Annotated in this window: 50 protein-coding genes and 4 tRNA genes (1 of these 54 running past the window's edge); 28 read left to right on the forward strand and 26 right to left on the reverse strand. The window is 73.1% G+C overall.

What is annotated here, in order from left to right; all coding sequences use genetic code 11:
• Nucleotides 1-175: 175 nt before the first annotated feature.
• The 3 genes from ACZ3IJ_RS00710 to ACZ3IJ_RS00720 form a co-directional block, all read right to left on the reverse strand.
• Nucleotides 176-1873 (reverse strand): S8 family peptidase, encoded by a 1698-nt coding sequence (locus tag ACZ3IJ_RS00710; protein WP_467466244.1) that lies wholly within the window; start codon nt 1871-1873, stop codon nt 176-178.
• Between the two features lie 664 nt (nt 1874-2537).
• Nucleotides 2538-3128 carry an SMI1/KNR4 family protein gene (locus ACZ3IJ_RS00715; RefSeq protein WP_467465454.1) on the reverse strand — a complete coding sequence of 197 codons (591 nt, stop codon included), beginning with the start codon at nt 3126-3128 and terminating at the stop codon, nt 2538-2540.
• A 197-nt stretch (nt 3129-3325) separates the two neighbouring features.
• The gene (locus tag ACZ3IJ_RS00720) at nt 3326-4192 is read right to left on the reverse strand and encodes a GNAT family N-acetyltransferase (RefSeq protein WP_467465455.1); all 867 of its coding nucleotides are present in this window, start codon (nt 4190-4192) and stop codon (nt 3326-3328) included.
• A gap of 240 nt (nt 4193-4432) precedes the next feature.
• On the opposite strand from ACZ3IJ_RS00720, the gene ACZ3IJ_RS00725 reads away from it, so the two are divergent.
• On the forward strand, nt 4433-5494 hold the full coding sequence (locus ACZ3IJ_RS00725) for a winged helix DNA-binding domain-containing protein (protein WP_467465456.1): 1062 nt from the start codon (nt 4433-4435) through the stop codon (nt 5492-5494).
• 14 nt (nt 5495-5508) lie between these two features.
• Here ACZ3IJ_RS00725 and ACZ3IJ_RS00730 read toward each other — a convergent pair whose 3' ends face one another.
• The 4 genes from ACZ3IJ_RS00730 to ACZ3IJ_RS00745 form a co-directional block, all read right to left on the reverse strand.
• Nucleotides 5509-6435, reverse strand: coding sequence for a hypothetical protein (locus tag ACZ3IJ_RS00730; RefSeq protein WP_467465457.1), 927 nt, complete (start codon nt 6433-6435; stop codon nt 5509-5511).
• The gene (locus ACZ3IJ_RS00735) at nt 6432-7439 is read right to left on the reverse strand and encodes an SPFH domain-containing protein (protein ID WP_383220247.1); all 1008 of its coding nucleotides are present in this window, start codon (nt 7437-7439) and stop codon (nt 6432-6434) included. The genes ACZ3IJ_RS00730 and ACZ3IJ_RS00735 overlap by 4 nt, the downstream gene beginning before the upstream one ends.
• A gap of 344 nt (nt 7440-7783) precedes the next feature.
• The gene (locus ACZ3IJ_RS00740) at nt 7784-8809 is read right to left on the reverse strand and encodes a DMT family transporter (protein WP_467465458.1); all 1026 of its coding nucleotides are present in this window, start codon (nt 8807-8809) and stop codon (nt 7784-7786) included.
• Nucleotides 8806-9822 (reverse strand): phosphatase PAP2 family protein, encoded by a 1017-nt coding sequence (locus ACZ3IJ_RS00745; RefSeq protein ID WP_467465459.1) that lies wholly within the window; start codon nt 9820-9822, stop codon nt 8806-8808. Before ACZ3IJ_RS00745 ends, ACZ3IJ_RS00740 begins: the two co-directional genes overlap by 4 nt.
• Nucleotides 9823-9969: 147 nt before the next feature.
• Here ACZ3IJ_RS00745 and ACZ3IJ_RS00750 point away from each other — a divergent pair, with 147 nt between their 5' ends.
• The 3 genes from ACZ3IJ_RS00750 to ACZ3IJ_RS00760 all read left to right on the forward strand — a co-directional run bounded on the left by ACZ3IJ_RS00750 (nt 9970) and on the right by ACZ3IJ_RS00760 (nt 12363).
• Nucleotides 9970-10587, forward strand: coding sequence for a TetR/AcrR family transcriptional regulator (locus ACZ3IJ_RS00750; RefSeq protein ID WP_467465460.1), 618 nt, complete (start codon nt 9970-9972; stop codon nt 10585-10587).
• 29 nt (nt 10588-10616) lie between these two features.
• Nucleotides 10617-10991 carry a DUF488 domain-containing protein gene (locus tag ACZ3IJ_RS00755; RefSeq protein WP_467465461.1) on the forward strand — a complete coding sequence of 125 codons (375 nt, stop codon included), beginning with the start codon at nt 10617-10619 and terminating at the stop codon, nt 10989-10991.
• Between the two features lie 121 nt (nt 10992-11112).
• Entirely contained in the window at nt 11113-12363 is a 1251-nt protein-coding gene (locus ACZ3IJ_RS00760; RefSeq protein WP_467465462.1) for a cytochrome P450, read from the forward strand.
• A gap of 19 nt (nt 12364-12382) precedes the next feature.
• Here the strand turns inward: ACZ3IJ_RS00760 and ACZ3IJ_RS00765 are convergent, their stop codons facing one another.
• Nucleotides 12383-12844, reverse strand: a complete 462-nt coding sequence (locus ACZ3IJ_RS00765; protein WP_467466245.1) for a DUF309 domain-containing protein — start codon at nt 12842-12844, stop codon at nt 12383-12385.
• A gap of 148 nt (nt 12845-12992) precedes the next feature.
• On the opposite strand from ACZ3IJ_RS00765, the gene ACZ3IJ_RS00770 reads away from it, so the two are divergent.
• A tRNA-Pro gene (locus ACZ3IJ_RS00770) sits at nt 12993-13066 on the forward strand.
• 119 nt (nt 13067-13185) lie between these two features.
• On the opposite strand, the gene ACZ3IJ_RS00775 is transcribed toward ACZ3IJ_RS00770, so the two are convergent.
• Nucleotides 13186-14142, reverse strand: a complete 957-nt coding sequence (locus ACZ3IJ_RS00775; protein WP_467465463.1) for a glycoside hydrolase family 16 protein — start codon at nt 14140-14142, stop codon at nt 13186-13188.
• 350 nt (nt 14143-14492) lie between these two features.
• Between ACZ3IJ_RS00775 and ACZ3IJ_RS00780 the strand changes: the two genes are divergently transcribed.
• From ACZ3IJ_RS00780 to ACZ3IJ_RS00810, 7 genes are all read left to right on the forward strand, one after another.
• Nucleotides 14493-14729, forward strand: coding sequence for a hypothetical protein (locus tag ACZ3IJ_RS00780; RefSeq protein ID WP_467465464.1), 237 nt, complete (start codon nt 14493-14495; stop codon nt 14727-14729).
• A 226-nt stretch (nt 14730-14955) separates the two neighbouring features.
• On the forward strand, nt 14956-17043 hold the full coding sequence (locus ACZ3IJ_RS00785; protein WP_467466246.1) for a bifunctional polysaccharide deacetylase/glycosyltransferase family 2 protein: 2088 nt from the start codon (nt 14956-14958) through the stop codon (nt 17041-17043).
• Nucleotides 17044-17045: 2 nt separating this feature from the next.
• The gene (locus tag ACZ3IJ_RS00790) at nt 17046-18311 is read left to right on the forward strand and encodes an acyltransferase family protein (protein ID WP_467465465.1); all 1266 of its coding nucleotides are present in this window, start codon (nt 17046-17048) and stop codon (nt 18309-18311) included.
• 39 nt (nt 18312-18350) lie between these two features.
• Nucleotides 18351-19268 carry a LysR family transcriptional regulator gene (locus ACZ3IJ_RS00795; RefSeq protein WP_467465466.1) on the forward strand — a complete coding sequence of 306 codons (918 nt, stop codon included), beginning with the start codon at nt 18351-18353 and terminating at the stop codon, nt 19266-19268.
• Between the two features lie 187 nt (nt 19269-19455).
• Complete coding sequence (locus tag ACZ3IJ_RS00800) at nt 19456-20109, forward strand: hemerythrin domain-containing protein (RefSeq protein ID WP_467465467.1); 654 nt, start codon at nt 19456-19458, stop codon at nt 20107-20109.
• A gap of 78 nt (nt 20110-20187) precedes the next feature.
• On the forward strand, nt 20188-21126 hold the full coding sequence (locus ACZ3IJ_RS00805) for an NAD-dependent epimerase/dehydratase family protein (RefSeq protein WP_467465468.1): 939 nt from the start codon (nt 20188-20190) through the stop codon (nt 21124-21126).
• Nucleotides 21127-21188: 62 nt separating this feature from the next.
• A complete protein-coding gene (locus ACZ3IJ_RS00810; protein WP_467465469.1) occupies nt 21189-21653 on the forward strand; it encodes a MarR family transcriptional regulator in 465 nt (154 codons plus the stop codon).
• Here ACZ3IJ_RS00810 and ACZ3IJ_RS00815 read toward each other — a convergent pair whose 3' ends face one another.
• The 7 genes from ACZ3IJ_RS00815 to ACZ3IJ_RS00845 form a co-directional block, all read right to left on the reverse strand.
• Nucleotides 21654-22097, reverse strand: coding sequence for a hypothetical protein (locus tag ACZ3IJ_RS00815; RefSeq protein ID WP_467465470.1), 444 nt, complete (start codon nt 22095-22097; stop codon nt 21654-21656).
• 39 nt (nt 22098-22136) lie between these two features.
• Nucleotides 22137-23456, reverse strand: coding sequence for a mannosyltransferase family protein (locus tag ACZ3IJ_RS00820; protein ID WP_467465471.1), 1320 nt, complete (start codon nt 23454-23456; stop codon nt 22137-22139).
• 175 nt (nt 23457-23631) lie between these two features.
• Entirely contained in the window at nt 23632-24042 is a 411-nt protein-coding gene (locus ACZ3IJ_RS00825) for a hypothetical protein (RefSeq protein ID WP_467465473.1), read from the reverse strand.
• The gene (locus ACZ3IJ_RS00830; RefSeq protein ID WP_467465474.1) at nt 24035-24532 is read right to left on the reverse strand and encodes a SigE family RNA polymerase sigma factor; all 498 of its coding nucleotides are present in this window, start codon (nt 24530-24532) and stop codon (nt 24035-24037) included. Before ACZ3IJ_RS00830 ends, ACZ3IJ_RS00825 begins: the two co-directional genes overlap by 8 nt.
• 359 nt (nt 24533-24891) lie before the next feature.
• Nucleotides 24892-25611, reverse strand: coding sequence for a YoaK family protein (locus ACZ3IJ_RS00835; RefSeq protein WP_467465475.1), 720 nt, complete (start codon nt 25609-25611; stop codon nt 24892-24894).
• 179 nt (nt 25612-25790) lie between these two features.
• Nucleotides 25791-26273 (reverse strand): DedA family protein, encoded by a 483-nt coding sequence (locus ACZ3IJ_RS00840; RefSeq protein WP_467465476.1) that lies wholly within the window; start codon nt 26271-26273, stop codon nt 25791-25793.
• Nucleotides 26274-26491: 218 nt separating this feature from the next.
• Nucleotides 26492-27022, reverse strand: coding sequence for a GNAT family N-acetyltransferase (locus tag ACZ3IJ_RS00845; protein WP_467465478.1), 531 nt, complete (start codon nt 27020-27022; stop codon nt 26492-26494).
• A gap of 151 nt (nt 27023-27173) precedes the next feature.
• On the opposite strand from ACZ3IJ_RS00845, the gene ACZ3IJ_RS00850 reads away from it, so the two are divergent.
• Nucleotides 27174-28994 (forward strand): ABC transporter ATP-binding protein, encoded by a 1821-nt coding sequence (locus ACZ3IJ_RS00850; RefSeq protein WP_467465479.1) that lies wholly within the window; start codon nt 27174-27176, stop codon nt 28992-28994.
• Nucleotides 28995-29100: 106 nt separating this feature from the next.
• Complete coding sequence (locus ACZ3IJ_RS00855; RefSeq protein ID WP_467465481.1) at nt 29101-29943, forward strand: hypothetical protein; 843 nt, start codon at nt 29101-29103, stop codon at nt 29941-29943.
• A gap of 88 nt (nt 29944-30031) precedes the next feature.
• Here ACZ3IJ_RS00855 and ACZ3IJ_RS00860 read toward each other — a convergent pair.
• Nucleotides 30032-30107, reverse strand: a tRNA-Trp gene (locus tag ACZ3IJ_RS00860).
• Between the two features lie 103 nt (nt 30108-30210).
• Here ACZ3IJ_RS00860 and ACZ3IJ_RS00865 point away from each other — a divergent pair.
• The 4 genes from ACZ3IJ_RS00865 (at nt 30211) to ACZ3IJ_RS00880 (ending at nt 37430) form a co-directional block, all read left to right on the forward strand.
• Nucleotides 30211-31617 (forward strand): vWA domain-containing protein, encoded by a 1407-nt coding sequence (locus ACZ3IJ_RS00865; RefSeq protein ID WP_467465482.1) that lies wholly within the window; start codon nt 30211-30213, stop codon nt 31615-31617.
• A complete protein-coding gene (locus ACZ3IJ_RS00870; RefSeq protein ID WP_467465483.1) occupies nt 31614-33455 on the forward strand; it encodes an AAA family ATPase in 1842 nt (613 codons plus the stop codon). The genes ACZ3IJ_RS00865 and ACZ3IJ_RS00870 overlap by 4 nt, the downstream gene beginning before the upstream one ends.
• Before the next feature lie 286 nt (nt 33456-33741).
• Entirely contained in the window at nt 33742-34602 is an 861-nt protein-coding gene (gene bdeA / locus ACZ3IJ_RS00875) for a bis(hydroxyethyl) terephthalate hydrolase (protein WP_391796603.1), read from the forward strand.
• 185 nt (nt 34603-34787) lie between these two features.
• Complete coding sequence (locus ACZ3IJ_RS00880) at nt 34788-37430, forward strand: helix-turn-helix transcriptional regulator (protein ID WP_467465484.1); 2643 nt, start codon at nt 34788-34790, stop codon at nt 37428-37430.
• Nucleotides 37431-37462: 32 nt separating this feature from the next.
• Here the strand turns inward: ACZ3IJ_RS00880 and ACZ3IJ_RS00885 are convergent, their stop codons facing one another.
• The 4 genes from ACZ3IJ_RS00885 to ACZ3IJ_RS00900 form a co-directional block, all read right to left on the reverse strand.
• Nucleotides 37463-38728, reverse strand: coding sequence for a leucine-rich repeat domain-containing protein (locus ACZ3IJ_RS00885; RefSeq protein WP_467465485.1), 1266 nt, complete (start codon nt 38726-38728; stop codon nt 37463-37465).
• The gene (locus tag ACZ3IJ_RS00890) at nt 38725-40074 is read right to left on the reverse strand and encodes an SDR family NAD(P)-dependent oxidoreductase (protein WP_467465486.1); all 1350 of its coding nucleotides are present in this window, start codon (nt 40072-40074) and stop codon (nt 38725-38727) included. Before ACZ3IJ_RS00890 ends, ACZ3IJ_RS00885 begins: the two co-directional genes overlap by 4 nt.
• Nucleotides 40075-40105: 31 nt before the next feature.
• Nucleotides 40106-40178: transfer RNA gene (locus ACZ3IJ_RS00895), tRNA-Gly, on the reverse strand.
• Nucleotides 40179-40185: 7 nt separating this feature from the next.
• Nucleotides 40186-40258, reverse strand: a tRNA-Glu gene (locus ACZ3IJ_RS00900).
• 98 nt (nt 40259-40356) lie between these two features.
• On the opposite strand from ACZ3IJ_RS00900, the gene ACZ3IJ_RS00905 reads away from it, so the two are divergent.
• Nucleotides 40357-40929, forward strand: a complete 573-nt coding sequence (locus tag ACZ3IJ_RS00905; protein ID WP_467465487.1) for an antibiotic biosynthesis monooxygenase — start codon at nt 40357-40359, stop codon at nt 40927-40929.
• A 19-nt stretch (nt 40930-40948) separates the two neighbouring features.
• Here the strand turns inward: ACZ3IJ_RS00905 and ACZ3IJ_RS00910 are convergent, their stop codons facing one another.
• Complete coding sequence (locus tag ACZ3IJ_RS00910) at nt 40949-41878, reverse strand: ketopantoate reductase family protein (protein WP_467465488.1); 930 nt, start codon at nt 41876-41878, stop codon at nt 40949-40951.
• Between the two features lie 271 nt (nt 41879-42149).
• Between ACZ3IJ_RS00910 and ACZ3IJ_RS00915 the strand changes: the two genes are divergently transcribed.
• From ACZ3IJ_RS00915 to ACZ3IJ_RS00930, 4 genes are all read left to right on the forward strand, one after another.
• Entirely contained in the window at nt 42150-43571 is a 1422-nt protein-coding gene (locus ACZ3IJ_RS00915) for an ROK family protein (protein WP_467465489.1), read from the forward strand.
• Between the two features lie 76 nt (nt 43572-43647).
• Nucleotides 43648-45126 (forward strand): ABC transporter permease, encoded by a 1479-nt coding sequence (locus ACZ3IJ_RS00920; protein WP_467465490.1) that lies wholly within the window; start codon nt 43648-43650, stop codon nt 45124-45126.
• Nucleotides 45127-45168: 42 nt separating this feature from the next.
• Nucleotides 45169-45867 carry an ABC transporter ATP-binding protein gene (locus ACZ3IJ_RS00925; RefSeq protein ID WP_467465491.1) on the forward strand — a complete coding sequence of 233 codons (699 nt, stop codon included), beginning with the start codon at nt 45169-45171 and terminating at the stop codon, nt 45865-45867.
• A 286-nt stretch (nt 45868-46153) separates the two neighbouring features.
• A complete protein-coding gene (locus tag ACZ3IJ_RS00930; RefSeq protein WP_467465492.1) occupies nt 46154-46876 on the forward strand; it encodes a CDP-alcohol phosphatidyltransferase family protein in 723 nt (240 codons plus the stop codon).
• Here ACZ3IJ_RS00930 and ACZ3IJ_RS00935 read toward each other — a convergent pair.
• Nucleotides 46857-47369, reverse strand: coding sequence for an FAD synthase family protein (locus ACZ3IJ_RS00935; RefSeq protein WP_467465493.1), 513 nt, complete (start codon nt 47367-47369; stop codon nt 46857-46859). The genes ACZ3IJ_RS00930 and ACZ3IJ_RS00935 overlap by 20 nt on opposite strands.
• Before the next feature lie 196 nt (nt 47370-47565).
• Between ACZ3IJ_RS00935 and ACZ3IJ_RS00940 the strand changes: the two genes are divergently transcribed.
• From ACZ3IJ_RS00940 to ACZ3IJ_RS00950, 3 genes are read left to right on the forward strand one after another with little or no spacing between them, the layout of a single operon-like run.
• The gene (locus ACZ3IJ_RS00940; protein ID WP_467466247.1) at nt 47566-48771 is read left to right on the forward strand and encodes a glycosyltransferase family 4 protein; all 1206 of its coding nucleotides are present in this window, start codon (nt 47566-47568) and stop codon (nt 48769-48771) included.
• On the forward strand, nt 48768-50510 hold the full coding sequence (locus ACZ3IJ_RS00945; protein ID WP_467465494.1) for a polysaccharide biosynthesis tyrosine autokinase: 1743 nt from the start codon (nt 48768-48770) through the stop codon (nt 50508-50510). The genes ACZ3IJ_RS00940 and ACZ3IJ_RS00945 overlap by 4 nt, the downstream gene beginning before the upstream one ends.
• On the forward strand, nt 50507-51748 hold the full coding sequence (locus ACZ3IJ_RS00950; protein WP_467465495.1) for an MATE family efflux transporter: 1242 nt from the start codon (nt 50507-50509) through the stop codon (nt 51746-51748). The genes ACZ3IJ_RS00945 and ACZ3IJ_RS00950 overlap by 4 nt, the downstream gene beginning before the upstream one ends.
• Here the strand turns inward: ACZ3IJ_RS00950 and ACZ3IJ_RS00955 are convergent.
• Nucleotides 51721-53226 (reverse strand): hypothetical protein, encoded by a 1506-nt coding sequence (locus ACZ3IJ_RS00955; RefSeq protein WP_467465496.1) that lies wholly within the window; start codon nt 53224-53226, stop codon nt 51721-51723. The two genes, ACZ3IJ_RS00950 and ACZ3IJ_RS00955, sit on opposite strands and share 28 nt — an antisense overlap.
• Before the next feature lie 159 nt (nt 53227-53385).
• On the opposite strand from ACZ3IJ_RS00955, the gene ACZ3IJ_RS00960 reads away from it, so the two are divergent.
• Both ACZ3IJ_RS00960 and ACZ3IJ_RS00965 read left to right on the forward strand, forming a co-directional pair.
• Nucleotides 53386-53922 carry a WcaF family extracellular polysaccharide biosynthesis acetyltransferase gene (locus ACZ3IJ_RS00960; protein ID WP_391796588.1) on the forward strand — a complete coding sequence of 179 codons (537 nt, stop codon included), beginning with the start codon at nt 53386-53388 and terminating at the stop codon, nt 53920-53922.
• Nucleotides 53919-55049, forward strand: a complete 1131-nt coding sequence (locus tag ACZ3IJ_RS00965; RefSeq protein WP_467465497.1) for a glycosyltransferase — start codon at nt 53919-53921, stop codon at nt 55047-55049. The genes ACZ3IJ_RS00960 and ACZ3IJ_RS00965 overlap by 4 nt, the downstream gene beginning before the upstream one ends.
• A 68-nt stretch (nt 55050-55117) precedes the next feature.
• On the opposite strand, the gene ACZ3IJ_RS00970 is transcribed toward ACZ3IJ_RS00965, so the two are convergent.
• Nucleotides 55118-55807 (reverse strand): hypothetical protein, encoded by a 690-nt coding sequence (locus ACZ3IJ_RS00970; RefSeq protein ID WP_467465498.1) that lies wholly within the window; start codon nt 55805-55807, stop codon nt 55118-55120.
• Nucleotides 55808-55883: 76 nt separating this feature from the next.
• Nucleotides 55884-56022, reverse strand: partial view of a LamG-like jellyroll fold domain-containing protein gene (locus ACZ3IJ_RS00975; RefSeq protein WP_467465499.1) — the 3' end only. It continues 2585 nt past the right edge of the window; the window shows 139 of its 2724 coding nt (coding positions 2586-2724); the start codon falls outside the window, past its right edge — the gene reads right to left on this strand; its stop codon occupies nt 55884-55886.

A 56022-nucleotide genomic window follows, 5' to 3' on the forward strand; every position in this document is an offset into this window, starting at 1 on the left:
GCCCGTGAGCCCCGTGGGGCAGAAGAATACGGAGCGTACCGGCGCCGTCCAGGCCTGTTGTCCGGCATACGGACACTCGATGTCGGTCACCACGCCAGGACGCGCCCGTGGTGTAGACCACGAGCGCGCCGCTGACCAGCAATTATGCTGTTGTGGGGGGTGGTTCAGGTGGGGCTCAGAAGGTGAGGTTCCACGAGTCGATGTAGCCGGTGTCACCCGAGGCCACATCGCGGACCTGCAGCTTCCAGGCGCCGTTGGCGACCTCGCTCGACGCGTCCACCGTGTAGGTGGTCACGACGTTGTCGGCGCTGTCCGAGCCGGAGGAGGCCTTCAGGTTGCGCACCGTGCCGTCGGGGGCGATCAGGTCGATGACCAGGTCCCCGCGCCAGGTGTGCTTGATGTCCACGCCGACCTTGAGGGCGGCGGGGGCGTTGCCGGTGCGGCCGGTGACGGAGATGGTGGACGACACGGTGGTGTTGTCGGAGATCGTCACGTCGGTCGCGTTCGTGAAGACGGTGCCGGTGGGCGGCGTCGTCGTGGTGACCGCGTCCACGGTCTTCGCGGCGTCGGCGATACCGGTGCCGCAGCCGCCGGTGCAGGTGCCGGGCAGCGGGCGGGCGTTGGCCTTGATCGCGGACTCGATCTCGGCCGGGGTGAGGCCGGTCTTCGCCGACTTCAGCAGCGCGGCGAGGCCGGCGATGTGCGGCGCGGCCATCGAGGTGCCCTGGTAGGGCTGGTAGTTCTCCGCCGACTGGGTGGTCGTGCCCGAGTTCAGCGTGGAGTAGATGCCGTTCTGCGGCGTGGTGATCGTGCCCGGCGTGTCGGTCGCGCGGCGGGTCTCGCCGCCCGGCGCGGCCACGTCCACGATGGTGCCGTAGTTCGAGTAGAACGAACGGTTGCCCTCGCGGCTGGTGGAGGCCACGTTGATGACGTTGGCGCAGTTCGCCGGGGTGAAACCGGACGCGTTGGCGTTGCTGTTGCCCGCGGCGACGACGACGGTGGTGCCGCGCGAGACGGCGCCGTTGATCGCGTTCTGGTAGACGCTCGGGCAGGTGGAACTGGCGCCGCCCAGGCTCAGGTTGATGACCTTGGCCGGGGTCGCGTTGGCCGCGACGCCCGGCACGGAGCCGCCGGACGCCCAGGTGATGGCGTCGGCGATGTCGGCGGAGGAGCCGCCGCACTTGCCGAGCACGCGCACGGGCTGGATCTTCGCGTTGTACGCGATGCCCGCGATGCCCTTGGTGTTGTTGGTGACCGCACCGATGGTGCCCGCCACGTGGGTGCCGTGCCAGGAGGAGTTGGAGGCCTTGGAACCGAGGCCGCACTCGTTGTCGGTGGCGTTCCAGTCGCCCTCGTCCTTGGCGTTCGCGTCACGGCCGTTGCCGTCGCGGGCGTCCGCGGAGTCGGAGATGAAGTCGTAGCCGGAGACGACGTTGGTGGCGAGGTCCGTGTGGGTCGCGTAACCGGTGTCGATGACGGCGACGGTGACGCCGGAGCCGGTGGTCTTGTCCCAGGCGGTCGGGACGTTCATGCCGCCGGTGGCCTCGAAGAGGTCCCACTGCTTCGCGTAGTCGGTGTCGTTCGGAGCGACCGCCATCGCGTACGCGCGGATGTCGGGCTCGACCGAGGCGACCTGCGGGTCGGCGCGGAAGGCGTCCATGACCTCGGCGACGTCCTGCTTGGAGGCGCTGCCGCCCAGGTCGACCAGCGCGGCACCGCCGGCCAGGCGGCGCTCGAAGGCGAGGCTCTCGCCGGTCGCGGCGCCCTTGGCGGCCGCGTCGCTCTTCGCGGCGGCGTTGGAGCCGGCCTCGGCGGTCTTGGACTTGTAGGTGACGATGACCTTCTCGACAGGTGCGCTGGGCAGCGCGGTCATCGCCTGCGCGGCCGGAGCCGGCTTCGGCGTGGCAGCGGCCGGGGCGGCGGCGAACGCCCCGGAGGTGGTGGCTGCGGCGCCGATGATCGCGGCGCTCGCGACCACGACGGATATGACTCTCCGCCTGGAACTGTTCAAGGTGTTCCCTTTCAAGCACGACGTAGGTGCGGAGCAGTGGCGGCGGCGCGGGAGCCACGGGGCGATGTGGGGTCGCGGTCCGTCGTTCCCTGGGCTTGGGGGGCCCGTGCGCCGCCACCGGCGACGCGACGGCCCGGGTCAAGGCCGTCACCGGCGGACACTACCCACCGCTCCCCATGAACCTGACAGGCGGGGCGGGGGATGGGATCTACCGGTGCGGCAGACAGTAGGGAACGGCGAGATGAACCCGATACGGGGAAAACCCTTGTCGGCCCCCGAGGGGGGTGGGGGAGGGTGTGCAGGGCACGCGCGGGTTGACGCGTGGTGAGCGCGGTCAGGCGACTTCAGGCCGGGATTGCCGCCAGATAAAGCGGACATGACGGGCCATTTCGGTACGGGGAAGGGGCTCCGTGAGCCAGACCGCGGAATTCCGCCTGCCGCTTGCCCGACATCGGATCCGCCGCGGAGCGCGCCCGCTTCGACGACCCAGCCCGGAGCCCGGGCGGCCGTCCCCGGAAGGCGTTGCCTAGGCGTCCGCGAACCAGGGGCGGCCCTGGGCCCAGTGGGTCACCCAGCCCGTGAAGCCGGGCGTGCCGGGCATCAGGGCGTCGGGCGACCGGGAACCGAAGGGCATCGCGCCCTCGCCGGCGATCTGCCAGACGTGCCCGCGCTCCGGGCCGGTGACGATCAAGTGCCAGTACATGCCGCAGCCGTCGGTGCCCAGTAGCAGTGAGCCGTGGTCGAACACGGGGGCCGTCCGGGCCTCGAACTCCTCCACGGACAGCGCTTCCTCGTCGTCCTCCGCCTCCCACAGCCATGCCTCCGTGAGCGGAAAGGGCTTGGCCGGCAGGCGTTCAGGGCGATCCGAGCCCCAGTCCGCGGGCATCTGCCCGAGGGGAAGCAGGCCGTAGTAGGGCGGCCCGGCGCGCAGTCCGTCGCAGATCTCCGCCACGAACGTGCGATACGGCTCCGGGAGCGTGATGCCGTGCTCCGCCTCGAAGGACCGCACCGCCTCCCAGCCCGCCGGCGCGGCCGCCTCGGGACGGGACGCGACTGTTTCGCGGAGGACGGCCAGCTCGGCCGGATCGCATGTTTCCGTGTTCATGGCGGCCATCATGCAAGATCCGAAGGAGACGCCTAGGGCGTGTTGCGAAAGTAGCGCCGTCCGCCCGAAGGGCGGGCCCCGCGGCGTCTGGTGCGTGCGATCGCAAGGCGGAGGGTCGTCCTCGTACCGGGTGTACTCGGACGATCCCGACAACGCAGCGAGCGTGCGTGCCAGGCGTCGCGGGGCAGGCGGGACTTTCGCAACACGCCCTAGCCCAGTTCGAGCGTCGTCACTCCGAAGACCTTCTCGCGAGCCACCGGCCGGACCTCGCCCGTGTACATCCGGGCCGTCTCGAAGGTGGGCTCCAGCCCGCGCTCCAGGGCGAGCGCGGCCGCGGCGGGGTTGGCCTCGGGCATGTCGACGGCGATACGCGGCGAACCGAAGGTCCGCGCCTCGGCGGCCAGCGCGTCCAGGAGCGCGGCGGCGTCGGCCGGCGTGTCCGCGAAGAGCGGGCCGATGCGGGCCTCGTCCTCGGCCGGCCGCACCACGCCGTACCCCGTGAGGCGCCCGTCGACGACCCGTGCCAGGGCCCGATGGCCCGGGGTGGCCAGCCACGACGTGAGGAAGCGCGGCCGGTCGGCGTGGTGGCAGGTGCTGTCGTACGCGGAGAGGGCGGCCGGGTCGACCCGAGCCGCGGGGACCACGTCCGGCGCGGGGAAGCCGGCGGAGCCGACCTCCCCGACGTACCGGGCGCTGCGGTACGCGAGGGTGAACCCGGAACGCCGGTAGTTGTCCTGCTGGTCCGGCACCCCGTCGAGGCCGACCGTCCGCCCGCCCGCGTGCGCGAGCCCGGCGCGCCAGGTCGCGAGGCCGTGCCCCCGGCCGCGCAGGTCGGGGCGGACGAGGTAGAAGCCCAGGAAGGCGTACCGGTCGCTGTAGTTGACGACCGAGACGGCGGAGACGGGCTCACCGTCGACCCGGCCCAGGAAGAACCCCTCCGGGTCCTGGGCGAAGAACGCCGGGGCGTCGGAGAGCCCCGGGTTCCACCCCTCCGCCGCCGCCCAGTCGCGCACGAGCGCCCAGTCCTGGAGCGTGGCCGGGGTGACGTGGAGCGTACCGGGGGTGCGGGAGGCCATGGGCGTTCCTTGCGGGGGCGAAGGGGGCGAAGCCGTCCGATCCTAGCGATCAGGCCGGCCCCGGCCGACGCGCGCCGATGCTTTCGAGACACGGAGCCGCGCGCACAGTTCAGGACACGAACTGACCGCTGCTGCTGCGAGTGTGGTGCCCGGAGCCGCCACCCACGGACCACCCCGGACCCTCCCGTGAAGGCGGGCCGGACAGCCCGCCCCCTCCCCGCCCCCGAACCTGAGAGCACCATGACCGTCCTCGACACCCGCGCCCTCAACCGCGCCACCCTCGCTCGCCAGTACCTGCTGGAGCGGGCGGACGCCCCCGTACGGGACGCCGTGGCGCACCTGTGCGGCATGCAGGCGCAGGAACCGCAGGAGCCCTTCACCGGCCTGTGGTCCCGGCTGCGCGCCTTCACGCCGCGGCACCTGGACGACGCGCTGACGGGCCGCCTGGTCGTGCGCACCCACCTGATGCGCCGCACCGTCCACCTGGTCACCGCCGACGACGCGCTCGCCTGGCGGGCCCGCCACGACACCATGCTGCGCCAGCGCGTGCTGGCCACCTACCGGCGCGAACTCGCGGGCATCGACGTGGACGAGGTGGCCGCCGCCGGCCGAGCCGTCATGGCCGACGGCGAGCCCCGCACCATGGCGGAACTCGTCCGTGCGGTCGAGGACCGCTGGCCCACGCCTCCGCGCCGCGCCCTGGGGGAGCTGCTCGTCGCCTCCCTCATCCCGATGGTCCAGCTCCCGCCCCGCGGCCTGTGGCGCACCAAGGGCGGTGTCCGGAACCTTCCCCTGGCCACCTGGATCGGGCGCGACGTCGAACCGCTCTCCGACGACGGGACCGACCCGACCGGACAGGCGCTGGTACGGCGGTACCTCGCCGCCTACGGTCCCGCCGCCGGCGCCGACCTCCGCGCCTGGAGCGGCCTCGCCGGACTGCCCGCCGCCGTCAGGGCGGTCCGCGAGGAACTCGTCTCCTACCGCGACGAACGCGGCCGGGAGCTCCTCGACCTGCCCGGCGCACCCCGACCGGACCCGGACACCCCGGCACCGGTGCGCTTCCTCCCGGCCTTCGACAACGCGATCCTCGGCTACGCCGACCGCGGCCGGATCATCGACGACGCCCACCTCGGCCTCTCCGTCGCCGGCCATCGCGCGGTCCTCGTCGACGGCCGCGTCGCGGCCACCTGGACGGTCCACGACGCCAAGGTCGCCGTCACCCCGCTCCGAACGCTCACCCCCTCGGAGCGCGAATCGGTCCACACGGAGGCCGAAGCCCTCACCACCTTCCTGACCACCTGACCCTTGACCGGTCCTCAGCCCACCAGCCGCAGCGCCGTGGCCGCTACGCCCACGCGGACCGTCTGCCCCCAGGTCAGGTCCAGCGCGTCCGACTCCATGCCGTCTCCGAAGGCGACCAGGCGGTCCGACTCCACCGTGAGGTGGAGGGCGTTCCCGGCGTTCAGCACGCCCTCCACCCGTGTGGTGCCCGTCGTCGGGGACGGCCAGGCCTCGCGGACGAACCAGGCGAGGCTGCGGGCCGTCGGAGCGGGGAGCGCCAGGGGGCTGGAGCGTTCGAGCCAGAGGGAGCGGAGCCAGCCCGTCGCACCCGTGCCCGTGCCGACCAGGACGCCCGAGGAGGCCTGCGGCTCGGGTGCGGAGCCCGCCGAACCCTGCCTGTCCGTACCGCCGTCGACCGCGAGGGTGTAGCGCGCCGTCTGGTGGCTCGGCGGGCCGAGGTAGATCTCGTTCAGGGCGAGGAGCCGCTGCGCGTCGTCCGTCACCGCCTCCGCCATCGTGAGCTCGTCCACCCCCGTGCGCTCCGCCGAGGCGACGGCCGAGCGCAGCAGGGCGCCCGCGTCCGCCGCGCGGTGGCGGACGAGCACGCCTGGGTTCCGCCCCGGGTCGGTGTCGATGCCGACGACCGGCTGACCGTCCAGGTACTTGGCCGCGTTGGCCACCAGGCCGTCCTGCCCGACCACCACGACCACGTCCTCGGGGCCGAACAGGAACCGGTCCAGGTCCGCCCGCTCCACCGTCGCCTGCCGCCACGACAGCGGCACCGCCGCCGCGACCTCCGCCAGCTCCCGCCGGGTGCGCTCGTGCCGCCGCCGTACGTCCTCGATGCTCCGGCCGCGGCTCGACAGGAAGAACTCCGCCTGTCCGTGCGTACCGTGGCGCGCGAGCAGCCCCTCGTACTCCGTGACGCGGTGCACGAGCACCGCCCGCGGTGCCAGGCTCACGACGACGACCCGCCGCCGCCCAGCCTGCCGAGCAGCGCCGTCAGGACGTCGGGGGAGACCGTCACGCTCTCGATCCGCGGCAGGTTCTCCGCCGCCCTGGTCGCCGCCAGTGCGTGGAGCGTCCCGGCGTCGACCTCCCCGTGCACCCGAAGCCACGCCGCCTGCGCGGCCGCCCGTGCCTCGCCGACCTCCCGCGCCGCCTCCGCCTCGGCGCGCGCGAGCCGGACCTTCCGTACCGCCTCGGCCTCCGCCCGTACGGAGTCGGCGGCGGCGCTCTCCTCGGCCTCGCGGCGGGCGTTGGTGCCGCGCTGGTCGACGAGCCGCTCCTCCTGCCGGGCCAGCTCGATCTTGCTGGCGAGCTCGTTCTCGGCGATGGTCCGCTCGCGCTCGACCGCCACGGCCCGACGCTCGTACGTCGCCCGGTCCGCCTCCTGCTGGATCTGCTCGCGGGCCGGGGTGCGCAGCGCCCGCTCCACCTCAGGCTCCGGACGGATCGCCACCACCCGTACCGCCACCACCTCGATGCCGGTGGCCGGCAGGCGCGGCTCGGCCGCGAGCCCGTCGGCGATCCGGTCGCGTACCGCCGCCACGCCGTCGACCAGCGCCGCCGCCAGCGGTGTGCGTGCCAGGACGTCGAGGGCGTGCTGCTGGGCCGTCTCGGTCAGCAGCGTGGCGATCTGCTCCAGCGGGGCACCGCGCCACGCGCCGGTGTCCGGGTCGATGGAGAAGTCGAGCCGGGTGGCGGCTGCCTCCGGTTCGCCGATCCGGTACGTGACCGTGGACTGCACGCTCACGTCCTGGAAGTCGGCGGTCCGCGCGTGGAACGCCATCGCCAGCTCCCGGTCGTTCACCGGCACTTCGGAGAGCGCGGCGGACAGGGAGCGGTACCAGAAGCTCAGGCCCGTCCCGTCGTGGACGAGGCGTCCGCGCCGGTGGTGGCGGATGTGCGCCGTGGGCGCGGACCGCAGATGGCGCCAGCCGGCGCGGCGGGTGATGTCGGCCATGGGAACTCCCCCTTGTCGTCATGTTGACGATAGAGGGGGGCGCTGATTTTCGTCAAGATGACGAAAGCGGAGGGTCCGGTGGGGCCGTGTCGTGCGGACGCACCGAGACGCCGTACGCCGACTGCGTGGCTGTGACCGGCGTCCCCCGCGGGCAGGAGCCCCTCGCGCAGGTAGTGCTCCACGGTGGCCGCCGACACGCCCCCGCGGTCGCTCAACCCGGAGAGGCGCACCAGCGGTTCACCTTTCCCGTCGGCTCGACGCGCGGGCCGGGAAGTGCTGCCCCGGCCGCCGGGGTCGGTGCGGCTGGCCAAGGGGCGCGGCGGACCGGAGCGGAGCGACCGCGCTCAGCCGGCCATGGCTGCCGGTGCGGTCGCCGACGGGCTTGTCGCCTCGTCGGCGCGGGGGGAGGGGAGCGGCTGTCCGGAGGCGACGACCGGAGACGGACGGGGCGCGTTCGAGGCGTTCGAGGCTACGGGCAGGGCTCCCGCCCCGGTCGTCAGGAGGACGACCCCGCGCGCCGCCACCGCCGAGGCGGCTGCCGCGACCAGCCAGCCCCACACGCCCGCGCGGAACGTCTCGCCGAGCAGCGCCACGCCGATGACCGCGGCGGCGGCCGGGTTGGAGAGGTTCACGACGGCCAGCGGCGCGGCGAGGCCGCCCCGGTAGGCGGTCTGCGACAGCAGCAGCCCGCCCACGGCGAAGGCCGAGATCAGGACGGCGATCAGCGCCGTCTGCCACCAGGCCGTCGGTCCGCCCGGCAACTCGCGCGCGAGCGCGGCCGTCAGTGTCTGCGTCAGCGCGGAGCCCACACCGGAGGCGATGCCCGAGGCCGTGGCGTGCCCCAGGCCCCGCCCCCGCCCGTTCCTCCGGCCGTGACCCGTCCCCCGGCCCCGACCCGGCCGACGCCGTCCGCCCGAGGCGAGGGCGGCGATGAGGAGCGCCGTCACCGCCGCGACGACGAGGGCCTCCCGCAGGCTGAGCGCGTCGCCCGGGGTCGCCGGTCCGGTGACCGCGATCAGGCCGACGAGCCCGGCCAGCGTCCACAGCGCGCCGCGCCATTCCGCCCGGGTCACGCGCCGCCGCGCGTAGTGCGCCCCGAGGGGCAGGGCCGCCACCAGCGTCAGCGCACCGAGCGGCTGGACGAGCGTCAGCGGGCCGTAGTGCAGCGCGGCCACGTGGGCGAGCGCGCCCGCGGCGTTGAGGCCGACCGACGACCACCACTGGCCGCGGGCGAGCAGCGCGCGGAGCGCGCCGCGTCCGCCGTCGGAGGCCGAGGCGAGCCGGGACTGGGCGACGGCGGCCAGCGCGTAGCCGGCCGTCGACACCAGGGACAGGAGGACGGCGAGCAGCGTGCCCTGGAGGCCGTTCATCGCGGGACCTCCGCCGTGCGGGGTGCCGGTCCGGGAAGGACGCCCCCACGGACGCCGAGCCCGGAGCCGGCGAGACCGGCAGCGACGAAACCGGCAGCCTCGCGACCGGCGGTGTCAGGACCAGAAGTGGCGGGTCCCGTACTGGCGGGTCCCGAAGTGGTGAGGCCCGAAGTACCCGGTTCCGGCGCGGCGCGATCGGATGGGCCCGGGGTTCGTACGACCGCGAGCGCGACACCGAGCAGGGCCGCCGCCACGAGCGCGTCGAACCAGTAGTGATTGGCCGTGCCGACGATCACCAGCAGGGTCAGCGCCGGATGGAGCAGCCACAGCCACCGCCAGCGCGTACGGGTCGCGGCGATCAGACCGATCGCGACCATCAGGGCCCAGCCGAAGTGGAGCGAGGGCATCGCGGCGAACTGGTTCGCCATCGAGTCCGTGGCCGGGGTCGCGCCGTACACCGACGGTCCGTAGATCCGGGCGGTGTCGACGAGACCGGTCGTGTCGAGCATCCGGGGCGGGGCGAGCGGCATCAGGAGGTGCAGTGCGAGCGCGGCGGCGGTGAGGAGCGCGAGGACGCGCCGGGACCGGAGGTAGTGGTCCGGCCGGCGCCAGTAGAGCCAGGCGAGGAAGGCGATCGTGGCCGGGAAGTGCACGGCCGCGTAGTAGGTGTTGGCGGCCCGGACGAGCGTTTCGCCGTGCATCAGGAGGGCCTGGACCGACCCTTCGACGGGCAGATGGACGGCGCGCTCCGCGTCCCAGATGCGGTCGGCGTTGTGGAAGGCCCGCAGTTCGTGGCCGTTCGCGAAGAGCCGGCCGACCTTGTAGACGAGGAACAGCGCGGAGACGAGCAGCAGCTCACGCCCGAGGGCCGGCCTGCGGATGCGCCGCCCGTCCGGCGTGCGCCGCGTGCGTTGCGCGCGTGGTGCGCCGGGCGGGCTCGGGGCGCTCGACGGGTCCGGGGTAGCGGTCGGCCCCGGTCCGGTGGGACGTGTCCCGCGTATCCCGGCAGCCATGCCGCGGCCCCTTTTTTCCATCAAATCGCCAGCAAACGGAGGAAGCCTAGATCCGAATTCATCGAGACGCAAGCGTCTCGATACGTTTGCGTCTCGATTGTGCACCCCCTACTCTCTTATGTGCAGAGAGCTGTCCGGGAGGAAGCCATGTCCACGCAGGCCGCGACCGAAGCCGCCCGCCGCAGCAAGATCACCCCCGAGCGGGAGACCGAGCTGTACGAGGCCGTGCTCTGCCTGCTCCGCGAAGGCGGATACGACGCGGTGACCATGGAGGGCGTCGCGGCCCGCACCAGGTGCGGCAAGGCGACGCTCTACCGGCAGTGGGGGACCAAGCCGAAGCTCGTCACGGCCGCCCTGTCCAAGCAGCGCTGCGTGTTCTTCGCCGGAATCGACACCGGTTCGCTGGCGGGCGACCTCCGCGAGGCCGCCCGCCTCGCCTCGACCCGCCGCGACCACGACGCCGAGCTGATGGAGGCCGTCAGCCAGGCGTACGTCCAGTACCCCGATCTGCGCGAGGCGCTCCGCGAGACCGTCATCAGCCCCGAGATCGCCGCGCTCGACGAGATCCTCCGGCGGGCCGCGGAGCGCGGCGAGATCGACCCGGACAATCCGGCGGTCGGCTTCGTCGCCCCCTGCTTCCTCGGCATGCTCCGCATCGAGCGGCTCTTCGAGGAGCGGTTCGCCGACGCGTCGACCATGCGCGCCTTCGTCGACTCCGTCCTCCTCCCTGCCCTGATGCCCGCCGCGGGGCGCGCCGAGGTGTGACCGACCGTCCCCTCCGGCACCCTGGACCCATGGATTCCGCCACCCCCGACGTCCGCGTCCGACGGATCTACGAAGCGCCCTCGCCCGACGACGGCGTACGGGTCCTGGTCGACCGCCTCTGGCCGCGCGGCCTCGCCAAGACCGACGCCCGGATCGACGAGTGGCCCAAGGCGCTCACCCCCTCCACCGAACTGCGCCGCTGGTACCACGGTTCGGAGGGCTCGTACGAGGAGTTCTGCCGGCGGTACGAGGACGAGCTCGCCGAACCCGAGGCCGCCGAGGCGCTCGACCGGCTGCGCACCCTCGCCGCCCAGGGGCCCGTCACCCTGCTCACCGCCGCCAAGGACCCCTCCGTCAGCCACACCTCGGTACTCGAACGCGCACTGGCCGACTCGGCGGCATAGCCAGGGACACACCGCTCCGGTCACCATGGCGTGACAGCACCTTCCGCACCCTGTGCATCCTCTGCACACCCGCACGAGCACCCTGCCCGAGTTCCGCACCTTCCCGTTCCGGAGGCGCCGCGTGGACCCGACGACATCCGCACAGCATGAGCTGCTCGACGCGCTGCAGCGCGACCCCTACCCCCTCTACGCACGTGCGCGACAGACCGACGGTCTGACCTTCGTCCCCGAGCTCGACGCCTGGCTGGTCGCCCGGGACGCCGACGTCCGCGAAGTGCTGCTGCGGGCCGACGACTTCTCCTCGGCCCAGTCCCTGCGGCCCGACGTCCTGCCCGCGCCCGCCGTCCTCGGTGTCCTCGCCCGCGGCTTCGGGAAGCGGCCCACCGTCGTCTCCACGGACGGCGCGCCGCACCGCCGCCACCGGGCCCCGATCAACCGCGGCCTCTCCGCCGCGCGCGTCGCGGCGCTCACGCCGTACGCCGCCGAGGTCGCCACGCGCCTCGTCGACGGCTTCGCCGCGGACGGCCGCACCGAGATCATGTCCTCGTACGCCCGCGAGCTGCCCGGCGCCGTCATCGGCCGGCTCATCGGATTCGACCCCGAGGACATGCCCGCCGCGGTGCACGGAGGACACCGCGCCGAGCAACTTCTCTTCCGGCCGATGCCCGAGGACGAACAGCTGGCCGCCGCCGAGGACGTCGTCGCGCTCCAGCACCTCCTGGACCGCTACGCCCGCGACCGGCGCGCCCGGCCGCGCGACGACCTCTGCTCCGTGATGGTCGCCGCCCTGGCCCCCGACACCGGACTCGGGCCCGGCACCCGTGAACTCACCGACGACCAGCGGAACGAACTCGTCTCCAACCTGCAGAACCTCCTCATCGCCGGCCACCTGACCACGACCGCGCTGATCGGCACCGCTCTGTTCCACCTGCTGTCCCACCGCGACCAGTGGGAGCTGCTCTGCGCCCGTCCCGAGCTCATACCCGGGGCGGTGGAGGAAGCGGCACGCTTCGACACCGCCGTCCAGGGATTCCGCCGTACGACCACCCGTCCGGTCGTGCTCTCCGGCACCGAACTGCCCGCAGGGGCCACCGTCTTCGTCGCGTACGGCTCCGCCAACCGCGACCAGGCGCGCCACGAGGACGCCGACACCTTCGACATCACCCGGCCCGCGCACCCCACCCGCCATGTCAGCTTCGGCCACGGCGCCCACGGCTGCCCCGGCTCCCAGCTCGCGCGCACCCAACTCCGGCTCACTCTGGAGCTGTTCACCCGCCGCTTCCCCGGGCTGCGGCTCGCGAAGGACCAGCGGGTCGTGATGCGGCCGACCATGATCCACCGCTCGCCCCTGGAGCTCCCGGTCACCTGGTGAGACCCGCCGAGGCGCCGCGTCACTCCCCGAGCAGACGCGGCGCTTCCGCGGCGGCGTCCGTCACCTCACCCGCGCGGTCGGCGAGCGCACGGGCCCACCGTACGAGTCCGCCGACGTCGATCCCGTACGGATCGGGCTGCCCGTCGATCCGCCCGGCGCCGCGCAGCAACAGCCGTGCCCCGCCCGCCGCGTTGCCCCGTGCCGCGTGCGTCAGCCCCACCGCCAGCTGGGCGAGCCCCTGCCAGAGATCCCGCTCGCCGGCGGGGCCGCTCTTCCAGGCGTCCTCGAAGACCTCGTGCGCGTGGAACGGCATCCCCGCGTCGAGGAGCCGCTGCGCCTCGCGCACCGACGCCTCCGGGGTCCGCACGACGCCCTCGGGCTGCCGGGGCACCCCCTCGGTCCCGTACGGCAGCGGTCGCCCCAGCCCGTCCCGGGGCCGCCCACTGCGCGCCCGCCCCTCCGGGTCCCGGTCCCTCGGCATCCTGTCCACGCTCCCATTCTCCCCCGAGCCCGCCCCGCCTGGGCGGATGCCACCCGCGACCCGGCCGGGGGTGCGCCCCGGCGCCGCACGGAGTGGGGTAATGTTCTCTTGCACGCCGCCGCCGGGGACGAACCGGGGGCACGGGCATCGGGACGTGGCGCAGCTTGGTAGCGCACTTGACTGGGGGTCAAGGGGTCGCAGGTTCAAATCCTGTCGTCCCGACTCGAAAGAGTCGCAGTTCAAGGGGCCGTTTCAGATCACTCTGAAACGGCCCCTTGATCATTTTCGGCAAACCTCCCGGAACCGGCGCACCGGACCGGCCGGAGCGCTCGGTGGCGGGGTCAGGGCTTCGGGACGGTGTTGACGTAGCCGGTGCCGGTGCTGTGGAAGCCGGCCACCGTCTTCTGAACGTCCGCAGCGGAGACGGCCTCGTCGGCCTTGTGGTAGACCCAGTCGACCTTCATGTCCCACACACGTGGGCCACCGGTGAAGGGGAGGTCGATGAGCCAGTTGCTGAAGTGGATGTCCATCTGCTCGCGCGGGACGTACTTCCCGGAGCTGGTGAAGAGCTTCTTGCCGTCCAGGGAGTAGGTGACCTTTCCGTCCATGGCGGTGATGATCATGGTGTGCCAGCCCTCGAGGCGCCGCTCGAGGGTGTTGTGGACCCGGTCCGGCGGGTCGGCCCTGTACCAGCTGACGTTGTCGAGCTGCGGCCCCACCGAACCCCAGCCGCCGTTCGGCAGGTACTCGAAGTCGAGTTCGCTGTAGTTCTCCGAGGAGTCCGCGGGGGAGATCGGGAAGAAGGTCTGGACGACATGGTCGCCGTCGCGCCCGCTGGTGGGCTTGTCGCTGAGGTGGACCCGGGCGGCGTAGGTTCCCGTGAAGAAGTTCCCGCTCGTGGTCTGCACCTCGGCCTGCGTGGTGCCCTTCGCGGTGCCGTCGGTGGAGGAGCGCAGCCGTAGGACCTTGCCCCCCTCGGCCGTCGGGTCGGCGGGGAAGGCGGCGCCGTCGGCGCTCCAGGTGTCCTTGATCCCCGGGCCGCCCCCGCCGGTACGGATCTCCCAGCCGTGCGCGGCGAGGGAAGGGTCGTCGGCGCCGGTGTAGTTGAAGTCGTCGAACAGGGTTCCCGGCGGCCCGGTGGGCGTCGGCGAGGCGTCCCGCGCGGGCCCGGCGGCGTCGGCGCCCCCGCCCCCGTCGGTGGCGGGGGCGGCCGAACACGCGGCGAGTACGCACAGGAGGGCGGGCAGCGTGAGCGCGGTCCACGCTCGGCGACGAGGGGTGCTGCGGGGCTGGCTCACACAGGCTCCTTGGGGCGTAGTGGCGGTGACTGGACACGCCCACTGCATGCGGATCGATCGCTGATCGCGTGAATCGAGCGGTCATCCTAGCGAAGGATTCAAGCCATTCCGTCTTGTGTCCGCGACTCGGCCATCCAAGGGTCGGGAGGCGTCCGTTGACATACCGATCCGGTCACGACGTCCGATCGGAGCGGATCAAATACGCACATCGCGCACCAATTGATTCAGGTCATGCGCTACCGTCCGCTCTACGCTTCAGCGGTCTTCACACCCTGCACAAAAAGGCCACATCAATGCGCCAAGTCGCCACACCCTTCGGGCGCGGTTCGGTCCACTCGGTACTGCCCGGCGTGGCCGAATCACGTCAGGAGGAGCCTGCTCCGGCACCGGTGTTCGTCGACCAGTCGGGTCTGCGCAGCCGTCTGCTGCGGCGCTTCGGCTGGCCGGTCTCCGTGGTCGGCGCGATCCTCGCGGCCGCCATGGGCAGCAGCCTCATCGGCGTCCAGTCGGCCGCCCCGGCGATGGACATACCGCCGAAGCCCTCCTATGCGCCGACCAGGGGGCCCTTGTCGCCCTCCTGGCCCTGAGCGGGACGGGCGCAGTCCGCGACACCCCGCCCGAACTGTTCGGCTTCACGCCGAACATCGCGACATTCCATGGCATACCGGGACCATCGTGCCGCCCGCAGCAACGCCGGCGGGCCGGGCCGAGCGTGCCTGATCGTCCGTACCACCATCTCCAGGAGCGCCTTTGTCCCGCCATCAGCGTCGTCGGCAGTCCCTGCTGAGGCCACGCCGACTGGCCGCGCCGCCACTGCGCTTCTTCATGCCGCTGTCCCTGCTGGCCTGCCTGCTCGCGCTCCTCGTCCTCCGCGGCCTCGCCACCAACGAGGCGTTCCACGACACCCGGATCGCGACCTCGGTCGACAAGACGACCGTGCCGGAGAACCTGCTCAAGGGCGGCCCGGTCATCGACGCGCGCGGCGCCAGGAACGAGCGCCCCGTGAGCTATCGGATCCCCGACCACACCGTGGTCCTGAGCTTCGACGACGGCCCCTCACCGGAGTGGACCCCGAAGATCCTGGACGTGCTCGCGGCCCACGACATCCGCGCGGACTTCTTCGTGACCGGCGCGATGACCACGCGCCACCCGGAGCTGATCCGGCAGATCGTCGCGGGCGGCCACGAGATCGGCGTGCACAGCTTCACCCACCCCGATCTCGTCTACCAGTCCGAAGCCCGGATCAGCTGGGAGCTGGCGCAGACACAGCTGGCGCTGGCCGGCGTCGCGGGCGTCCACAGCGCGCTGTTCCGTCCGCCGTACTCCTCCGACGCCTCGGCGCTCGACAACTGGAACTACCCGGTGATCAAGCACGTGGGTTCCCACGGCTACCTCACCGCGTTCATCGACCGCGACACCCATGACTGGAAGCGTCCCGGCGTCGACGCGATCGTCGAGGCGGCGATGCCGCGCAAGCCCGGCGCGGGCGAGCTGATCCTGCTGCACGACGCGGGTGGCGACCGTTCCGAGACCCTTGCCGCGCTCGAGCAGATCATCGTGAAGCTGAAGGGCGAGGGGTACCGCTTCGCCACCGTCTCCGAGGCGCTCGGCGCCACCGACGCCACCGTGCCGGTGCACGGCTACCAGCTGTGGGCGGGCAGGTGTTTCATCTGGGCCACCCAGGCCGCCGTGCTCACCCTGCCGGTGCTGGTCGCCCTGCTGGCCGTCGTCGGCTTCCTCAACTTCGGACGGTTCGCGCTGATGCTCGTCCTCGCACCGCTCCACGCCCGGCGCTCCCGGCGGCGGGACGCGTGGGGACCGCCCGTCACCGAGCCGGTCACCGTCCTCGTCCCGGCCTACAACGAGCGCGAGTGCATCGCGAACACCCTGAACTCCCTCGCCGCCAGCGACTATCCGATCGAGGTGATCGTCATCGACGACGGCTCGACGGACGGCACCGCGGACATCGTCGAGGAGATGCGTCTGCCGTTCGTCCGGCTGATCCGCAAGCCCAACGGCGGCAAGTCCAGCGCGCTCAACGCCGGCATCGCGGCCGCGTCGCACGACATCATCGTGATGATGGACGGCGACACCGTCTTCGAGCCGTCCACCGTGCGCGAGCTGGTCCAGCCGTTCGGCGACCGGGGGATCGGCGCCGTCGCGGGCAACGCCAAGGTCGGCAACCGCGACAGCCTGATCGGCGCCTGGCAGCACATCGAGTACGTCCTCGGCCACAACCTGGACCGCCGGATGTACGACATGCTCAACGTCATCCCGACCATCCCCGGCGCGGTCGGCGCCTTCCGCAAGGAGGCCCTGCGGCGGGTCGGCGGGATGAGCGACGACACCCTCGCCGAGGACACCGACATCACCATGGCGGTGCTCTGCGACGGCTGGCGGATCGTCTACGCCGAGCGCGCCCGCGCCTGGACCGAGGCCCCCGCCAGCCTCCAGCAGCTCTGGTCCCAGCGGTATCGCTGGAGCTACGGCAGCATGCAGGCGATGTGGAAGCACCGCCGCGCCGTGACCTCCCGCGGTCCGGCCGGACGCTTCGGCCGGCTCGGGCTGCCGCTCGTCGTGATGTTCGGCGTGGTCGCCCCGCTGCTCGCACCGCTGGTGGACCTGTTCCTGCTGTACGGCGTGCTGTTCGCGGACGCTCCGATCACCCTCGCCAGCTGGGGCGGCTTCATCCTGCTCCAGGCCGTGCTGTCCTGGTACGCCTTCCGGCTCGACGGCGAGAAGCCCCTCCATCTGATCAGCCTGCCGATCCAGCAACTGGTCTACCGGCAGCTCATGTACATCGTCCTGTTGCAGTCCACGATCACGGCGCTGACCGGTGGCCGGCTGCGCTGGCAGAAGCTCCGGCGCACCGGCGAGGTCGCCGCACCGGTGGAGGCCTGACCATGACCGCATCCTTCGAGTTCGGGGGAGCCCAGGAGACCCTCCGGCTGAGGATCCCCGCCGCTCTGCGGCAGGAGTTCCCGCCTGAGCCGGGGCCGGAGCCGTCGACACCGGCCCCGCGCAAGAGTGGCCGAGACCGCTATCTCGACCTGCTGCGCGCGCTGGCGCTGATCCGTGTGGTGATCTACCACAACTTCGGCTGGTTCTGGCTGCCCGTCGTCTTCCCGTCGATGGGCGTGATGTTCGCGCTGGCCGGGTCGCTGATGGCTCGTTCCCTCAGCCGCCCCGCCGTGGGAGTCATCCGGGGACGTCTGCGCCGGCTGCTGCCGCCGATGTGGCTGTTCGGCGCGGTCGTCCTCACCCTCGAGATCATCGACGGCTGGGGGCCCGACGCCGAGGGGCATCCCGACTGGTGGTGGGGCAAGCTGCTGTTCTGGCTCGTGCCGGTGAGCACTCCGCCGTACGCCGAATCGCTGAACGGTTTCGACCATCTCGTGGGGCAGGGCTGGGCGGTGCAGGTCGTCGTCCCGCTCTGGTACCTCCGCGCGTATCTCTGGTACGTCCTGCTCTCCCCGTTGATGCTGTGGGCGCTGCGGCGGATGCCGGTGGTGACGCTGTCCGTGCCGCTCGCGGTGACGATCGTGCTGAACACGTTCTTCATCGACCAGGAGTTCCTCTACGGCCGGGTCTGGGAGAACCTCAGCGACTTCGCCATGTTCGGCTCCTGCTGGATCCTCGGCATGGCTCACCAGGAGGGCCTGCTCAAGAAACTCCCGCAGTACGTCGTGCCGTCCGTCGCGCCGCTGATCATGGTGGCCGGCTGGTGGTACCTGCAGACCAGGCCGGTCGATCCGACCGTGCCCACCGACATCGAGAGCTGGCCGATCGCCCAGGCACTGTGGTCCTTCGGCTTCGTCGCGATACTTCTCCACGTCAGCCCCTCCTGGGAACAGTGGCCCCGACCGCTGGAGCGCTGGAACGGCCTGATCAGCCTGCTCAACGCACGCGCGGTCAGCGTCTACCTCTGGCACCAGGTCGCGTTGGTGGCCGCGATCCCGCTGATCGACCCCCTCTGGTCCGTCGGCTTCTTCTACGAGCACTTCCAGTGGCTGCTGATGAGCCAGTGGTTCCCGCTGCTGGTGGCGATCCCCCTGACCGGACTGCTGGTGCTGACCTTCGGCTGGGTCGAGGACGTGGCGGCGAAGCGCTCTCCGCGGCTCTTCCCGTACCCGCGCCGGGTGCGGGGCAGGCGCCGGGCCGGCGCCTGACGGCGGGCTGCGACCGCCCGCGGCCCCTCTATCGTTCTCGTGGAACGGTGGGGACCGAACGGGGGCGTGATGGAGCTGCGGGACATCGAGATATTTCTGGTCCTCGCCGAGGAGCTGCACTTCGGCCGGACCGCCGAGCGGCTCCTGGTCTCCCAGGCGCGGGTGAGCCAGGCCATCAGGAAACAGGAGCGACGCATCGGCGCCGCGCTCTTCGAGCGCACCAGCCGCACCGTGCGGCTGACCGACGTCGGCCGTCAGCTCCGCGACGACCTGCAGCCGGTCTACGCGGGCCTCCACGAGTCCCTGGAACGGGCCCGGCTGGCCGCCCGCGGCGTCACCGGCAGACTTCGCGTCGGCATGCTGCCGTTCAACGTCGTCGACTTCCATCCCTACTGGAAGACGTTCCGCTCGCGGTACCCGCAGTGGGAGCTGGAGGTCTGTCAGGAGGCGTACGTGGATCTGTTCGGGCGGCTCCGCGAAGGCGAGATGGACGTGCTCGTCACCTGGCTGCCCGTGGAGGAGCCGGACCTCACCGTCGGTCCGGTCCTGTGCACGGACCCCCGCGTCCTCGCCGTGTCCGCCGACCACGAGCTCGCGCGGCGGACGACGGTGCGCCTGGAGGTGTTCGCCGACTTCCAGCACGCCGTCGCCCCCGACATGCCGGACTACTGGGAGGACGGCTATCTGCCGTTCTGCACGTCCGAGGGCCGGCCGATCGAGCGCGGGCGGCCCGTGACCAACGCGGAGGAGCTGATCAACCGGGTCGGGATGGGCGAGATAGTCCACGGCTTTCCCAGCCATGTCACCCGCCACTGGGGCATGCCGAACATCCGGTGGATACCCGTCACGGACATGGCGTCCCTGTCCTACGCCCTGGTCTGGCGGACCGAGGCGGAGAACGAGCCGATCGGCGCTCTCGCCGCCGTCGTCCGAGAACTCGGTGTGACGAGGTTCTGACGCGCCGCCGCGTCCGGCCGTCGAGCACGCAGGCGCCCTTCCGAGCCGCTCCCGGGCCGATCGATAACCATCGGGTTATCGATCGGCGGACGAACCGCGCGTTGATCCGAACCCGGCTCCGACGGGAGGCTTGAGGCGCCAGGGCGGGCCGCTCGTCGAGGTCACCGGAACCGGGAGTCGGACAGACGTGAGAGACAGGTTCGACATGACCGTGACGTTCGCGATGCACGACGCGCTGCGAAGGGAGTTGTACTCCCTCGCCGGTGCCGCCGCCCGCGCCGATCGCGATCCGCGGACCGTCCTGCGCACCGTGGGCTGGAAGCTGTTCCGGAGGGCCCTGCACGCCCACCACGCCGCCGAGGACGACGCGCTGTGGCCCGCCCTGCGCCAGGCTCTGCACGGCCGCCCCCTCGCCCTGGCGCGGCTTGAGGTGATCGAGGCCGAACACGCCGTGCTGGCGCGTCTGATCGAGGCGATCGACGAGGCGTCGGCCGGTCCCGACGCCCGTCCGGACCTGATCGGTGAGCTCACCGGCTCGCTTGTCACCGGTCTGCGCGGACATCTCCGCCATGAGGAGCAGGCCGTCTTCCCGCTCGTCCAGGCCATTCTGAGCGAGCAGCAGTGGGAGCACTTCGGGCGCGTCCACGCCCGGCGGATCGGGGCCGACGCGGCGCGGATCCTGCCGTGGCTCCTCGACGGCGCCGCCGAGGGGACCGTGACCGCCGTCCTGGCGCAGCTCCTGCCCGAGTCCGCGCACCGCACCTACGCGGACCGATGGCAGCCCGCCTACGCGGCGCTCGACCGCTGGGGTACCGACACGGCTCCCACCGGCGCACCCTGAGCGCGCCCTGTCGGTCGAAACGCCTCACCACATCATCGTTCGAGACGAGACGTCGCGTGTCGAGAGAGAGGGAACGCCATGAAGGTTCTGCTCACCGGTGCCACCGGCTACATCGGCTCCGCCGTGACCGACCACCTCACCGCTGCCGGCCACCAGGTCGTCGCGCTCACGCGTGGCGCCGGGCCGCGGCCCGGCCGGGCCTGGCACGCGCAGGTGGTCGGCGACACCGCGGACCCCGCCTCGCTGGCCGGCGCGGTGACCCCCGACATCGACGGAGTGATCCACCTCGCTCCCCCGAGCGGTGACGAGGACGTCGACACCGCCGTCGTCGAGGCGCTCGCCGCTCCGCTCCGCGGTACCGGCCGCCCCTTCGTCTACACCAGCGGTGTCTGGGTTCTCGGCGCCACCGGCGACGCCCGGGAAGTCCCCGAGGACACTCCGGTCGACCCGATCGGCATCGTCGGTCACCGCCACCGGATCGAGCGGCGCGTCCTGGCCGAGGCCTTCGACGGCGTGCGCGCGGCCGTCGTCCGGCCCGGCATCGTGTACGGCCGCGGCGGCGGCATCCCCGCCATCCTGGTGGACCGGGCCCGAGGGCAGGGCGTGCCCGAGTACTACGGCGACGAGGGCGTGCGCTGGCCGACCGTCCACGTGGACGACCTGGCCGAGCTGTTCGTGGCCGTCGTCGAGCGGGCCGGGGCCGGCACCCTCTGGCACGGCGTCGGCGAGCCGGCCGTCCCGGTCCGTGACCTCGCCCGGGCCGCCGGCCGCGCGGCAGGAGTGCTGGCCGCCCCGCACGTGGTGCCGGTGGAACAGGCCGCCGAGGTCTTCGGCCCGCGCTTCGCGGAAGCGCTCGCCCTCGACCAGAGCGTGAGCGGCTCCGCCGCCCGTACCGGACTCGGCTGGCGGCCGGAACGCCCCGGCGCGGTGGCCGAGCTGGAGTCGGGCTCCTACCGGCCGGTCGAGGTGTCAGGCGCCCCCGGCGCCACCGGGCAGGCCGCCCCCGTGGCCGACTGACGAACCGTACGGCCCACGGATGCGAGCGGTACGGACCCGAAGCGACAGAAAGTGGACGCCCCATGACGAACCAGCAGATGACCGATGCGGACCTCGCCGGACAGCCCGCCGCCTACTGGACCGGCGTCGCCTACGACGCGCTGATCGCGTTCACCCGGGCCCGCCAGCGCGAGAAGGGCTACACCCAGCCGCAGTTCTGGCTGCTGCGCAACCTGTCGGCGAACGACATCTCGCCCGACGGGGCGGGCATGACGCTGCCCGAACTGCGCCAGGCCATGAGCCGGTACATCCGGTCCGAGGACGACCTGTCGGCTGAGTCGGCGGTCCTCGTCGAGCGCGGCTGGCTGCGGTGGGACGACGAGGAGCGGCTGTGGCTCACCGACGAGGGTGAACGGGCCCGGACCGACCTGGCACGCAACGCCCCCGCCATCCGCGCCGCGCTCCACGAGGGCGTCGACGACGCGGACTACGTGACCACGGTGAAGGTCCTCCAGCGGTTGATCCGCAACGCGGGCGGAACGTGGTGACTACTCCTCGGCGGGGGTGGACTCCTGCGGGGCCCGGCGAAGCGCGCTGAGCGCGAAGGCGGACCAGGCGGCCGCGGCGACGAGTGCGATCGCGGCCATCCCGGCGAGAACGGGAGCCTCCGGGCGCCAGCCGAGGGTGAGTCGGGTGCCCAGGTAGATGAGGCCGGCCGCGATTCGGCCGGGGGCGTGGACCGGGACCTTAGCGGCGGCGGCGCGCAGGACCGTCGCCACCGCGAGGCCCACGGCGCCCCAGGCGGCCAGGTACGCCGTGAGGTCGCCGGGAGCCGCGGCCGGAAGGCCGTACCTCTCGGGTCCGATGCGGAACAACGACGTCACCCAGCCCAGCGCCAGCGCGCCGGCGGTGATGCCGACCACCCACAGCGCGTGGCGCCGGAACGGGCCGGGGCGCACGGTCTCGTCGTCGTTGTCGTAGAAGTCGATCACGTTCCCCAGGACGCGATCGGGTGGTCGGGGGTTGCTCGGTCAGCCCGCCCAGCGTCCTGTCAGATACGTGAGCGCGAACACCGTCGACAGGGGGGCGGCCAGGCAGTAGTACGCGGTCCTGAAGCGCGGGGAACGCAGGGTCCAGGCGGCGAGCGTGACCCACAGCGGCCACCAGAGGAGGGTCGCCCGGGGGATGGACGTGTACCAGTACGACGTGCCGAGGGCCCAGAGGCTGAGGGCGACGTACAGGGCCTCGGGCCAGCGGCGCCGTCGGATCAGCAGGGCCGCCAGGGCCAGGCCGACGAGCATCGCGAGGAGTTCCGCCTGGAACATGATGGCGTAGCCGGTGGTCTGTACGTGGTCGAACGCGGACTCCCACGTCGTGCCCCACGCATCCCAGGGCGCGTGGAACCGGCGGTACCAGCCGCGCTCCTGGGCGTGCTGCCAGGCCATCCAGTCGCCGGTGCGGGCGTGCAGGTACCAGGCGTAGAGGACGGCGGGCAGGGCCGGCAGCGCGAGCCAGGGCAGTCGTCCCCAGTCGGCGCGGGTCCGGACGGTCAGGACGAAGTGCAGCGCGAGCGCGGCGGCGAGGAAGAGACCGCTGACGCGTACGGTCGTGGCCAGGGCGGCCAGCGTCGCGGCGAGCGGCCACGCACGGCGCTGGGCGGCGAGCCACGCCGGAAGGGCGAGGGCGAGGAAGAGCGACTCGCTGTAGCCGGCGGCGAGGAAGACCGCGCACGGCGAGAGCAGCAGGAGCTGGACCGTCCGCCGGCCCGCCCGGGCGTCCGGCAGATACAGCCGCGCGATCCGCGCGAGCGCCAGGACGGCGACACCTCCGGCGACGAACGAGATGAGCAGCCCCGCCGCGGACCAGTGCGGGACGACGGCGTGGACCGCCCGCAGGGCGAGCGGGAAGCCGGGGAAGAACGCCTCACGGTTGTCCCAGTCGGCGTTCCACGGGCCGTCGCCCGCCGGGAAGTAGCCGTCGCGCGCCACGTTCAGGAAGTGGCCCCAGTCCCACCGTTCGAAGGAGGCGAGGGCGGGACCCGGGTCGCGGCCGCCGGCGTCGGCGGGAAAGAGCCACCGGGCGCAGTACGCGGTCGTCCAGACGGCGGCGCGGGTCAGCAGGTAGAGCCAGAGGACGTCCCGGTCCGCCGCGCTGAGCCGCAGGCGGCCGGTGCGCCGTTTGGTGCCTCGGGGGGTGCTTTCCCGGGAGTCGGTGCCTCGGGGGGCGTTTCCCCGGGAGTCGGTGCCTCCTGAATCGGTGCCTCCGGAGCGGTCGGCGTTCGGCGCCGGGGCGGCGCGGGTGAGGGCGAGCGACGTCGTCTCTTCCCGCGACCGTGGGGATATCACAGACATATCGGACTCTCAGGGGTGTGAGAAGGCAGGGGGGATCGCGCGACGGCGGCGCATTGCGGGGGAGGGAGTGAGGACCGCCGACGTGGGGGTCGGCGGCTCGGAGGTCAGGGGCCGGAGGCCGACAGCTCGGGGGCCGGCGGTCCGGAGGCCGGCTGCGAGACCGGCGGCCCGGAGGTCAGGGGGGCGTGGTGGTCGTCCGCCCCGACGGCCAGGTCGCGGAGGCCGACGGCTCGTCGGGGGTGCCCTCGCCGGTGGAGCTGGTCGGAGACATCGAGCCGTTCGACGGCGGCCGGGTCGTCTCCCCGGGATACGGCGGTTCGGCCGGCGGGCTCGGGCTCGGACTCGGGCTGTCGGCCGGGACGACGGGCGTCGGCCCGTCCGACAGGAGAGCCGCCGCGGTCACCCCGCCACCGGCGAAGAGCAGGCACGCGGCACCGGCGGCGACGGCGAGGCGCCGCCGGTGCGCGTGCCGGGCGCGTTCGGTGATGCGCGCGACCGGCACGGCGCGCGCACGGGACTGACCGGAGGCGGCGGCCTGCCGGAACAGCTCGCGAAGGGGGTCCTGGGGTTCCTGGGGCTCAAGCACCGGGGTCCTCCTCAACGTTCCGGGGCTGCAGACGATCGGCGAGGGCGACCCGGCCGCGGACCAGGTGCGTCTTCACGGTGCTGGCGGACTGTCCCGTCTCGCCGGCGATCTGTTCGACGCTCAGGTCGCACAGGTAGTGCAGCGTCACCGTGCGCCGCTGCTGGGCGGGTAGGTCACGCAGCGCCTCGATGAGCACCACGTGCTCGGGGCCGGGGCCCTCGACGGGGGGTGGAGCGCCCGCGCGGTCCCAGGCGTCCGAGGTGCGCCGGCGAAAACGCCAACGGCTCACGGCGAGGCGCCAGGCGACGGTACGGATCCACGCCTCCGGCTGCCCGTCGCGATCGAGCTGGCGCCGTCGGCTCCAGCCCTTGACGAACGCCTCCTGCACGACGTCCTGAGCCTCGTGCAGATCGCCCAGCATCACGTACAGCTGCCCTGTGAGTCGCGCGACCGCCTGCTCGTAGAACGCCTCGAACTCCTCAACGGTCAACACTCACTCCCGGATCTTTCGCTTCACCCGGCATACGCCTGGCACCAGGTGTCCGGTTGACACGGGCCGTGAATCAACAGGGTGACGGTGATCACGGAACCGAGGGGTGCCGACACGCGTCGCCCCGGCAGGGTGTACGAAGGCCGCTCTCCGGCCAGGGACAGCGGCCTGGGGCAACGCCCCTAGGGCGTGTTGCGAAAGTAGCGCCGTCCGCCCGAAGGGCGGGCCCCGCGGCGTCTGGTGCGTGCGATCGCAAGGCGGAGGGTCGTCCTCGTACCGGGTGTACTCGGACGATCCCGACAACGCAGCGAGCGTGCGTGCCAGGCGTCGCGGGCCAGGCGGGACTTTCGCAACACGCCCTAGGGCCCGGTCCAGGCGGTGTCGGTGACGGACCGGCGCCGGACCGCCAGGTGCACGCCCACCAGGAGTGCGAGCGTCACCCCCAGGGCGAGGGTGAGGCGGACCTGGAGGAGCAGCGCGCCCGCGAGGGCGCCGAGGAACATGGCCAGGACGGACAGGGCCCGGCGGGGCGCGGCTCGGCCGGCGGAGGTGGAGTCCGCGGCCAGTCCGGTCAGGGTCTGGGTCAGTACCGTCGTCGTCAGACCCGGCACGGCGACGCGACGTGCGACCGCGGTCTGCAGCCCCATGGCGAGTCCGAGAGCCACGATCAGGGTGTACCGGACCGGCGCGCCCACCTCGTCCCCCGACGCGGCCGCGGTGGCGAGCGCCGCGGCGACCAGCAGCGCCTGTCCGGCGACGCCCGCGCCGAGCAGCCGCCCCCGGTGCGCGGCGAACCGGGTGCCGAGGCGGCCGCCGCCCACCGCGCCGACGAGGAACGACGCCAGCGCCGTGAGCGAGGCGGGCGCGGAGAGGCCCGCGGCACCCGCCACGGCGAAGCCCAGGAGCACCACGTTGCCGGTCATGTTGGCCACGAAGACCTGACCGAGCGCGAGAAAACTCACCGCGTCCACGAGGCCGGCCACCACCGTCAGGGTGAGCATGAGCGGCGGCAGTGGCCCGTGCCGGTCGCCCGACGGCGGAACGAGCGTATGGGCCACGTCGGCCAGCAGCTTGCGCATCCTCGGAGGTCCTTCCGGGACGGGGGGCGATGCGGACACCGCGCGCGGTCGGTCCCCGGACATGATCCACCGCCCGGCGCCCACACCCGGTACCTCACCCCACCCGTCGCGCCACGTCCTCGGGGGGCGGGCTCACGAATCCTCGACCCCCCGTCGCGCCACGTCCTCGGGGGGCGGGCTCACGAATCCTCGACCACGCTCTCGCCGGAGGGCAGGGCCGCCCTTCTTCTGCGGTGGACGACGACCCCGCACACCGCGAGGAGGAGGGCGGCCACGGCGGAGACTCCGAGGGCCGTGTGCTCGGCGAAGAGTCTGCCCGTGACCTTCAGCACGCCGATCCCCGCGGTCGCGTAGATCAGCGCCCAGGCCGCTCCGCCCACGAACAGCGCGGGGAGGTAGCGGGGCAACGGCATGCGCATGCTGCCCGCGAGGAAGTTGACGGCGGTCTGGAAACCGACGGTCAGGAAGGAGACGGCCACCACGGGCGCGCCCCACCGCTGGATCGCCCGCTCTGCGCGCTGGAACCTCGCCGAGGCGATCCGGTCGGCGAACCTGCTGCGCCGGGCACCGGCGCCGGCGAGCCACCCGACGGCGAAGGTCCCTCCGGCGCGGAGCAGGACGATGGCGTAGAGGGCTCCGGCCGTGAGCGCGATCTCATCCACGACGCCTCGTCACGGGCACGGGGCCGGAACCCGCGTCGGCGGGCGCACGACGTGCGCAAGCCCGGTGGTCACTGTGTCTCACCTGCGCCCTGCTCCTGCCCGTTCCGTCCTGTGGGTCCCCGCCTGCGGCGCCGGAAGGACTCACATCCGCGCGTCAGGCAAGGTCAGCCTAACCGAACGTGCATACGGCGGACATAGGGCAACCGTGCCACCGGAGCTCAGCCGTCGCTGTCCGCGCCGCCGTGGCGCAGGTCGAGGTTCCAGTTCTGGCCGACGAGGTCGTGTCCGTAGCTGTGGTGGCGTTCCTCGTCGGCGAGGGTGAAGCCGAAGCTCTGGTAGATCTTGCGCGCCGCCGTCAGCACGTCGTTGGTCCACAGGGTCACCTGCTCGTAGCCGGCCGCGCGTGCGAAGGCCAGGCACGTCTCGACCAGGCGCGTCCCGAGGCGGAGGCCCCTGCCCTCCGGGGTGACGAGCAGGATCCGCAGCTTGGCCACCTGCGGTCGGTCGCCCGCGACGAGGAAGACGCAGCCCACACGCCGACCGTCGACCTCGGCGATCCAGCCCGCCTCTCGCGCCGGGTCGTGCGTGGCGCCGTAGTCGGCGACGATCCGGGCCACCAGGACCTCGAAGTCGGTGTTCCAGCCGAACTGCCGGTGGTACGCCTCGCCATGGGCCATCACCACCCATCCCAGGTCGCCGGGCCGGTCGGCGCGACGTACGACGACGTGACCCTGATCCCGCTGCGTCATGAGCAAAGGATGGCCCGCCGCGGACGCGCCCGGTGCGCGCCCGCGCCGACGCGGCGGCGCTCCGGTCCGAAGAAAATGCGTGGACCGCGCACGCGCCGACACGGAAGACTGACGTTTTGTCACCTGTCGGTCCGAGAGCACAGGGTTCGAGATGGGATCACCTGAAACGTCCGAAGGGTTACCGAGCAAGGGCTCGGTGCTCCTCGCGCTCCGCTACTACGGAAGGGAGCTGGCGCGGCTCCGCTGGATGACCGTGCCGGCGCTGCTGCTGCCGGCGCTCGGCAACATCGGCATCTTCTACATCGCGCCCCTCGTCGTCGCCAAACTCGTCGGCCGCATCGCAGGGGACGGCGAGGCCGCCACCGGAATCGGCCCGATGCTGCCGTACGTCCTCGGCTTCGCCGGGGTCCTGCTGCTCGCGGAGACCCTCTGGCGCATCGGCCTGCACTGTCTGAACCGCCTCGACGCCCGCGGCATCGAGAACCTGTACGTGATCGGCATGGACGAGCTGTACGCCAAGGACGCCGCGTTCTTCCACGACAACTTCGCCGGATCGCTGACCAAGCGCGTCCTCAGCTTCGCCTCCCGCTTCGAGGAGTTCGTCGACACGCTGACGTTCTCCGTCATGGGCAGCTTCGTACCCCTGGTGTTCGCGTCCGTCGTGCTCTGGCAGTACGACCCGCTGCTCGTGGTCGGCCTCCTCACGCTGATCACGGTCACGGCGGTCTGCGTGACCCCGCTCATCCGTCGGCGCCAGGCGCTGGTCGCCCGGCGCGAACAGGCGATCGCCCGCGTCTCCGGCCATGTCGCCGACAGCCTGATGAACATGGACACCGTCCGGTCCTTCGCCGCCGAGGAACGCGAGGCGGCCGAGCACCGCTCCCGCGTCGCCGAGTCGCGACGCCTGACGCTGCGCTCGTGGGACTACGGCAATCTGCGCATCGACACACTCGTCGCGCCGATGTCCGTGCTCACCAACGTGCTGGGGCTGCTGCTCGCGCTCGGGCTCGGCGCGGGACAGCACGGCGTGGAGGCCGTCATCGTCGCCTTCACGTACTACGCCAACGCCACGCGGATCATGTTCGAGTTCAACCAGATCTACCGCAGGCTGGAGAGCTCCATGACGGAGGCCGCCCAGTTCACCGAACTGCTCCTCCGGTCGCCGACCGTTCGCGACCCCGCCTGCCCGGAGCCCCTCGGGCCGCGCGGCGCCGACGTGAGCTTCGAGAAGGTGACCTTCGCCCACGCGGGGGCCGAGCCGCTGTTCGAGGACCTCGACCTGGCCGTACCCGGCGGGGCGAAGATCGGCTTCGTCGGGCGGTCCGGCGGGGGCAAGACCACGCTCACCCGGCTGCTGCTGCGGATGTCGGACATCGACGGCGGCCGGATCTTGATCGGAGGACAGGACATCAGCCGGCTGCGCCAGGCCGAGCTGCGCAGCCAGATCGCGTACGTACCGCAGGACCCGGCCATGTTCCACCGCACGCTTCGGGAGAACATCGCCTTCGCCCGGCCGGGCGCCACCGACGCCGAGATCCGCCGCGCCGCGGAGGCGGCGCACGTCACGGAGTTCGCGGACGCGCTCCCCGACGGCTTCGACACCATGGTGGGCGAGCGCGGCGTGAAGCTGTCGGGCGGACAGCGTCAGCGGGTCGCCCTCGCCCGGGCGATCCTGCGCGACGCGCCGATCCTGCTGCTCGACGAGGCCACCAGCGCCCTGGACTCCGAGAGCGAGATCCTGGTCCAGGACGCGCTGTGGAAGCTCATGGCGGGACGCACGGCGCTCGTGGTGGCGCACCGGCTCAGCACGGTCGCCGGCATGGACCGGCTCGTGGTCCTCGACCGCGGCCGGATCGTCGAACAGGGCACGCACCAGGAGCTGCTCACGTTCGGCGGCGCCTACGCGAAGCTCTGGCGGCACCAGTCGGGCGGCTTCCTCGACGACACCCCCGCCCAGGCCGAACCGCGCTGACACCGTCGCACCGAGCCCGGGCCGCGTCCGTGATTCCCGTACTCTGTGCCGATCTTGGCAGGATCGGGACGGACGCGGCCCGAGTGACACGAGAGGGGCGGAGGCCATGCATCACCACCGCGACACGGACGGCGCGCTGGACGTGCTCGTCTCCCTGGCCGACCCGGACGAGGCGGGGCGGATACGGGAGCGGATCGGGACGTCGGAGCGGCCGGACACGCGGGACAGGCAGCGCTGGCTCACGACGAGGCAGATCGCCTCCACCGAACCGCGCGCCTCCACCTGGCTGTGGATGCTGGAGGAGGACGACCCCGAGACCAACGAGATCGTGGTCCTCCTCGACGGCGGCCTGAACGGCGCACTGGAGCTGGCCGTGCTCGAGGGAGAGCCCTTCGGCCCCGACGAGCACCGCCGGGTACCCGTGACGGACGCGGTGGCCGACCGGCCCCGACCGGAGGCGGTGAAGCGGCTTCCCTCCCACGAACTGGTCCCCGCCCTCCGTGCGGTGACGACCATGCGCCAGGGCCGGCGGACCGCGAACGCCGTGGCCCGCAGGGACTGGGCGCGGGTCGTCGAGGCGGACACCACGGACCCCTTGCCGGGGTACGCGCGGTGGGCGCTCGCCCTGCGGCCCGACTGCCCCACGGCCCTGCGGGAGCGGTTCTCCGACCACCCGAGCTACGCCCACCGGATGCGGACGGCCGGCATCGTCGAGAGCCCGGCCGCCTACGTCAGGGAGTGGCGCTCCGCCGGCACGGTCCTGGCCACTCTGGACACCGGCCGATGGGCCTTCCCCACCCGGGTGCGCGAGGCCGAGGACGTGCTGCGGCCCCTGGTGCGCGGCTCGTTGGGGGCGAACGTCGAGGCATGGGCCGTACTGGCGCAGTTGCTGCCGACCTTCACGGGGACCGTTCCGGAGCTGATCGTGACGGCGGGCGCGATCGCCTGAGACGCCGCGCGCGAGGTGCCGCTCGCGAGGTGCCGCGATGGAAGTGCCCGCGGGAGGCGCCGTGCGGGAGGCGCCGGGTCGCGGAAGGGGCGGGGCGGCTGGAGTCGAACCAGCGTGTCCCGGTTCTGGAGACCGGTGCGTCTGCCTCTGCGCTACGGCCCCGCCTTGCCGCCGATCCTAGAGCACGGGCCGAGCCGAAACGCCTTCGCCCGTTGTCGGTGCCACCTGATAGCAATGGGTGAGCACCGGGGGAGTCACGGGGGAGACATGGTGTACGGGGAGCGCGCAGGACGGCCGCGCCATGTGGTCGATCTGACGGACCGGCGCGCACTGGAGCGGTGGCGGCCCGCCGACGAGACGATGATCGCGGAGGCGCGGCGGCTGAAGGAGGCCGCGCTGCTGGACTTCGGGCTCTCCGGCTCGGCGGTGGCCTCCTGGCTGTACGCCAAGTGCCGCCACCAGATACCGACCACGGCGGTGGACACGGCCGCTGTGGTGGCGAGCGGTGACGGCACCTGCCTGCTCGTCTACAACCCCGAGTTCTTCGTCTCCCTCGGGCTCGAAGGGGTGAGGTTCGTCCTCTTCCACGAGGCACGGCACCTCATCCACCGCCATCTGTTCGTCGAACCGGAGCTGCGGAGCGATCCCGTCTTCACCCTGGCCGCAGAGGTCTCCATCAACCACGTGGCGATGGTGCGTCTCGGTGCGCGCGAACTGCCCTCGTGCGACGGCAGACCGGTGGGCGTGGACCCGTGGGAGATCCACACCGCCTACCGCGAGGACCTGCGCGCCCACGGCCTGGAGCCCCTGGAATACCGGGAGTTCATCGCCACGGACATGTCGGTGTACGGCGAGCTGAAACGGATGGCGCACCCGCCCGTACCGGCCCCGGCGCTCTGCCCCCGGCTCTCCCACGACGGGATACCCGCCGACCAGGAGACCGTCGACACGATCGCCTCCTCGGTGCTGCTCAACTCCCTGCTCGCGGCACGCCGGGGCCACACGGTGGCCGAGGCGGAGATCGGCGAGCTGCTGGACCGTACGGACGGGGCCTCGGACCGGGTGACCCGGATGTGGGGCCGGCTCGGCGCGGGGCTGCTGCGCGGGCAGACGCCCCGCACGGCGCGGGTGGACTGGTGGCAGCGCTGGCTGGTGGACGTGGTCGCGTCGAAGCTGCGCGACGGCGAGCGGCTGGTGTACCCGAAGAAGCGGGGCGCGCTGCTCGCCGCGCTCGGCCTCGACCCGATGCTGTCGCGGCGCGGCCCTGTGCGGGACAAGGTTCTGGTCATCGCGTACGACACCTCGGGGTCGATGCCCGACCACGTCGTCGGCTGGCTGACCGAACTCGTCGGCGGGATCGACGGGGTGGAGGCGCACTGGCTCTCCTTCGACGCGGTGGTGATGCCGTTCCGCCCCGGCGAGAGGGTGTACGGAGGCGGGGGCACGAGCTTCCAGGCCGTCGCGGACTACGTGGAGGGGCGCACGCTCGTCGACGGCCGGCCCTTCGAGGAGAACCCGGACGCCGTCGTGATGCTCACCGACGGATACGCGCCCCCGATCACTCCGGCCGAACCCGACAAGTGGATCTGGCTCATCACCGAGGGCGGCGACGACTGGCCCGACTCCCACACACCCGCGATGGCCTGCCATCGCGTCACGACAGGAACGACATGACCGCGCTCCGTACCGTCCCATGGCGGCCCAACGCCACCTACCCGCAGCCGCCCGAGGGCTGGACGGGCGTCTCGCGCCTCGAGGCCTTCATCGACGCGATGATCGACATGGGACAGACCGGCCAGGTCTTCGGCGAGCACGGCATCGGCAAGACGGCGACCTTCTTCTCGCACGTCGCCGAGGCCTACCCGGACGCCGAGCTGGTCTTCGTCCCGGCCGCCAACCTCACCCCCGACGACCTCCTCGCCAACGCTCCCGTACGGGACGAGGAGACCGGGCGGCTGGTGCTGCGGCAGCTGGTGATGAGCCAGTTGAAGCCGGGAAAGCCGTTCGTCCTGCTCATCGACGACTCCCTGCAGGCGGGGGAGTCGATCCAGTCGCAGCTCATGCAGATCGCCTGCAACTGGACGCTCGGAGGCTACGACCTCCGTGCCCTCGGCTGCGTCGGCGTCTTCCTCACCGACAACGAGTCGCTCGCCGAGACCGCCGCCCGCCGCAGCGACCTGGCCATCCTGGACCGGATGGTCACCATCCGGATCACCGCCGACGACACGGCCTGGCGGATGAAGCTGGCGGCGAAGTACCGCAACCGGGACCTCAGTGGGGTGTTCGGCGTGTGGACGTCTCTGAGCCCCGCTCTGCGCGAGCTGCTCTCGCCGCGCACCCTGGAGCACATCCTCGCCAACGCCCAGGAGGGCTTTCCGCTGAGCTGGGGGCTGCCCCTCGTCAACGGCGAGCGGCTGAGGCTCGCCGAACCGCGCCCCGACGGCAGCCCGGGCCCCAACCGGACCCGGGAGATCCTCGACCGGATCGCCCAGGCGCTGGACGTGCCGAACCCGGCGCGGATCGCCGACCCGGTACGCAGCGTGGTGCGGGCGGCCCTGCGCAACCGGTGGACCGTCCTGCTCCAGGGCCCGCCCGGCTGCGGCAAGACCGAACTCGTACGGCAGACGGTCCGGGAGGGACTGGGCGGGCGGGAGCCGCTGTACTTCTCGCTGCCCGTCACGAACGTCGAGGACCTCTGCGCGCCGATCCCCACCTCCGACGGCTCGCTGGACAACCTGCTGGCCGCCGCGTTCACCGGCACGGAGCCGAAGGCGATCGTCTGGGACGAGTACAACCGGCCCAAGGACAAGGCCGCCTTCGCCAAGCTGATGGAGATCACGCAGGAGTGGTCCCTGGCCGGCGTGCGGATCGAGGGGCTGCGGGCGCAGGTCGCGGTGCAGAACCCGCCGTACCACCTGGGCCGCAAGCTGTTGGTGGCGCGGAACAACATCGCCCAGGCGACGCGGTTCACGGCCTCGCTGATCGTGCAGCCCGGGGACATCCCGGCCAACGAGTGGCTGATCGACACGTACGGCCCGGTCGCCGAGACGGTGCTCGAATGGTGGAAGCACGACATCGACGACGACGGCCGCGCCTGGATCACCAAGCGGACCATCGAGCGGCTCATCAGACTCCATCAGCGCGGGCTGCCCCTGGAGATGGGCACCGTCTACCTCGGGGACGGTGAGTACGCCCCGGTGTCGCTGAGCGGTCTCGTCATGCGCCTGGACAACCGGCCGGTGACCGGGCTGCGGGAGATGGCCCGCCACCTGGAGGCGTGGGAGACGCGCCTGCGGCGCGCGGCGGACGAGTCCTCGGAGGGCGGTGACGACAGCGACCTGGTGCACCAGGTCATCGCCAACGCCGAGCTGTCGCAGCTGAAGAAGCACCGCAAGGCCGTGACCCGGCTGGTCGCGCTGCTGCCTCCGAAGCTGCGGTCGACCTATCTGGTCGGTGCCTCGGAGGAGCATCAGCGCTTCTGGATCGAGGTGTTCGCGGCGATGCCGCGGTGACGCTCAGGGGCTGAGGCCGTCGGCGGAGCCGGGCCTGCGGTCGCGTCGACGCCGTGTCGCTCCGCCGTCGCCGTCGCCGTCGCCGCGGTGACGCGGCGTCGCGCCGTGTCACGTCCGACACCGCGCAGGGGCCGCCTCCGGGTGACCGGTCGTTTCGCCGATGCCTTCGTCCGCCGCTGCCCCGACAGTGGCCGAGCCGGTCGATACCGGTGCGCCGGCCGATCCCCGGGCCGACGCCGAACGCCCCACGACATGACGCAACACGACACGAGAGGACGACTCCGTCGTGAAACGACACCTCGCCGCCGCCGCAGCCCTGTCATCCCTGGCCTTCCTGGCCGCCCCCGCCGCCGACGCCGCGGACAACCCCTACCAGCGCGGACCGGCGCCGACCGTGGCCTCCATCGAGGCGGCGCGCGGCTCCTACGCGGTCTCCCAGACCAGCGTCTCCTCCCTGTCCGCCACCGGGTTCGGCGGCGGCACCATCTACTACCCGACGACGACGAGCGACGGCACGTTCGGCGCCGTCGTGATCTCGCCGGGCTTCACCGCGTACGAGTCCTCCATCGCCTGGCTGGGACCGCGGCTGGCCTCGCAGGGCTTCGTCGTCTTCACCATCGACACCCTCACCACGCTCGACCAGCCGGACAGCCGGGGCCGCCAACTGCTGGCCGCCCTGGACCACCTGACCCAGCGCAGCTCGGTCCGCTCCCGCGTCGACGCCTCACGCCTGGGCGTCATGGGCCACTCGATGGGCGGCGGCGGCACCCTGGAGGCGGCCAAGAGCCGGCCCTCCCTGAAGGCCGCCATCCCGCTCACCGGATGGAACACGGACAAGTCCTGGCCCGAGATCAGCACGCCGACCCTGGTCGTGGGCGCCGACGGTGACACCGTCGCCCCGGTCGCCACCCACTCGGAGCCGTTCTACGAGAGCCTGCCCGCGTCTCTGGACAAGGCGTACCTGGAACTCAACGGCGCGACCCACTTCACCCCGAACAGCTCGAACACGACGATCGCGAAGTACAGCATCTCCTGGCTCAAGCGGTTCATCGACGACGACACCCGCTACGACCAGTTCCTCTGCCCGCTGCCACGGCCGAGCCTGACGATCGAGGAGTACCGGGGCACCTGCCCGCTCGGTTCCTGACGGCCGGTCCGCCGTCCCCGTCGCGCGCCCGTGCGCGGGGCGGGGGCGGGTACGGGAGCGGTACGGGTGCGAGCGCGAGGTGGGGGCGACGCTTGTCCCTGGGCACAGTGGGCCTCCCGCAGGTGTGGGCCCGGGCCCAACACGTAACTCTTTCCTCGGTCCTTACCCACCAGTACCGTTGCGGCGTGAGTGGAGCGACGAGAGCCGCCGCTGCTCCGCGGCTGTACGACCGTACGTCCGAACTCGCCGCCGTGGCGGCGTTGTCGGCGCGCGCCGCCGAGGGTTCCGGCGGTGTCCTGCTGGTCACGGCGGGCCCCGGGACGGGCCGTACGGCGCTGCTCGACCGGGCCGTCCGGGACTGCGCGATCCGGGCGCACCGGGTGGGCGCGCCGAAGGGCAACCGGGTGCCCTGGAGCGGAGTGCGGGCGCTGGTGTCCGCACTCGCCCCGACGCCCTCGGCCGCGCGCCGCGCGGTGCGGGTGGCGCGCGGACCGGAGGGCGTTGCCGGCGCGCTGGCCGTCCTGCGCCCCGGGGAACCCCTGCTGCTCTGCGTGGACGACCACCATCTCTGGGACGCGCACTCGCGCACCGCACTGGACGCGGTGTGGCGCGCGGGGCCGGTCCCCTGGGCCTGGGTCGTCTCGTTCGCGGAGCACCACCGGCCGCCCGATGTGCCCGGTGCCCGACTGCTGCGTCTGGGGCGGCTGGGCCGACAGGGTGCCGACGCCCTGCTCGACGACGTGTGCCGGCCGCCGCTCCCGCCGTCCGTACGCGCTCGGCTGCTCGACGAGGCCGCCGGGCACCCGGGCGTCCTGACGGCGATGGCCGTGCACCTCTCCACCGCCGGTCCCGCTGCTGCGCCGCCGGATGCCGCAGGTGGCGCCGAGGCGGGGAGAGGGGCGGACGACGCGGTGCTGTCCGAGGTGTTCCGGGGGCTGCTGGAGTCCCTGCCCGCCGAATGCGTCCGGGTGCTCACGCTGGTGGCGATCGCGGGCGAGCCGGACCCGGCGGTGTCCGGCCCGGACCCGGCGGTGCCCGGGCCGGGCTCCGTACGCCCGGTCGGCGCCGACGCCGTCCTCGCGGCGGCACGCGCCGTGCGGGCGTCGCCCGAAGCGCTCGACCGGCTGGTCGCGTACGGCCTGCTCCGGGGGACCCGCGAGGCGCTCCGCTTCGTGGAGCCCCTTCTGCGGCGCGCCGTCCTCGGCACCGTCCCGCCGTCGCGACGCCGGGAACTGCGCGCCCTCCTCGCTCCGTCGGCCGCACCGGTCTCACCGGCTCTGTCGGCTCCGCAGGCTCCACCGGTCTCACCGGCCCCGGCGGCCGGCGAGGCACCGGCCGTAGCCCGTGCGCCCGTCGACGTGGTGCGGGGGCGGGCCGAGCTGGAGCGCGGTCTGGCCGCGCTGGCCGACGGACCGGCCGGCGACGCCCACCAGGTGCTGCTCCTCGCCGCCTCGCTGCTGCGCGAGGGGGCGCCGGAGGAGGCGGCCGACGCGCGGTTCCTCGCCATGGAGGCGGCCTGGGCCGCCGGCGACCCGGAAGCGTGCGCGACCGCGCTCGGCGGCGGCGACAGCGCCCGACGCCCCGGAACGGGCGGGTGCGCCGACGCGGCTGAAAGGGACTTCCGCGACGGGATGTGCGCCGCGCTGGCCGCCCGGCTGCACGAGGCACGCGCGCCGCTGACCCGCGTCGTGGCCTGCGACGGAGCGGCCGACGAGCCCCGCCGGCTGCTGCGCGCCGGGGCCGCCGCCCTCGTGCTCGGGGACATGACCACCGCCGTACGCGTCCACGCCCGCGTGCTGGCGAAGGCACGGGCCGAGGGCCGTACCGCGCTGCTCCCGAGGGTCCTCGAACACCTGGCGTACGCCGAGCTGAGGGCCGGCCGCCACGAACGCGCCGCCGCCCACGCCCGGGAGGGGCTGCGCACGGCCGAACTCACGGGCCAGCGCAACGCGGCGGCCCACCAGCACGCCGTACTCGCCCTGGCGGCCTCGGTCTCGGGCGACCGGAGCGCCGTGACGGAACACGCCGGACGGGCGCTCCGGACCGCACGGCCGCACGGACTCGTCCAGGCGATCACGCTCGCCGAGTGGTCACTGGCCCGGGCGGAACTGGCCGACGGACTCGCCGCCCAGGCCGCGGCGCGCCTCGCCCCGCTCGTCGGCCAGGGGCCCCGCAGCGGCCACTTCGCCCTCCGGATGCTGGTCGTTCCCTGCTTCGTCGAGGCGGCCTGCGCGGCGGGCCGGGCGGCGGACGCCCGGGGCGCGGCCGAGGAGTTCGCCGTCTGGGCCGGCCTGGGGATCGACCCCCAGGCGCCCGCACAACTGGCCCGCTGCCGTGCGCTGCTGGCCGGTGCGGAGGACTCCGCGCACTGGTACGGGGAGGCGGTTCGGCACCACGAGGAGACGGGCAACGACTTCGAGCGGGCGCGGACCCTGCTGGCCTACGGCAAGTGGCTGCGCAGACGGAGGCGTCCGGTGGAGGCCAGAGGGCCCCTCAGCGACGCGCTCGTCACCTTCGAACGGGCGGCGGCCGGTGTCTGGGCCGACCAGGCGAGGGCGGAACTGCGCGCGACCGGCGGCGCCGTGGGCGGGACGTCCCTCGCGCCGGCGGAGGCGGTCGGCGGGCTGACCCCTCAGCAGCAGCGCATCGCCGGCCTGGTGGCGGCGGGGGCGACCAACCGCGAGATCGCCGACCGGTTGTCGCTGAGCCCCCGCACGATCGACCACCATCTGCGGAACGTGTTCGCCCGGCTCGGCGTCCGCTCCCGCGTCGAACTCTCCGGACTTCTGGCCCGTGCCGCCCGGGACGCACACGGGCCCGGCGGGTGACCGCCTGCGGCCCGCCGTCCGCCCCTCGGATGTCAGTCGCCCCTGGTCGGGTCCGGCGGGTCCTTCGCTGCCGGTGAATCCGTCGCTGCCGGTGGGGCCGTGCGGTGGACGCTGCGGACGGCGTCGACGTCTGCGGACACCGTCGGCCTCGGCAGGTGTGCGCTGAACGCGTCGAGCCGCTGCCGGACGCTGGTCGCGATGCCCTTGCCGAGCACGAAGCGTGTCGCCGTGGCCGCCCGCGGCGCGGCGTCGAGGAGCCGGTGCGCCTCGCGGCTGCGCAGCCCGGTGTGGGCGAGGACGAGATGGGTCAGACGGTGTTCGCTCGCCGCGAGCGTCTCGCCGATCGCGGTCGCGGCGGCCAGGTCGACCTGGTTGTCCGCCGCGCCGAGCGTGCCGGCGGCCCGGACCCGGCCGAGGTCGAGCAGCTCGACGCCCGCGCCCGCCGCCGCGGCCACGAGCCGGGCGGCCGCCCCGGGCCCGATCCCGTTGCTGGCGACGGAGAGCCGGGCCGTACGGCCGTACGGCGCGCGCTCCAGGGCGTCCGCGAGGAGCAGCGCCCCGTCGTCGCCCAGTCGCGCCGCCGAGACATACAACTCGGCGACCGCCCCGGCGGACAGCAGCGCGGCGAGCGGTACGGCCCCGGCGCGGCCCAGCGGATCTCCGCCGACGAAGAGCCGCTCGATCCGGCGGCCGGAGGCGGCCGCCGCGAGCAGCGCCTCGGCGAGAACGGCGAGGCCCGCGGGGTCGAGCCCGGTCTGCACGAGGTCGAGGGTGCGCAGCCCGGACGCCGCGGCCACGAGATCGGCAGCCGCCCTGCCGCCCTCCGTGCCCAGCGGGTTGCGCTTGAGCCACACCCCGCTGACGACGTGTTCGGAGGCCCGCAGACTGTCGGCGATCCGGCATGCACCGCCCGCGGTGATGCCGTTGCAGCCCAGGTAGAGGGTCTCGACGCCCGCGCCCACGGTCTTCTCCGCGACATCCGCCGCGCCGTCGTCACCGAGCCCGTCCGTGCCGAGGAGCAGATGGCGGACCCCCGCCGGTCCTGCGGGCTCGCCGAGCGCTTCGGCGATCAGCGCGGCGCCCTCGGGGCCGAGGGCCTGCTTGCACAGGTCGAGCCGTCCGTCCGGCATCGCCGTGCCCGCCGGGAAGTCGAGCCGTCGTTCGGCCGCCCCACCGCCGCGCAGCCAGGCGATCAGCGGACCGAGGTCGGCGATCGAACGAGGCAGGACGGGCGGCACACCCGCGAACGTGTTCCCGCCTTCCCGGGACCCGCCCGCCGCGTTCCCCCGATCGCTCACCACTCCGCCTCCCGGTAGTCCTTGAGGAAGACGCCGGACACCGGCGCGCCGGCCTCGCCGCGCACGATCGGGTCGTACACCCGCGCCGCCCCGTCCACGATGTCCAGCGGCGTACGGAACCCCTCGGCGGCGAGCCGGTTCTTCTTCGGCAGGGGGTTCTCGTCGGTGATCCAGCCGGTGTCGACGCTGCACATGTGGACACCCTGGGAGGCGAGTTCGGGCCCGCTCGTGCGCGTGAGCATGTTGAGCGCGGCCTTGGCCATGTTGGTGTGGGGATGGCCGGCGGTCTTCCGCCGTGCGGCGAAACGGCCCTCCACGGCGGTCACGTTGATCACGTACCGGTTCGGCCGGGGCGAGGCGAGCAGCAGCGGCAGCAGCCGGTCCACCAGCAGCGCGGGCGCCAGCGCGTTGACGAGCTGGGTCTCCAGGAGCTCCGCCGGGTCCAGCGCGCCGATCCGTGCCGACCAGGAGTTCACCGGGGCATGGTCGGGCAGCAGGCCCGCCTCGTCCGCCTCGGCGAGTACCAGCGCCAGCGCGCCCCCGGCGGAAGGCGCCTCCAGGGCCCGTAGCGGGGCGTAGCCCGGTGCGGCCCAGGCGGCAGGGGGGAGCGCCGCCGTCTCGCCCGCGGCGAGCAGCGCGTACGACTCGGGCGGGCGACGGACGGTCTGGGCGGCGTTGTTGACCAGGATGTCGAGCGGTTCGCCGTCCGCGCGGAGCCGTTCGCAGAGCCCGAGGACCTGGCGCGGGTCGCGCAGGTCGACGGCGACGACCGTCAGCCGGTCGAGCCACGCGGCGCTGCCCGGGGCGGCCTCGAACCGGCGGAGCGTGTCGTGCGGGAAGCGCGACGTCACGAGGAGTTCGACGCCGTCCCGGAGCATCATCAGCGCCAGCTGGAAGCCGATCTTGACCCGGCCGCCGGTGAGCAGGGCGCGCCGCCCGCCGAGATCGGTCGACAGAGCGCGGCGGGCGGTGTTGTCGGCGGCGCACCCGGGGCAGAGCGCGTGGTAGAAGGCGTCGACCTCCCGGTAGTGCTCCTTGCAGACGTAGCAGCGCCGCGGCCGGTGGAAGACCCCGCCCCGGCCCGCGTGTTCGCTGCCCAGCGGGGCGTCCTCGCGGCGGGCGACGGCGCCGGTCGCCGTGGCGGCCACGACCGAGGCGTCGGCCTCTCCGAGGGCGCCCCTGCGGGCCTTGCGGCGCCGGGTGCGGCCGTCACGGGTGAAGGCGGCGGCGACCTGCTCGGCGCGCAGCCGGACCGGATCGTCGACGGGCAGCGCGCGGAGCCTGCCCACCGTACGGTCGAAGGCGGCGAGCTCCTCGTCGCTGATCTCCTCGCCGATCCGCCCCATGCCCGTTCCGCCCCGCTGTCGTCCGTCGTCGTGGTCCCGGCCGGATTCGAACCGGCGTGTCCCCTCCGGGCAGGAGGGCGCGACTGCCTCTGCGCTACAGGACCGGAAGCGCCCGGACGGTCGGATTCGAACCGACGTGACCCGACCTGAGAAGTCGGTGCGACTGCCTCTGCGCTACATCCGGGTGTGGTGATCATACCGACGGCACTCGGGGCGCCCGCCCGGCCCTCGGGCAGCCCCCGTAGAGTGAGGGCGGGCGCGGTGTGATCACGAGGAGTATGTGTGACCGCGGTGAGTCTCGAACACGCCACCGTCCCCGCCGACACCGGCGAGGTGACCCTGCTGATAGCCCGCCGGGTGGAACCCGGCCACGAACTGGCCTTCGAGCGCTGGGCGAGAGGCATCCTCGACAGCGCGGCCGCGTTCCCCGGCCACCTCGGGTACGGACTCTTCCGGTCTTCGGGAGGTGACGCCCCCTGGTTCCTCGTCCACCGCTTCCGTGACGCGGCGGCCTGCCGGGCCTGGCAGGAGTCACCGGAGCGGGCGGCCTGGTTCGCCGACTGCGAGGGCCACCACCACACCGAGATCGCCCGGCGGCAACTGACCGGAATGGAGACCTGGTTCGCCAAGCCGGGCTCGACACGGCCCGCGCCGCCCCGCTGGAAGATGGCGATCAGCGCGACGCTCGCGATCTACCCGATCTCCCTGCTGGGCAGCCTCTTCCTCGTGCCCCGGCTGACCACCCTGCCTCTCCTGCTCAGCAGCGCGGTCGTCGCCGCCGTCTTCAACGTCCTCATGACGTACGTGGCGATGCCGGCAGTGAGCAGGCTGCTGCGCGGATGGCTCGGCCGCTAGCGCGACGGCGAGGGCGGCCTCAGGAGGCGGCGGCCGAGACGCGTGCCTGGTGGACGCGGAGGTGGAGGGTCGCCAGGTCGAGGAGCGGGGTGGGTACCGAGAAGGTGCGCGCCCGGGTCACCAGGTCGCCGAAGAGGTGCTCGACCTCCGTCGGGCGGCCGGCGATCAGGTCACGGTAGAGCGAGGGCACCATCGGGGACCCCGTCGCCGTGACGATGCCCAGGGTCGCGGCACGCTCCGGCTCCGGGACGGGATGGCCCGCCGCCGCCGAGACGGCCGCCGCCTCGTCGAGGACCGCCGGGCCCAGGTCCGCACCGCCCGGGACGGCGTTGATCTCGCCGACCGTGCCGCGCATCAGGCTCGTCACCGCGCCGAAGGTGGTGATGAAGACCCATTTGTGCCACATCGAGGCCATCACGTCCTCCGGGACCAGGACGTCGATGCCGGCCTCCGCGAGGGCGGAGCGGATCTTCTCCACCCGGGGTGACGGGAACCCGTTCTGCTCTCCGACGGTCAGATGGGCGAGCGGCGCGAGCCGGACGATGTCTCCCTCGTCGTCGAGCGTGGTGACCACCTTGGCGACGCCGCCGAGGACCGGCGCGGCACCGAACCGGGTGTTCAGGGCGTCGATGTGGGCGAGACCGTTGAGCAGCGGCACGATCGCCGTGTCCGGTCCGACGGCCGGGGCGATGTCCTCCATCGCCCGCCCGAGGGCTGTGGACTTCACGGAGAGAAGGACGAGGTCGTACGTGGTGGTCAGCGCGTCGGCCGTGACGAGACGGGGCTCCAGGGACCACTCCTCGCCCCGGCCGGTGATGCGCAGGCCGCGTTCGCGCAGCACGGCGGCGCGGCGCGGCCTGACCAGGAAGGTGACGTCCTGTCCGGAACGGGCGAGCAGCCCCCCGAAGTAGCCTCCGGTGGCTCCGGCGCCGACGACCAGGATCTTCATGAGTGCGGACCTCTCGGGGAGCGTTGTGGGACGGACGGACGTTCGGACGGTACGCGATGAGCCCGGCGAGCCGGCAGGCGAGGACGGCGCGGGGGAGGCGCAGACGGGCGGCGGACTCGCACGAGCGCCGGGCTCCGCCATCGCCCCGTCGGCAACCTACCGCGAGGTCGACCGGGCCTCGCCGTCCGCGCGGCGGTCGTGGTCGCGCTCGGCCCTGACCGCCACGGCCTGGGACGGAACGGCGAGGAGGGGGATTAGGCTCGTCGCCACGATGACGAAGACTCCGCGGACCGGGGACGCCCGCCCGAAGCGACGGAAGCCGGCGGCCGAAGGCGGCGAGGCCGGGGGCGGGGCCGCCGAGAGCACGACGGCGGCAGCTACGCCTGCGCGGAATGCGACCGCCGAGGAGAGGGCGCGGGTGGAAGCGGGGCCCCGGGAGCCCAAGGCCGACAAGGCGAGCGTGCGGCGGCACAACCTCAGCCTCGTCCTGCGGACCGTCCACGAGGCCGGCGAGACGACCCGCGCGGCCGTCGCCGCGCGCGTGGGACTCACCCGGGCGGCTGTCTCCTCCCTCGTCGAACAGCTCCTGGAGCAGGGCTTCCTGGTCGAGTCGGGCAAGACGTTCAGCGGACAGGCCGGACGGCCGGGGACGGTCCTGAAGGCGGCCGACACCGGTCCGGCCGGGCTCGGGGTCGAGATCAACGTCGACTACGTGTCCGTCTGCGTCGTCGACCTCGCGGGAACCGACCGGGTCCGCGTCACCGAACCCGTCGACAACCGCGCCGCCGACCCGGACGACGTCCTCGCGCGCGCGGCCGGGATCGCGGCGGGCGCCCTGCGGAGCGCGGCGGACCTGGAGCTGCGGCCGGTCGGGGTCCGGCTCGCCCTGCCGGGCCTGGTCGCGTCGGGCACCGTCCGCCAGGCACCCAACCTCGGCTGGAACCGTGTGGCGGCCGACCGGCTGTTCGGCGCCGCGCTGCTCGCGCAGCACCGCTCGGGACCGGAGCTGCCGGTCGCCTCGGACAACGAGGCGAACGCGGCGGCGCTGGCCGAGCTGTGGTTCGGCGCCCTGGGCGACGTACGGAGCTTCCTGTACCTGACCGGCGAGATCGGCGTGGGCGGGGCGATCGTCGTGGACGGCGAACTGCTGCGCGGCGCGCACGGTTTCGCCGGCGAGATCGGCCATCTGCCCGTGGACGCGGACGGCCGCCTGTGCCGCTGCGGCTCGCGCGGCTGCCTCGAGCAGTACGCGGGACAGACGGCGCTGCTGCGGTCGGCGGGCGCCGCCGATGTGGAGGAGCTGGCCCGCCGCGCCGACGCGGGCGAGCCGCGCGCGGTGGCCGCCGTCGAGGAGGCGGGGCGGATGCTCGGTCTCGCGCTCGCCGGCGCGGTGAACCTGCTCGACCCCGAGGCCGTCGTCCTCGGCGGGATCTACCCGCGTCTGATGCCCCGTCTCGGACCGGTCGTCGACGCCGAACTCGCCCGCCGGGTCGTCTCCGGCCTCTGGACGCCGAAGGCGGGACGCCTGCGCGCCGCGTCCGCCGTCGGCCCGGTGGGCCGCCTGCGAGCCGCGTCGGCCGCGAGCCCGGCGGGCCGCCTGCGTGCCGCCTCCGCCGTGAGCCCCGCGTCGCGCGGCGCGGCCGCGTTCGTCGTCCGCCACGTCCTGGCGGACCCCCTCGCGTACGTCCCCTGAGCCGAGCCCCCGACTCTCATCCCACTCTCACGTGGGCCTTATCCAGCCATCACCGCCCGCGCCTAGCTTCGCGCCCATGTTCTTCACCTACCTCCGGCGCGAGCTGCGCCGTCGCAGAAAGGCGGCGCTCGTCGTCGCCTCCGGGCTCGCGCTCGGGATCGCGTTGGTCATCGTCGTCAACTCCGTGGCCTCCGGCATGAAGCAGGCCCAGACCCAGGTCCTGGAGTCCCTCTACGGTCTCGGTACCGACCTGACCGTCACCAAGGCTCGTGAAGAGCCCCAGGCCGGTGGGCAGGCGCAGCGGCCGCGGTTCGAGTTCGACGCCGGCGAGGAGGGCGAGGAGCAGAGCAGCGACCGGCTGATGGTCCAGGGGTTCCAGACCCTGCCCGCCTCCACCTCCACCACGGTCGCGAAGCAGGCGGGTGTCGCCCAGGCCGTCGGCGGGCTGAGCCTCGTCAACCTCAAGATCGACGGCGAGTTCAAGCGCGGCGAGTTCAAGCAGGCCGAGCCCGCCCAGCCCGGCACCCCGGGCGGCGGCAACGGCGGTGGCAACGGCGGCGGAGGCCGTGTCGAAGGCGGTGGCGCCGCCTTCGACGTCAACTCCTTCACCCTCTACGGCACCGACGTCAGCGCCCCCGACCTCGGCCCCCTCACCACCTCCAGCATCACCAAGGGCCGTACGTTCAAGGCCACCGAGACCGATGCCGCCGTCGTCGTGATCGACAGCGCCTACGCCAAGCAGGAGGGCCTCGACGTCGGCGAGACGCTCACGGTCAAGGGCGTGAAGTTCGAGGTCGTCGGCATCGCCACCGCCGACAGCGGCCAGGCCGCCGCCCAGGTCTACCTGCCGCTCACGAAGGCGCAGACGCTCTCCGACTCCAAGGACAAGATCACCACCGTCTATGTGAAGGCGACCGACTCGACGAGGATCGAGGCCGTCAAGGCCGCCATCCAGAAGAACGTCACCGGCACCACGGTCACCACCTCCGCCGACCTCGCCGAGACCGTCTCCGGCTCCCTCGACACCGCGGCCGACCTGGCGACCAGCGTGGGCAAGTGGCTCTCGTACGCCGTACTCGTCGCCGCCGTCCTCGTCGCGGGGCTGCTCACCTCCTCGGCCGTCAGCCGCCGGGTGCGCGAGTTCGGCACCCTCAAGGCGCTCGGCTGGAAGAGCGGCCGGGTCACCCGGCAGGTGATGGGCGAGGCGCTGGTCAACGGCCTCATCGGCGGCGCGCTCGGCATCGCCGTGGGCCTCGCCGGCGCGTACCTCGTCACCGCCGTCAGCCCCACCCTCACGGCCGAGCTCGGCGGCGGCGCGCTGTCGGGCGGCGGCCCCGGCGGCGGCCGGATGCTCGGCGGGCCCGGCATGGCCGCGGTCCGCGACGCGGGGGGTGGCGGCAACACGCTCGACATCGCCCTCACGGCGCCCGTGAGCCTCACCACCGTCGGCCTCGCCGTCCTCCTCGCCCTCGGCGGCGGTCTGGTCGCGGGCGGCTTCGGCGCCTGGCGCGCCTCCCGCCTGCGCCCGGCGGACGCGCTGCGCCGCGTCGAGTAGCCGGTAGCCCCGAACCCCTTCCCGTATCGCAGGAGTTGCACCATGTACGAACTCACAGGCGTCACCAAGCAGTACCGCAGGGGCCAGGAGAGAGTCGACGCCCTCGCCGGGATCGACCTCACCATCAGGGAGGGCGACCGGCTGGTCATCCAGGGTCCCACCGGCGGCGGCAAGTCCACGCTGCTGCAGATGCTGGGCGGTCTCGACCGGCCCACGGCGGGCAGCGTCATGCTCGACGGCGTCGATCTGGCCGGACTTCCCGAGAGCCGGCTGACGGCGGTACGGAGTCAGAACATCGGCTTCGTCTTCCAGTCCTTCAACCTCATCCCCACGCTCACCGCCCAGGAGAACGTGGAGACCGCGCTCGTCCCGATGGGCATCAGGGCCGGTGAACGGCGGACCATGGCGGCGGAGGCACTGGAGGCCGTCGGTCTCGGCGAGCGCCGGGCGCACCTGCCGTCCGAGCTGTCGGGCGGACAGCAGCAGCGCGTCGCGATCGCCCGTGCCCTCGTCAAGCGGCCCAAGGTCCTTCTCGCCGACGAGCCGACCGGCAACCTCGACGAGTCGATGCGCGACGAGATCGTGGAGCTCCTCGAAGGGCTCTGGAAGGAGCACGGGCTGACGTTCGTGATGGTCACCCACGACAGCGCGATCGCCCGGCGGGCCCCGCGCCTCGCGACGATCCGCAAGGGCCGGATCACGATCAAGGAGAACCGCCACGCGGAGGCGGTGGAGGCCTAGGGCGTGTTGCGAAAGTCCCGCCTGCCCCGCGACGCCTGGCACGCACGCTCGCTGCGTTGTCGGGATCGTCCGAGTACACCCGGTACGAGGACGACCCTCCGCCTTGCGATCGCACGCACCAGAGGCCGCGGGGCCCGCCCTTCGGGCGGACGGCGCTACTTTCGCAACACGCCCTAGGAGCCGTCCGGATCAGGCCGGACCGGCCACCCCGAACCCCCCGGTGATGCCATGATGTGCGCCATCACGTACGAAAGTACGAAACTCGCACACAGACCCGGGGGAGTTCGTGGGAACGTTCGGGACCGCGCTGGCCGAGCTGAAGTCCGCCCAGAAGTCGGCGAAGGGGGTCTCGCTCTACTCGCGGTTCGTCAACCGCCCGGTGGGGCGCCTCCTCGCGGCCGGTGCGTACCGGGTTGGACTGACTCCCAATCAGGTCACGCTGGTCAGTGCCCTGTTCAGCTTCGCGGCCGTCGCCGGAGTGGCCCTCGGCGGTCCGTCCTGGGTCCTCGGTCTGCTGGTCTGGCTGGGGCTCGCGGTCGGTTTCGCCTTCGACTCCGCCGACGGGCAGCTCGCGCGGCTGCGGGGTGGCGGCAGCCCGGCGGGGGAGTGGCTCGACCACGTCGTCGACTGCGCGAAGATCACCGCGCTGCACACCGCGGTGCTGATCGCCTTCTACCGTCACCCCGGGCACTTCGGCACGGACGCCGACGGCTGGCTCTTGGTCCCGCTCGGGTTCCAACTCGCCGCCGTGGTCACCTTCTTCGGCGGACTGCTGACCGAGAAGCTCAAGCCGCGCCCGGCGCCGGGCACCCCCGCCCCGCAGCCCTCCACCCTGCGCGCGGTGGCCCTGCTCCCCGTCGACCACGGCGTCTTCTGCCTGGTCTTCCTGCTCCTCGGCGGCGGATCCCTCTTCCGCTGGAGCTACACCGTGCTCGGCGCCGCGAGCGCGGTGTTCCTCCTCGCCTTCCTCGCCAAGTGGTTCCGCGAACTCAGCGCAGCCCCTCGCTGACCCCGCCGATCCCGCCCGCGGTGCCGCCGAGACCGGCGGCCCCGGTGCCCGGCTCGGCCTCCTGCGTCAGGAGGTCGAGCGCGCGCCGGAGCTGGGTGCTGGAGGTGTGCATCGTGTACGGGAAGTAGACGATCTCCACCCCCACCCCGGCGAACTCCCGCTCCAGCCGGTCCCCCTTGGGCGTACCGCGCCAGTCGTCACCCTTGAACAGCACGTCGAACCGGACCTGCTTCCAGGTCTCCAGCTTGTCCGGCACCGTCTCCACGAAGGCCGCGTCGACGTACTTCACGTTCCGTACGATCTCCAGCCGTTCGACCAGCGGGATCACCGGCCGCCGGCCCTTGGCCAGTTCGGCCATCTCGTCCGAGACCACACCCGCCACCAGGTAGTCGCACTGGCTGCGCGCGTGCCGGAGGATGTTGAGGTGGCCGATGTGAAAGAGGTCGTAGGCCCCCGGCGCGTAGCCGACGCGGTACGGCCTTCCTGCGGTCATGTACGAAACCCCCCAGGTGCGTTCGCGCTCCCCAGCGCGAAAGGAGTTTCGACGATAGCGTGCACATTCCGTTGAGAGTGGGTGAACGACTAGGGTGATGACCGGTTCGCGTCAGGGGGAGAGGGGCGGTCACGTGGGGGATCGTACGGCGGGGAACGGCGACTCGGGAACACCGCGGGGGCGCAGGCGCCTGCTGATGGTGTCCACCAACTACGCACCCGAGCATGCCGGAATAGGTCCGTACGCGACCCAGATCGCCGAACACTGGGCGGCGAGCGGCCACGAGACCCATGTCCTCGCCGGAATGCCGCACTACCCCTCCTGGTCCCTCGACCCGGCCTACGCCAAGGCCTGGCGCCGTACGGAGGAGCGCGCCGGAGTCGTCGTCCACCGCCGCCGCCACACCGTCCCCCCGCGCCAGACCGCCCTGAAGCGGGCCGCGTTCGAAGCCAGCGTGCTCGCCCACGGACTCCTCGCGCCGCCCCCGATGGCCCGGCCCCATGCCGTCCTCGCCCAGATGCCCAGCCTCGCCGGAGGCATCATCGGCGCCCGCCTCGCCGCCCGTTGGCGCGTTCCGTACGTTCCCGTCGTGCAGGACCTGATGGGCGCAGCGGCCGCGCAGAGCGGCATCGCCGGCGGGGACCGCGCCGCCGCGCTCGCCGCCCGGGCCGAGAGGTACGCCGTCCGCCGCGCCGCCCTCGTGGGCGTCATCCACGAGACGTTCGTCGACAAGGTCGCCGCCATGGGCGTCGACCGCGGCCGCATCCGGCTCGTCCCCAACTGGTCCCACGTCAGCGGCCCTTCGGCGCCCCGCGCCGAGACCCGGCACCGGCTCGGCTGGGGAGACGGCGAGACCGTCGTCCTGCACTCCGGCAACATGGGCCTCAAGCAGGGCCTCGAGGTGCTCGTCGAAGCGGCCCGGCGCGACCCGAAGGTCAGGATCGTGCTCCTGGGCGACGGCAACCAGCGTTCCCACCTGGAGGAGTTGGGCGCCGGAGTCCGCAACCTGGAGTTCATGGAGCCCGTCGACGACGACGCGTTCCCCGACACCCTCGCCGCGGCAGACGTCCTGGCCGTCACCCAGCGGGCCTCGGTGCTCGACATGAGCGTGCCCTCCAAGCTGACCTCGTACTTCGCCGCCGGACGCCCCGTCGTCGCCTCCGTGGCCGCCGTGGGCGGCACCGCCCAGGAGGTGCTGCGCTCCGGCGCCGGCGTCCTCGTACCTCCCGAGGATCCCGACGCGCTGCTCGCCGAGATCCGTAGAATCGGCGACGATCCGGCGGCCGCCGAAGCGCTCGGCGCCCAGGGACCCCGCCATGTCGAGGCCCATCTGACGAGGGCGGCCGGGCTCGCCCGGATCGACGCACTGATCGAAGAGGCACTGGGGGGTCCGAGCACGTGACACAATCGCACGTCACCGCGGTGGAGGACGACGAACCGGAGCTGCTCCGCGACCAGTTCCGCCAGCTCCTGCGCTACCGCTCGATCATCGCCGCCGGCATCGGGATCGGTCTGCTCGGCGGCGTCTGGTTCGGGATGTCCAACGCGGACACCTACGTGGCCACCAGCCAGGTCGTGCTCCGGGCCCCCGTCAACGACCCCTTCAACCCCAGCATTTCGCAGGAGAAGACCCTCAACATGGGGTCCGAGCGGCAGACCGCGCTCAGCAGCAGCGTCGCCGGGCAGGCCGCGAAGAAGCTCGGCTGGACCGGCACCATCGGCAAACTGCAGAAGGACCTGCAGGTCACCAACCCGCCACAGAGCCAGGTGCTCCAGTTCACCTACACGGCCGACACACCCCAAGCCGCCGCCGACCGGGCCAACGCGGTCACCCAGGCCTACCTCGAACTGCGCAAGAAGCAGTGGACCGACCTGCGGGCCACCATGCTCGACGGGCAGCAGAAGCAGCTCGACGAGGTGGCCAAGAAGCACGACCAGAAGATCAAGGAACTCGACCGGATGCCCGACGGGGCGGCCCGGGACGCCGAGTACGGCGTCAAGACCAACCTGCTCAACCGCATCAACGAACTCGACGGCCGGATCTCCCAGCTCAAGTCGCTCGACATGTCACCGGGCACCGTCATCCGCGTTGCCACCGCCCCCGGCTACTCCGACGGCCCCGGCCTGCCCATGAGCCTCGGCCTCGGCGCGCTCGTCGGCGTGGCGCTCGGCCTGCTCGCCGCCTGGGTCCGCCTCGTCTTCGACCCCGCGCCCCGTTCGCCCGGCGACGTCGCCCGCGCCGTACGCGCCCCCGTCCTCGGCACCCTGCCCCGCGGCGCCACCGACGTCCTCCTCGCCGAGGACCACACCGACGCCCGCGTCGCCGAGGAGTACCGCTCCGTCGCCTTCCGGCTCGCCTACGACCAGCGGTTCGCCGACCGGCGGCGCCTCCTCGTCGTCGCCCCACGCGGCTCCAACGAGGCGGCCGTCGCCGTCGCCTCCCATCTCGCGGCCTCCTTCGCCGAGACCGGCAAGGACGTCCTCCTCATCGAGGCCGACCTGCGCACCCCCACCCTCGCCGGGCGGCTGCGCGCCCACGCGGCCGCCGCGCCGCGCTGGAGCAACCCGCCGGAGGGCGAGGAGAGCGACTGGCCCCGCAGGCGCCAGCTCGCCGTCGACGCGGGAGAGTCCGGCTCCTTCGGCCTGGTGCCGGGCGAGCGGGTACGGAACGTGGCGCGCGCGCTGACCGGCCCCCGGGTCTCCCGGCTGATCGCCGAGGCCGACTCGCCCAACTCCACCGTCGTCGTCCTCGCCCCGCCCGTCCTCAACTACGCGGACGCGCTCGCGCTCGTCGACCGCGTCGACGGTGTCCTCATCGTCTGCGACCCGCGCGCCGTCCACCGTACGGACCTCCAGCGGATCCGCGAACTGATAGGAGGCGCGGGCGGTACGGTCCTCGGAGCCGTCGTGTACACACCGGGCCGCCGCCGGCGCCGGGCCGCCAAGCAGCAGGCCGCCAGCCGGGGAGCGGGCGCCGGCCGAAGCGGCCGGACCGCCCAGGCACCCGCACCCGCCGGGACCGAGGAGTTCGCCGCCGAACCCGAGCAGATCCTCGTCGGCGACGGCTCCGACACCGTCGCCCTGCGCGCCCTGCGCGCACAGGACGTGCGGACCGGCGACATCCACGCGGGCGACCGTTGAGACGTGCCGCCGCCGTCGCCGCCTCGGTGCTCGACCAGGCGGCGGCCAGTCTCACCAACATCGCCGTCCTGGTGATCGCGGCGCGCGCCTCCAGCGCCGACGGCTTCGCCGCCTTCTCCATGGTGTACATCGTCTTCACCGTGCTCCTCGGCCTGGGGGCCGCCTTCGTCGGGCAGAGCGTCGTCCTGGAGAAGGGCGAGGAGCACGAGATCGGCGCGGCGGTCCGCTCGGCCGTCGCCTTCACCGCCGCCGCCTCCACCGCGGCCGGGGTCCTGCTCCTCGCGACCGGCGCCGTCATCGGAGGCGGAACCGGACGCGCCGTCCTCGCCCTCGGCGCGGTCCTCCCGGTCGTCCTCGTCCAGGACGGCCTGCGCTACGGCTTCTCCGCCCTGCGGCAGCCCCACCGGGCCCTCGCCGCCGACCTGCTGCGGCTCGCCTGCGCCGTACCGGCCCTGCTGCTCCAGCCGCACGGCAGCTCACCCGCCCGGCTCGTCCTCGTCTGGGGCCTCTCGGCGCTGCCCGCCGTGCTTCTCGGCCTGGCCCTGCTCCACCCGTACGTCCGGAACCGGCCCTGGTCCCTCCACCGGCACCTGCGGGGGAACCGCCTCGGCCGGCGCTTCGTCGTCGAGTTCGCCGTCGGCAGCGGCTCCAGCCAGCTGGCCGTCCTCGGCCTCGGACTCCTCGCCGGCCCCCTCGTCGTCGGCGCGCTGCGCGGCGCGACCACGCTCTTCGGACCGCTCAACACGCTGTTCACCTCCGTCAACGCCTTCGGTCCGCCGCTCCTCGGCAGGGCGGGCGGCCGCCGTGCGACCGTACGGGCCGCCGCCGGTCTCGCCGCGGTCCTCGCGCTCGCCGCGCTCGGCTGGGCCGCCGTGCTGTACGCGCTGCCCGATCACGTCGGCCGTCGACTCCTCGGCGCCACCTGGCAGTCCACCGCCGCCCTGCTGCCCGCGACCGGCAGCCAGTACGCCGTGATGGCGGCGGGCACCTGTGCCCTGGTCACCCTCCGCGTCCTCAGCCCGCGCGCCACGCTCTCCGTGCAGGTGGTCTTCTCGCTGCTCTCCGTCGCCCTGATGCTCGCCGGATACGGCCTCGGCGGCGCCGCGGGCGCGGCCTGGGGCCTCGCGGCAGGCTCCGCCCTGAAGGCCCTCGCCGCGTGGACCAGGGTGGCGCGCACACGCCCCGAGCCCGCCGCCCCGCGCCAGGAGGGTCAGCGCAGCGAGGCGCCCTTGTCCTGACGCCAGGTCATCACCAGGGCCACACAGATCAGCGCGATCGCCACCCGCCCCGAGGCCTGGAGCAGCGGGCCGCGCAGCAGGATGAAGGAGTAACCCGCCACCAGCGGCACCACCAGGGAGATCAGACTGCCCGGTGGCGCCCTGCGCGTGCCCCGGCGGGCGAACCGTCCGTCCACCCGGGCGGCCGAGTAGCCGAGCCCCGTCATCCCGGCGGCCATGCCCACGGCGCCGAAGTCGATCCACAGCTCGGCCCAGACCGGCGAGGACAGATTGGTGTTCACCGTCCCCATCCACTGGCCGACCATCACCCCCGTGTCACGGGGCTTGCCGGCCCAGACCGAACGCGGCACGGCGAAGAGCACGGACCCGGCCAGCTGACGTCCGTACCGGTGCCGGCTGCCCGAGTTCACGAGCGTGATGGTGTTGGCGAACATGCCGACCTGGTCGTAGTCCTTCAGCGCCAGCGGCTCCAGGACCGAGGTCGTCTCGACGGGACGGTAGTTCTTCTCGTCGTAGCGGAAGCGGTCGGAGAACGGGAAGACGATCAGCGCCATGACCACGCCCAGGCTGAGCGCCGACCGGTACATGGCGGCGCTCACCGGAAAGACGGTGAACAGCAGTGAGAACATCACCGTCAGGAACCAGTAGCGCGGGTTCGAGATCGGGTTGTTCACCACGCAGTTGAGCACCACCAGGGCGGCGAAGACGACGAGCACCATGGGGCGGCGCCTCGCCCGGCGCGAGGTGACCAGCCAACGGCTGTAGACGAGCAGCGCGAAGAGCGCCGGGACCGTGCCGAAGCCGCGCAGGAACGCCTGCCCGGCCTGCGAGTCGGCCTGCGAGACGCCCGCCTCCTCGATCCCCGCGATGATCTCCTGGCGGCTGGAGAAGAAGACCGCCGGACCGCCCAGCTTGACCACGAACAGACCGCTGCACAGGAAGGCCAGCAGCACGAGGAGGTACAGCCGCCGCCGGTGCACCAGCGCCGGGCGCTCTTCCGCCTTCCGCGACGCCCCCGCGCGGCCCCGCGCCAGCAGCGACCCCAGGTCGAACGCGGCGCAGCCGACCAGGACCAGGGCGACCGCCGTCGTCAGATCGGAGCGCGGACCCACCACCGGCGTCGGCACCCGGCCCAGGACGGCCTGGGCGAGCGGTGCCACTCCCATCGCCATGTAGACGAAGAGCCAGAACGAGCCCTGGAGCAGCTTGCGCCGGCTCGTGAGGATCATCGCCGACAGCCGGGCCCCGGCGTACATGGTCAGCGCGATCTGGAGGAAGTACGCGGCGTCGTGCACGCCCGCGCCGGGCTGGATCGCCACCAGCAGCGGGAGGAAGACCGTGAAGCCGAGCACGAGCGGGATGGACAGGGCCCGGGAGAGCAGCGTGCGCGGAGACACGGCCGGGGCGAGCAGCAGCGGCGGGGGAGCCGCCGGCTCCGGACGCGCCTGGGCTCTCGCACCGCGTACATCGGTCGTCATTCCGCCCCCTGGACTCCCCGGAGCCACGGCCCCGCGGCGTCGAAGTCCCCACCCCGGAACATCACTTCGCGGCAGTCTACCGACGCCCCCCCTGTCACCTCGCGTCAACCGTTAGTCTGAACGCCGGGTGCCTGGGGAGGCACCCATGGGGGTGAACTCATGCGGAATCTCCCGGCCTTCACGCTGGCCGGCTACGACAAGGGCCGCGGCAAGGCCGTGCAGGCCCTCTGGTTCGCGGTGATGAACACGGTCTTCATGGCCTGGTTCTGCCCGGCCCGGCTGCGGGTCGCGCTGCTCCGGGCCTTCGGCGCGACCATAGGCGACGGCGTACTCATACGGCACCGGGTACGGATCCTGTGGCCGTGGAAGCTGACCGTCGGCGACCACACCTGGATCGGCGAGGGCGCCTGGCTGCTCAACCTGGAGCCCATCACCCTGGGCGCCCATGTCTGCGTCTCCCAGGAGGCGTTGCTCTGTACCGGCAGCCACGACCACCGCGCCGCGGACTTCCGCTACCGCAACGCCCCCGTCACCGTGGAGGACGGCGCATGGGTCGCGGCCCGCGCCACCGTCCTCGCCGGGGTCACGGTCGGCCGGCACGCGGTCGTCGCCGCCGGTACGACGCTCCACAAGGACCTGCCCGAGCTCACGCTGCACACGGCCGAAGGCCGCCGACCGGTCCCGGTGCCCGCGTGAGCGGCCTCAGGATCCTCCACGCGGTCACCCTGCACAGCCCCACCCACGCCTTCGGCGGACCGGTGCGGGTCGCCGTGAACCTGTGCCGCGGGCTTGCCGCACGCGGCCACCAGGTGCGGTTGACCGCACTCGGCGACGGCTTCCCCGGCGCCCTCCCCACCGACGTGGAAGGCGTGCCGGCCCGGCTCTACCAGGCCCGTTCGATCCTCCCGCTGGGCTTCAGCGGGATCACCTCGCCCGCGCTGCTCGCCGGGGCCCACGCGCTCGTCAGGGACGCCGACGTGGTCCATGTGCACCTCGCCCGCGATCTGGTCACCCTGCCCGTGGCGCTCGCCGCGCTCCGGGCCGGCCGTCCGCTGGTGCTCCAGACGCACGGGATGGTCGATCCCAGCGACAAGCCGCTGGCCAAGCTCCTCGACGCCGTCGCCGTCCGCCGTGTGCTGCGCCGGGCCTCCGCCGTGCTGTACCTGACGGACCGCGAGCGCCGGGACCTCGACGCGGTCGTCGGAGGCCCGCTCACCGGGGCCGTACGCCTGGTCAACGGCGTACCGGCCCAGGAGCCGCGCCCGGTGCCCACCGGACCGCCCCGCATCCTCTACGCGGCCCGGCTGCAGTCCCGCAAGCGGCCCACGGACTTCGTCGCGGCCGTCCCCGAGATCCTGCGCCGGCACCCGGAGGCGACGTTCGTCCTCGCCGGACCGGACGAGGGGGAGCGGGCCGCCGTGGACGCCCTCGTCGCCGAGCTGGGGGTCGGCGACCGGGTGAGCCGCCCGGGGCCCCTGACGTCCGGACAGATGCTCGACGAACTGCGCCGGGCGCATGTGTACGTCCTGCCGTCGGTCGACGAGCCGTTCCCGATGTCCGTGCTGGAATCGCTGTCGGTCGGCACCCCCGCCGTCGTCACCACCTCCAACGGCCTCGCGCGGGACGTCGAGGAGGCCGGCGCCGGACGGGTGGTCGCGGACGCCGCCGGCCTGGCCCCGGCCGTGTGCGCGCTGCTGGACCCCGGCACGAACGAGGCGGCCTCGGCGGCGGCCCGGAAGCTCGCGGCAGAGGCCTTCTCGATGGACGCGGTCCTCGACACCCTGCTCGGGGTCTACGGGAGGGCGACGGGCGGGGCGGCCTGACCCCGTCCACGCCACGGAGGAGCCCGGTACGGTCGTGACGACCGTACCGGGCTCTCCTCGCACTCTCGCTAGGCGGGCAGCCAGGCGTAGCAGGCGCTGGAGGTGAACTCCTTCGTCCCTGAGGGAATCTTCGCCCGCACGGGCCCGTCGGCGTCGCCGGTCGAGGGACCGGACGCGAGGACCTTCCCGTCCGCGCCCACCGCGCGCCACGTGCAGGCGGGGTCGGTGGTCAGGGCGCGGTACGTGCCCGCCTTCGGGCTCGTGAGCGTGCCGTCGGGGAAGCCGGTCCCCGCGGTCGCCACCAGCGGCTTCTGCGCCGGGCAGAGATGCTCCACGACGGCCTCGGCGTCCGGGATGTCCCCGGCGACGATCGCGCCGACGGCCGCGTCCTTGTCCCGCTTGGCGGTGCGCTCCAGGCGCTGGCAGGACTCCTGCCCGGTCTGGAGGACGGCGGCCGGGTCCGTGTTCACCGGCACCCGTCCGCTCAGATACTTCTTCTCCTTCTCCGTGAACGAGCCGGTGACCGGCTTGAGCGCGGAGTCCGGCACGACCGGGCCCTTGGTCGCGGACGCGGTGGGAGCGGCCGGCTCCGCCGCCTCCGCCTGCCGGTCGGGCACGGCCGCCGGGCGCGAGGGCCCCGCGGCCTTCGGTGCCGCGCCCGCGCCCCCGTCCTGGGAGGAACAGGCGGACAGGGCGAGCAGCGCGCCGGCGAGCACGGCCGCCGCCGCTGCCGGGCGCCGGTGAAGAGGACGACGCATGAGGGAACTCCCGTGGTACGTCGGATGCGGGGCCCGGTGCCGGGCCCCGCATCCTTGATGGAGGTACGACGACCCGTTACGGAGCGCCGAAGGTCAGCACCAGCTGCGGAGTGCCCTCCGCGGCCGCCGCCTCGGACGACCAGAGCCACAGCGGGTCCGTACCGGTGCTGGTCAGCGCCAGGCCGTACGAGCCGCCGAGCGCCGCCGCGACCGCC

This window comes from Streptomyces sp. NPDC013317 (assembly GCF_055563155.1).

Bases quoted from the DNA above. Each gene is read 5' to 3' on its own strand.
- ACZ3IJ_RS00835 (WP_467465475.1), bottom strand. From the start codon at position 25,611: ATGCGCAAGCTGCTGGCCGACGTGGCCCATACGCTCGTTCCGCCGTCG.
- ACZ3IJ_RS00890 (WP_467465486.1), bottom strand. From the start codon at position 40,074: ATGGGGCGGATCGGCGAGGAGATCAGCGACGAGGAGCTCGCCGCCTTC.
- ACZ3IJ_RS00845 (WP_467465478.1), bottom strand. From the start codon at position 27,022: ATGACGCAGCGGGATCAGGGTCACGTCGTCGTACGTCGCGCCGACCGG.
- ACZ3IJ_RS00745 (WP_467465459.1), bottom strand. From the start codon at position 9,822: ATGGCTGCCGGGATACGCGGGACACGTCCCACCGGACCGGGGCCGACC.
- ACZ3IJ_RS00850 (WP_467465479.1), top strand. From the start codon at position 27,174: ATGGGATCACCTGAAACGTCCGAAGGGTTACCGAGCAAGGGCTCGGTG.
- ACZ3IJ_RS00940 (WP_467466247.1), top strand. From the start codon at position 47,566: ATGGTGTCCACCAACTACGCACCCGAGCATGCCGGAATAGGTCCGTAC.
- ACZ3IJ_RS00910 (WP_467465488.1), bottom strand. From the start codon at position 41,878: ATGAAGATCCTGGTCGTCGGCGCCGGAGCCACCGGAGGCTACTTCGGG.
- ACZ3IJ_RS00955 (WP_467465496.1), bottom strand. From the start codon at position 53,226: ATGACGACCGATGTACGCGGTGCGAGAGCCCAGGCGCGTCCGGAGCCG.
- ACZ3IJ_RS00765 (WP_467466245.1), bottom strand. From the start codon at position 12,844: ATGCCGAGGGACCGGGACCCGGAGGGGCGGGCGCGCAGTGGGCGGCCC.
- ACZ3IJ_RS00710 (WP_467466244.1), bottom strand. From the start codon at position 1,873: ATGACCGCGCTGCCCAGCGCACCTGTCGAGAAGGTCATCGTCACCTAC.
- ACZ3IJ_RS00750 (WP_467465460.1), top strand. From the start codon at position 9,970: ATGTCCACGCAGGCCGCGACCGAAGCCGCCCGCCGCAGCAAGATCACC.
- ACZ3IJ_RS00915 (WP_467465489.1), top strand. From the start codon at position 42,150: ATGACGAAGACTCCGCGGACCGGGGACGCCCGCCCGAAGCGACGGAAG.
- ACZ3IJ_RS00820 (WP_467465471.1), bottom strand. From the start codon at position 23,456: ATGTCTGTGATATCCCCACGGTCGCGGGAAGAGACGACGTCGCTCGCC.
- ACZ3IJ_RS00865 (WP_467465482.1), top strand. From the start codon at position 30,211: ATGGTGTACGGGGAGCGCGCAGGACGGCCGCGCCATGTGGTCGATCTG.
- ACZ3IJ_RS00970 (WP_467465498.1), bottom strand. From the start codon at position 55,807: ATGCGTCGTCCTCTTCACCGGCGCCCGGCAGCGGCGGCGGCCGTGCTC.
- ACZ3IJ_RS00960 (WP_391796588.1), top strand. From the start codon at position 53,386: ATGCGGAATCTCCCGGCCTTCACGCTGGCCGGCTACGACAAGGGCCGC.
- ACZ3IJ_RS00805 (WP_467465468.1), top strand. From the start codon at position 20,188: ATGAAGGTTCTGCTCACCGGTGCCACCGGCTACATCGGCTCCGCCGTG.
- ACZ3IJ_RS00755 (WP_467465461.1), top strand. From the start codon at position 10,617: ATGGATTCCGCCACCCCCGACGTCCGCGTCCGACGGATCTACGAAGCG.
- ACZ3IJ_RS00935 (WP_467465493.1), bottom strand. From the start codon at position 47,369: ATGACCGCAGGAAGGCCGTACCGCGTCGGCTACGCGCCGGGGGCCTAC.
- ACZ3IJ_RS00740 (WP_467465458.1), bottom strand. From the start codon at position 8,809: ATGAACGGCCTCCAGGGCACGCTGCTCGCCGTCCTCCTGTCCCTGGTG.
- ACZ3IJ_RS00790 (WP_467465465.1), top strand. From the start codon at position 17,046: ATGACCGCATCCTTCGAGTTCGGGGGAGCCCAGGAGACCCTCCGGCTG.
- ACZ3IJ_RS00715 (WP_467465454.1), bottom strand. From the start codon at position 3,128: ATGATGGCCGCCATGAACACGGAAACATGCGATCCGGCCGAGCTGGCC.
- ACZ3IJ_RS00870 (WP_467465483.1), top strand. From the start codon at position 31,614: ATGACCGCGCTCCGTACCGTCCCATGGCGGCCCAACGCCACCTACCCG.
- ACZ3IJ_RS00725 (WP_467465456.1), top strand. From the start codon at position 4,433: ATGACCGTCCTCGACACCCGCGCCCTCAACCGCGCCACCCTCGCTCGC.
- ACZ3IJ_RS00920 (WP_467465490.1), top strand. From the start codon at position 43,648: ATGTTCTTCACCTACCTCCGGCGCGAGCTGCGCCGTCGCAGAAAGGCG.
- ACZ3IJ_RS00735 (WP_383220247.1), bottom strand. From the start codon at position 7,439: ATGGCCGACATCACCCGCCGCGCCGGCTGGCGCCATCTGCGGTCCGCG.
- ACZ3IJ_RS00810 (WP_467465469.1), top strand. From the start codon at position 21,189: ATGACGAACCAGCAGATGACCGATGCGGACCTCGCCGGACAGCCCGCC.
- ACZ3IJ_RS00925 (WP_467465491.1), top strand. From the start codon at position 45,169: ATGTACGAACTCACAGGCGTCACCAAGCAGTACCGCAGGGGCCAGGAG.
- ACZ3IJ_RS00855 (WP_467465481.1), top strand. From the start codon at position 29,101: ATGCATCACCACCGCGACACGGACGGCGCGCTGGACGTGCTCGTCTCC.
- ACZ3IJ_RS00720 (WP_467465455.1), bottom strand. From the start codon at position 4,192: ATGGCCTCCCGCACCCCCGGTACGCTCCACGTCACCCCGGCCACGCTC.